At 51.9% G+C, this 57,671-nt stretch carries 55 protein-coding genes and 1 riboswitch (2 of these 56 running past the window's edge); of the genes, 27 read left to right on the top strand and 28 right to left on the bottom strand.

The window, feature by feature from the left end:
* A protein-coding gene (locus OHJ21_RS23460) for a hypothetical protein (RefSeq protein WP_486021281.1) crosses the window boundary here: on the top strand, positions 1–727 show its 3' portion. It extends 185 nt beyond the left edge of the window; only the last 727 of its 912 coding nucleotides appear in the window; its start codon lies beyond the left edge, outside the window; it ends in the stop codon at positions 725–727.
* Positions 728–1,023: 296 nt separating this feature from the next.
* Here the strand turns inward: OHJ21_RS23460 and OHJ21_RS23455 are convergent, their stop codons facing one another.
* The 4 genes from OHJ21_RS23455 to OHJ21_RS23440 all read right to left on the bottom strand — a co-directional run bounded on the left by OHJ21_RS23455 (position 1,024) and on the right by OHJ21_RS23440 (position 4,234).
* Positions 1,024–1,245: a YezD family protein gene (locus OHJ21_RS23455; RefSeq protein WP_100540014.1), complete on the bottom strand. Its 222-nt coding sequence runs from the start codon at positions 1,243–1,245 to the stop codon at positions 1,024–1,026.
* Positions 1,246–1,391: 146 nt separating this feature from the next.
* Positions 1,392–2,258: a sulfate ABC transporter permease subunit CysW gene (cysW, locus tag OHJ21_RS23450; protein ID WP_486021280.1), complete on the bottom strand. Its 867-nt coding sequence runs from the start codon at positions 2,256–2,258 to the stop codon at positions 1,392–1,394.
* A gap of 12 nt (positions 2,259–2,270) precedes the next feature.
* Positions 2,271–3,119, bottom strand: coding sequence for a sulfate ABC transporter permease subunit CysT (gene cysT / locus OHJ21_RS23445; RefSeq protein WP_326119103.1), 849 nt, complete (start codon positions 3,117–3,119; stop codon positions 2,271–2,273).
* A gap of 38 nt (positions 3,120–3,157) precedes the next feature.
* A complete protein-coding gene (locus tag OHJ21_RS23440) occupies positions 3,158–4,234 on the bottom strand; it encodes a sulfate ABC transporter substrate-binding protein (protein WP_100540011.1) in 1,077 nt (358 codons plus the stop codon).
* A gap of 359 nt (positions 4,235–4,593) precedes the next feature.
* Between OHJ21_RS23440 and sleB the strand changes: the two genes are divergently transcribed.
* On the top strand, positions 4,594–5,253 hold the full coding sequence (sleB, locus tag OHJ21_RS23435; protein WP_486021279.1) for a spore cortex-lytic enzyme: 660 nt from the start codon (positions 4,594–4,596) through the stop codon (positions 5,251–5,253).
* Positions 5,254–5,435: 182 nt separating this feature from the next.
* On the opposite strand, the gene OHJ21_RS23430 is transcribed toward sleB, so the two are convergent.
* Positions 5,436–6,509, bottom strand: a complete 1,074-nt coding sequence (locus OHJ21_RS23430; protein WP_486021278.1) for a lactonase family protein — start codon at positions 6,507–6,509, stop codon at positions 5,436–5,438.
* A 236-nt stretch (positions 6,510–6,745) separates the two neighbouring features.
* Between OHJ21_RS23430 and OHJ21_RS23425 the strand changes: the two genes are divergently transcribed.
* The 3 genes from OHJ21_RS23425 (at position 6,746) to OHJ21_RS23415 (ending at position 9,010) form a co-directional block, all read left to right on the top strand.
* On the top strand, positions 6,746–7,906 hold the full coding sequence (locus OHJ21_RS23425) for a stalk domain-containing protein (RefSeq protein ID WP_486021276.1): 1,161 nt from the start codon (positions 6,746–6,748) through the stop codon (positions 7,904–7,906).
* Between the two features lie 162 nt (positions 7,907–8,068).
* On the top strand, positions 8,069–8,440 hold the full coding sequence (locus tag OHJ21_RS23420) for a cytochrome-c oxidase (protein ID WP_127593697.1): 372 nt from the start codon (positions 8,069–8,071) through the stop codon (positions 8,438–8,440).
* A 159-nt stretch (positions 8,441–8,599) separates the two neighbouring features.
* Positions 8,600–9,010, top strand: coding sequence for a hypothetical protein (locus OHJ21_RS23415; protein ID WP_100540006.1), 411 nt, complete (start codon positions 8,600–8,602; stop codon positions 9,008–9,010).
* Positions 9,011–9,162: 152 nt separating this feature from the next.
* On the opposite strand, the gene OHJ21_RS23410 is transcribed toward OHJ21_RS23415, so the two are convergent.
* From OHJ21_RS23410 to OHJ21_RS23400, 3 genes are all read right to left on the bottom strand, one after another.
* On the bottom strand, positions 9,163–10,566 hold the full coding sequence (locus OHJ21_RS23410; RefSeq protein WP_394058067.1) for a DUF4179 domain-containing protein: 1,404 nt from the start codon (positions 10,564–10,566) through the stop codon (positions 9,163–9,165).
* On the bottom strand, positions 10,559–11,086 hold the full coding sequence (locus tag OHJ21_RS23405) for a sigma-70 family RNA polymerase sigma factor (RefSeq protein WP_394058065.1): 528 nt from the start codon (positions 11,084–11,086) through the stop codon (positions 10,559–10,561). Before OHJ21_RS23405 ends, OHJ21_RS23410 begins: the two co-directional genes overlap by 8 nt.
* Before the next feature lie 144 nt (positions 11,087–11,230).
* A complete protein-coding gene (locus OHJ21_RS23400; RefSeq protein WP_326111376.1) occupies positions 11,231–11,422 on the bottom strand; it encodes a hypothetical protein in 192 nt (63 codons plus the stop codon).
* A gap of 229 nt (positions 11,423–11,651) precedes the next feature.
* Between OHJ21_RS23400 and OHJ21_RS23395 the strand changes: the two genes are divergently transcribed.
* The 3 genes from OHJ21_RS23395 (at position 11,652) to OHJ21_RS23385 (ending at position 13,545) form a co-directional block, all read left to right on the top strand.
* The gene (locus OHJ21_RS23395; RefSeq protein WP_100540003.1) at positions 11,652–12,371 is read left to right on the top strand and encodes an MBL fold metallo-hydrolase; all 720 of its coding nucleotides are present in this window, start codon (positions 11,652–11,654) and stop codon (positions 12,369–12,371) included.
* On the top strand, positions 12,368–12,943 hold the full coding sequence (locus OHJ21_RS23390; protein ID WP_100540002.1) for a TetR/AcrR family transcriptional regulator: 576 nt from the start codon (positions 12,368–12,370) through the stop codon (positions 12,941–12,943). Before OHJ21_RS23395 ends, OHJ21_RS23390 begins: the two co-directional genes overlap by 4 nt.
* Positions 12,944–13,053: 110 nt before the next feature.
* Positions 13,054–13,545, top strand: coding sequence for a cytochrome c biogenesis protein CcdC (locus OHJ21_RS23385; protein ID WP_100540001.1), 492 nt, complete (start codon positions 13,054–13,056; stop codon positions 13,543–13,545).
* Positions 13,546–13,710: 165 nt separating this feature from the next.
* On the opposite strand, the gene OHJ21_RS23380 is transcribed toward OHJ21_RS23385, so the two are convergent.
* From OHJ21_RS23380 to OHJ21_RS23370, 3 genes are all read right to left on the bottom strand, one after another.
* The gene (locus OHJ21_RS23380; RefSeq protein ID WP_486021273.1) at positions 13,711–14,724 is read right to left on the bottom strand and encodes an NADP-dependent oxidoreductase; all 1,014 of its coding nucleotides are present in this window, start codon (positions 14,722–14,724) and stop codon (positions 13,711–13,713) included.
* A 225-nt stretch (positions 14,725–14,949) separates the two neighbouring features.
* Positions 14,950–15,210, bottom strand: a complete 261-nt coding sequence (locus OHJ21_RS23375; RefSeq protein ID WP_012818820.1) for a metal-sensitive transcriptional regulator — start codon at positions 15,208–15,210, stop codon at positions 14,950–14,952.
* A 56-nt stretch (positions 15,211–15,266) separates the two neighbouring features.
* A complete protein-coding gene (locus OHJ21_RS23370) occupies positions 15,267–15,425 on the bottom strand; it encodes a hypothetical protein (RefSeq protein WP_486021272.1) in 159 nt (52 codons plus the stop codon).
* A 131-nt stretch (positions 15,426–15,556) separates the two neighbouring features.
* Here OHJ21_RS23370 and OHJ21_RS23365 point away from each other — a divergent pair, with 131 nt between their 5' ends.
* A complete protein-coding gene (locus OHJ21_RS23365; RefSeq protein ID WP_326111381.1) occupies positions 15,557–17,305 on the top strand; it encodes an alpha-glycosidase in 1,749 nt (582 codons plus the stop codon).
* A 65-nt stretch (positions 17,306–17,370) separates the two neighbouring features.
* Here the strand turns inward: OHJ21_RS23365 and OHJ21_RS23360 are convergent, their stop codons facing one another.
* From OHJ21_RS23360 to OHJ21_RS23350, 3 genes are all read right to left on the bottom strand, one after another.
* Entirely contained in the window at positions 17,371–18,246 is an 876-nt protein-coding gene (locus tag OHJ21_RS23360; RefSeq protein ID WP_486021271.1) for a UbiA-like polyprenyltransferase, read from the bottom strand.
* A 20-nt stretch (positions 18,247–18,266) separates the two neighbouring features.
* The gene (locus OHJ21_RS23355; protein WP_486021270.1) at positions 18,267–19,565 is read right to left on the bottom strand and encodes an aspartate aminotransferase family protein; all 1,299 of its coding nucleotides are present in this window, start codon (positions 19,563–19,565) and stop codon (positions 18,267–18,269) included.
* Between the two features lie 118 nt (positions 19,566–19,683).
* The gene (locus OHJ21_RS23350) at positions 19,684–21,663 is read right to left on the bottom strand and encodes a peptidase U32 family protein (RefSeq protein WP_486021269.1); all 1,980 of its coding nucleotides are present in this window, start codon (positions 21,661–21,663) and stop codon (positions 19,684–19,686) included.
* Between the two features lie 227 nt (positions 21,664–21,890).
* Between OHJ21_RS23350 and OHJ21_RS23345 the strand changes: the two genes are divergently transcribed.
* The 5 genes from OHJ21_RS23345 (at position 21,891) to OHJ21_RS23325 (ending at position 26,258) form a co-directional block, all read left to right on the top strand.
* Positions 21,891–22,391 carry an alpha/beta fold hydrolase gene (locus tag OHJ21_RS23345; protein WP_486021319.1) on the top strand — a complete coding sequence of 167 codons (501 nt, stop codon included), beginning with the start codon at positions 21,891–21,893 and terminating at the stop codon, positions 22,389–22,391.
* Between the two features lie 15 nt (positions 22,392–22,406).
* Entirely contained in the window at positions 22,407–22,991 is a 585-nt protein-coding gene (locus OHJ21_RS23340; RefSeq protein ID WP_100539994.1) for a TetR/AcrR family transcriptional regulator, read from the top strand.
* Positions 22,992–23,203: 212 nt separating this feature from the next.
* A complete protein-coding gene (locus OHJ21_RS23335) occupies positions 23,204–24,151 on the top strand; it encodes a helix-turn-helix domain-containing protein (RefSeq protein ID WP_326111386.1) in 948 nt (315 codons plus the stop codon).
* A gap of 150 nt (positions 24,152–24,301) precedes the next feature.
* Positions 24,302–25,384, top strand: a complete 1,083-nt coding sequence (locus OHJ21_RS23330; protein WP_071222181.1) for a Gfo/Idh/MocA family protein — start codon at positions 24,302–24,304, stop codon at positions 25,382–25,384.
* Positions 25,385–25,418: 34 nt separating this feature from the next.
* Positions 25,419–26,258, top strand: coding sequence for a Gfo/Idh/MocA family protein (locus OHJ21_RS23325; protein WP_486021267.1), 840 nt, complete (start codon positions 25,419–25,421; stop codon positions 26,256–26,258).
* Between the two features lie 119 nt (positions 26,259–26,377).
* Here OHJ21_RS23325 and OHJ21_RS23320 read toward each other — a convergent pair whose 3' ends face one another.
* The 3 genes from OHJ21_RS23320 to OHJ21_RS23310 are packed head-to-tail and all read right to left on the bottom strand — an operon-like array spanning position 26,378 to position 28,747.
* On the bottom strand, positions 26,378–27,112 hold the full coding sequence (locus OHJ21_RS23320; RefSeq protein WP_486021266.1) for an ABC transporter permease: 735 nt from the start codon (positions 27,110–27,112) through the stop codon (positions 26,378–26,380).
* A 1-nt stretch (position 27,113) separates the two neighbouring features.
* Positions 27,114–27,830 carry an ABC transporter permease gene (locus OHJ21_RS23315; protein WP_486021264.1) on the bottom strand — a complete coding sequence of 239 codons (717 nt, stop codon included), beginning with the start codon at positions 27,828–27,830 and terminating at the stop codon, positions 27,114–27,116.
* Entirely contained in the window at positions 27,827–28,747 is a 921-nt protein-coding gene (locus tag OHJ21_RS23310) for an ABC transporter ATP-binding protein (RefSeq protein ID WP_394058340.1), read from the bottom strand. Before OHJ21_RS23310 ends, OHJ21_RS23315 begins: the two co-directional genes overlap by 4 nt.
* 101 nt (positions 28,748–28,848) lie before the next feature.
* Between OHJ21_RS23310 and OHJ21_RS23305 the strand changes: the two genes are divergently transcribed.
* Positions 28,849–29,064, top strand: coding sequence for a hypothetical protein (locus tag OHJ21_RS23305; protein ID WP_326119089.1), 216 nt, complete (start codon positions 28,849–28,851; stop codon positions 29,062–29,064).
* 285 nt (positions 29,065–29,349) lie between these two features.
* On the opposite strand, the gene OHJ21_RS23300 is transcribed toward OHJ21_RS23305, so the two are convergent.
* The 3 genes from OHJ21_RS23300 to OHJ21_RS23290 all read right to left on the bottom strand — a co-directional run bounded on the left by OHJ21_RS23300 (position 29,350) and on the right by OHJ21_RS23290 (position 32,602).
* Entirely contained in the window at positions 29,350–30,738 is a 1,389-nt protein-coding gene (locus OHJ21_RS23300) for a sensor histidine kinase (RefSeq protein WP_486021263.1), read from the bottom strand.
* The gene (locus OHJ21_RS23295; RefSeq protein ID WP_486021261.1) at positions 30,735–31,409 is read right to left on the bottom strand and encodes a response regulator transcription factor; all 675 of its coding nucleotides are present in this window, start codon (positions 31,407–31,409) and stop codon (positions 30,735–30,737) included. Before OHJ21_RS23295 ends, OHJ21_RS23300 begins: the two co-directional genes overlap by 4 nt.
* A 248-nt stretch (positions 31,410–31,657) precedes the next feature.
* Positions 31,658–32,602, bottom strand: a complete 945-nt coding sequence (locus tag OHJ21_RS23290) for a helix-turn-helix transcriptional regulator (RefSeq protein WP_486021260.1) — start codon at positions 32,600–32,602, stop codon at positions 31,658–31,660.
* A gap of 114 nt (positions 32,603–32,716) precedes the next feature.
* On the opposite strand from OHJ21_RS23290, the gene OHJ21_RS23285 reads away from it, so the two are divergent.
* Entirely contained in the window at positions 32,717–34,969 is a 2,253-nt protein-coding gene (locus tag OHJ21_RS23285; protein WP_486021259.1) for an ATP-binding cassette domain-containing protein, read from the top strand.
* A 114-nt stretch (positions 34,970–35,083) separates the two neighbouring features.
* Here the strand turns inward: OHJ21_RS23285 and OHJ21_RS23280 are convergent, their stop codons facing one another.
* Positions 35,084–36,781 carry an alpha-amylase family glycosyl hydrolase gene (locus tag OHJ21_RS23280; RefSeq protein ID WP_486021258.1) on the bottom strand — a complete coding sequence of 566 codons (1,698 nt, stop codon included), beginning with the start codon at positions 36,779–36,781 and terminating at the stop codon, positions 35,084–35,086.
* 605 nt (positions 36,782–37,386) lie between these two features.
* On the opposite strand from OHJ21_RS23280, the gene OHJ21_RS23275 reads away from it, so the two are divergent.
* The 3 genes from OHJ21_RS23275 to OHJ21_RS23265 all read left to right on the top strand — a co-directional run bounded on the left by OHJ21_RS23275 (position 37,387) and on the right by OHJ21_RS23265 (position 41,587).
* Entirely contained in the window at positions 37,387–38,421 is a 1,035-nt protein-coding gene (locus OHJ21_RS23275) for a LacI family DNA-binding transcriptional regulator (RefSeq protein ID WP_100539983.1), read from the top strand.
* A 121-nt stretch (positions 38,422–38,542) separates the two neighbouring features.
* A complete protein-coding gene (gene pgmB / locus OHJ21_RS23270) occupies positions 38,543–39,193 on the top strand; it encodes a beta-phosphoglucomutase (RefSeq protein ID WP_486021257.1) in 651 nt (216 codons plus the stop codon).
* A gap of 90 nt (positions 39,194–39,283) precedes the next feature.
* Positions 39,284–41,587 (top strand): glycoside hydrolase family 65 protein, encoded by a 2,304-nt coding sequence (locus OHJ21_RS23265; protein ID WP_326119083.1) that lies wholly within the window; start codon positions 39,284–39,286, stop codon positions 41,585–41,587.
* Between the two features lie 229 nt (positions 41,588–41,816).
* Here the strand turns inward: OHJ21_RS23265 and OHJ21_RS23260 are convergent, their stop codons facing one another.
* Together OHJ21_RS23260 and OHJ21_RS23255 are read right to left on the bottom strand one after the other, a co-directional pair.
* A complete protein-coding gene (locus tag OHJ21_RS23260) occupies positions 41,817–42,863 on the bottom strand; it encodes an EAL domain-containing protein (RefSeq protein ID WP_100539980.1) in 1,047 nt (348 codons plus the stop codon).
* Positions 42,864–43,072: 209 nt separating this feature from the next.
* Complete coding sequence (locus OHJ21_RS23255) at positions 43,073–44,608, bottom strand: diguanylate cyclase domain-containing protein (RefSeq protein WP_486021256.1); 1,536 nt, start codon at positions 44,606–44,608, stop codon at positions 43,073–43,075.
* Between the two features lie 259 nt (positions 44,609–44,867).
* Here OHJ21_RS23255 and OHJ21_RS23250 point away from each other — a divergent pair, with 259 nt between their 5' ends.
* The 6 genes from OHJ21_RS23250 to OHJ21_RS23225 all read left to right on the top strand — a co-directional run bounded on the left by OHJ21_RS23250 (position 44,868) and on the right by OHJ21_RS23225 (position 49,597).
* Positions 44,868–45,251 carry a VOC family protein gene (locus OHJ21_RS23250; RefSeq protein ID WP_279300476.1) on the top strand — a complete coding sequence of 128 codons (384 nt, stop codon included), beginning with the start codon at positions 44,868–44,870 and terminating at the stop codon, positions 45,249–45,251.
* Positions 45,252–45,429: 178 nt separating this feature from the next.
* A riboswitch (TPP riboswitch) is annotated at positions 45,430–45,541 on the top strand.
* Between the two features lie 115 nt (positions 45,542–45,656).
* Entirely contained in the window at positions 45,657–46,688 is a 1,032-nt protein-coding gene (locus tag OHJ21_RS23245; RefSeq protein ID WP_486021255.1) for an ABC transporter substrate-binding protein, read from the top strand.
* Between the two features lie 80 nt (positions 46,689–46,768).
* On the top strand, positions 46,769–47,062 hold the full coding sequence (locus tag OHJ21_RS23240) for an MTH1187 family thiamine-binding protein (protein WP_100539976.1): 294 nt from the start codon (positions 46,769–46,771) through the stop codon (positions 47,060–47,062).
* A complete protein-coding gene (locus tag OHJ21_RS23235) occupies positions 47,059–47,814 on the top strand; it encodes an ABC transporter permease (RefSeq protein WP_100539975.1) in 756 nt (251 codons plus the stop codon). The genes OHJ21_RS23240 and OHJ21_RS23235 overlap by 4 nt, the downstream gene beginning before the upstream one ends.
* 54 nt (positions 47,815–47,868) lie before the next feature.
* The gene (locus OHJ21_RS23230; RefSeq protein ID WP_100539974.1) at positions 47,869–48,702 is read left to right on the top strand and encodes an ABC transporter ATP-binding protein; all 834 of its coding nucleotides are present in this window, start codon (positions 47,869–47,871) and stop codon (positions 48,700–48,702) included.
* Between the two features lie 79 nt (positions 48,703–48,781).
* Positions 48,782–49,597 (top strand): TatD family hydrolase, encoded by an 816-nt coding sequence (locus tag OHJ21_RS23225; RefSeq protein WP_326119079.1) that lies wholly within the window; start codon positions 48,782–48,784, stop codon positions 49,595–49,597.
* Between the two features lie 31 nt (positions 49,598–49,628).
* On the opposite strand, the gene OHJ21_RS23220 is transcribed toward OHJ21_RS23225, so the two are convergent.
* From OHJ21_RS23220 to OHJ21_RS23205, 4 genes are all read right to left on the bottom strand, one after another.
* Entirely contained in the window at positions 49,629–49,805 is a 177-nt protein-coding gene (locus tag OHJ21_RS23220) for an aspartyl-phosphate phosphatase Spo0E family protein (protein ID WP_100539973.1), read from the bottom strand.
* Positions 49,806–49,988: 183 nt separating this feature from the next.
* Entirely contained in the window at positions 49,989–51,542 is a 1,554-nt protein-coding gene (locus OHJ21_RS23215) for an extracellular solute-binding protein (RefSeq protein WP_486021254.1), read from the bottom strand.
* Positions 51,543–51,608: 66 nt separating this feature from the next.
* On the bottom strand, positions 51,609–52,493 hold the full coding sequence (locus OHJ21_RS23210) for a carbohydrate ABC transporter permease (protein WP_100539971.1): 885 nt from the start codon (positions 52,491–52,493) through the stop codon (positions 51,609–51,611).
* A 30-nt stretch (positions 52,494–52,523) separates the two neighbouring features.
* Positions 52,524–53,504, bottom strand: a complete 981-nt coding sequence (locus OHJ21_RS23205) for an ABC transporter permease (protein WP_486021253.1) — start codon at positions 53,502–53,504, stop codon at positions 52,524–52,526.
* A gap of 378 nt (positions 53,505–53,882) precedes the next feature.
* Here OHJ21_RS23205 and OHJ21_RS23200 point away from each other — a divergent pair, with 378 nt between their 5' ends.
* Both OHJ21_RS23200 and OHJ21_RS23195 read left to right on the top strand, forming a co-directional pair.
* A complete protein-coding gene (locus OHJ21_RS23200; protein ID WP_486021251.1) occupies positions 53,883–56,198 on the top strand; it encodes a helix-turn-helix domain-containing protein in 2,316 nt (771 codons plus the stop codon).
* Between the two features lie 580 nt (positions 56,199–56,778).
* Positions 56,779–57,054 carry a hypothetical protein gene (locus tag OHJ21_RS23195; protein WP_486021250.1) on the top strand — a complete coding sequence of 92 codons (276 nt, stop codon included), beginning with the start codon at positions 56,779–56,781 and terminating at the stop codon, positions 57,052–57,054.
* A gap of 127 nt (positions 57,055–57,181) precedes the next feature.
* Here OHJ21_RS23195 and nfsA read toward each other — a convergent pair whose 3' ends face one another.
* Positions 57,182–57,671: the 3' portion of an oxygen-insensitive NADPH nitroreductase gene (gene nfsA, locus OHJ21_RS23190; protein ID WP_326119075.1), read on the bottom strand. It continues 251 nt past the right edge of the window; the window shows 490 of its 741 coding nt (coding positions 252–741); the start codon falls outside the window, past its right edge — the gene reads right to left on this strand; the stop codon is at positions 57,182–57,184.

Here is a 57,671-nt window from a genome sequence, read left to right as displayed (position 1 = left end):
TCTGGGAACCCTTATCAATCGACCGACCCGAACGGCCGTCCCCGAAGATCTGCTGATCCGGCTTCTGCAGGAATGCAAATCCGCTGATCTGTTGACTCGGGAGCTCCACGAACAGATTGATACCTTTCTAAGCGATCGCGATGAATCCAGACTCACAACGCTCCACAAGCTGCTGGACCGCGAGATCCACAGACTTATGAAGGAGCGCGACGAACTGGTCGGGCGGCTCGAGAAACCCGGTTGGGGTATGGGATTGTGGCTGCTCTTGAAACCTGCCGTACCTGCCCTTTCACTGGGTGCCGCGATCCTATGGACGACGCTTCTTGTCCAAGAACTAAGGCAATCCTCTACCTGGACAAGCCCTGAAGTATGGTGTCTATGGCTCTCCAACATGATTGCCACGATCTCTTTCTACCGACTGTTGATGGATTCCAGAAGAAGAACGCATGGCGTTATCTATACCGTGCTGCATCTGCTGATTGTGGCTTCGGCCCTGTTTAATCTGATCTGGGACGAAGCCTCGCCTTACGTTTTGGCTACCCAATGCTTGTTGTATCTGGCGGGTTTCCGGGTGACGGCCACCCGCCAGCGGCGTGAGCGGCCCTATGCCGGTCACCCGGAGCTAATGGAACAATTCCTTCATCCTACGGGAGACCACGATCCTCTAAGCGAAACAACAGGCACAGGCGAGCCGGAGATCGGCAACAGCCCTCTGCGGTCCAGATAAGATAGCAGCGACATGAATATTACGAGATACAGCCCGTGCCGACTTGAACGGCCGGGCTGTTTTTTTATCATCGCAATCCTTGTGCGGGAGGTCGTCATTATCCGATATTACGCTCTTAAATGCCGTATCCCTGTGTTTATACAAAAAAAGAAAAGAACTCCCGCATGAATGCTGAAGCGCACACCCTCAGTCTACATCGGTTCACACTCCAGGGTGTTTTTCCGAAGTCTACTGGATAAGGTGCACTTCAAGGCATCGACGGAAGTCTTATCTCGGTACTCGATAACCATATGGAATCATCTTGCATTCGTTCTTCGCTGTTGGCCGGATGCCCGGGGCGGTCCTGACGTCTTGACCGCTCCGGAGGCCGTATTCTCGAAACGCTTGCGCTCCGTTCGTTCCATCTGAACGATCTGACCCTCATGCACTACGATTTGCAGCGAACCGAATTCCATGTCGTTCAGCAGGCTTGCTATGCGTTCGAGCCACATTTCATCCACTTTTAATGGTTTAGCCATGGATACGCCTCCTCACCGGGCAAAGCCCAAATATATTCACTCCATCATCATAAGCCGAAGTGACATTCTAATGGTAAACGATCATTATTCATTCTTTTCCAACCTTTATAGTATGAATTAACATTAGCATGGGTTGGAAACGACTGTCAATGGGCATTTTTTCGCGTAAACCAATGTTTCAGAAGCAGTGTTACGACGGCTAATAACAGCAATAACGAGGCCACCGCGAACGAAGCGGAAAACTGATATTCATTGTACAAAATTTCGACATGAAGGGGCAGCGTATTGGTCTCGCCGCGGACATGGCCGGATACGACGGACACCGCCCCAAACTCGCCCATGGCTCTGGCGTTGCACAGAATGATGCCGTACAATAGCCCCCACTTGATATTGGGCAGGGTGACCCTCCAGAAGATTTGCCAGCCCTTGGCGCCCAGTGTTACTGCCGCCTCCTCTTCCTTCGTCCCTTGGTCTTCCATCAGTGGAATCAATTCCTTGGCCACAAAGGGAAACGTGACAAATAACGTAGCCAGAACAATGCCGGGCACGGCAAAAATAATCTTGATATCATGGCTTTCAAGCCAAGGGCCAAACCATCCCTGCCGACCGAAGATCAGCACGAAGATTAAACCTCCGATGACCGGCGATACCGCGAACGGTAAATCCAGCAGCGTAATCAGCAGATTTTTGCCTTTGAAGCGGAACTTCGTTATGGTCCATGCCGCGATGACGCCGAATATCGAATTCAGCGGTACCGCAATGGCCGCCACCAGTAAAGTCAGCTGAAGCGCAGATAGAGCATCAGGATCGGATAAGGCTGCTAGATAGACGTCCCATCCCTTCTTAAGCGCTTCGGACATCACCGTAACCAGAGGCAGCACTATAAGCCACAGCAGCACAAGCCCAGCCAAACTAATGAATGTCCATTTCACCCACGGCTTCTCCGCTGCAGCCGGAGAGGACGGCGTGTTTCGTTTCGCTGCAGGGACGGCAGCGGGTACAGTTCCAGCCATGGTATCCCCTCCTTAACGCGCGGTTTTCCGCGTCCAATGTTGCAAAATATTGATGCCGAGCAGCAGTCCGAAAGAGATGAGCAGCAGGATCAGGGCAACCGCCGTCGCGCCGGCATAATCAAACTGCTCCAGCTTCGTCATGATCAGCAGCGGCGCAATCTCCGTCTTCATCGGCATATTCCCCGATATGAAGACGACGGAGCCGTATTCTCCGATCCCCCTGGCAAAAGCGAGCGCAAATCCGGTCAACAGCGGCGGAATCAGGGTCGGCAGAATGATGGTGCAAAACGTTCGCCATCGGCCTGCCCCTAGCGTGGCAGCCGCCTCTTCCGTATCCCGCTCCGCGTCCTCCAGCACCGGCTGTACGGTCCGCACGACGAACGGTATGCCGATGAACATGAGGGCCAGCGTGATGCCTAAGGGAGAGAATGCCGCCTTAATCCCCAGCGGCTCCAGCAGCGACCCGATCCAGCCATTAGCGGAATAGATCGCGGTTAAAGCCACCCCCGCCACGGCCGTTGGCAGCGCGAAGGGCAGATCGATCAGGGCATCCCACAACTTTTTGCCGGGGAAATCATACCGCACCAGCACCCAAGCCAGCAGCAGCCCCAGTATCGTATCCGCGAATGCGGCCAGCGCCGCTGTTGTCAGACTAACCCGGTAGGAGGCCAGCACCCTCGGATCGGTTGCAACCGACCAGAACTTCTCCCAGGTAAGTCCGGTTTGATTGAGAAGCAGCGCCGACAGCGGCACGATCACAACCAAACTCATATAAAGGACGGTCAGTCCCATGCCGATTCCAAATCCCGGGAGCACGCTGCGATGATTTCTGCGTTGCTTCTGTACGGGGAGTACTGCCATATCCTCTCATCCTTTCCTGCCTTCGGCGGTTCTGCCGATCAGCTGCCTGGCACGTAAATCTGATTAAAAATGCCGCCGTCGTTGAAATGCTTCGTTTGCGTCTCTTCCCATGTTCCAAACACATCCTTGAGCGTAAACAATTCGATAGCCGGGAACTTCTCCTTGTACTTGTCAGCCACGCTGGCAAGCGTCGGACGGTAGTAATTCTCCGCCGCAATCGTCTGCCCCTCTTCACTGTATAGATATAACAGATAGGCTTCCGCTACCTCGCGGGTCCCCCGCTTGTCAACGTTCTTATCCACGACGGCAACCGGCGGTTCCGCCAAAATGCTGACGGACGGGTTCACGATTTCAAATTTGTCAGGACCCAGCTCGTTAATCGAGAGATAAGCTTCATTCTCCCAAGCCAGCAGCACGTCCCCGATTCCACGTTCAACAAAAGTGGTTGTTGCGCCGCGTGCACCGCTGTCCAGCACCGGTACGTGAGTGAACAGCTCTTTCACGAACTCCTGTGCCTTCGCTTCATCATTATTGTTAACTTTAAGCGCGTAGCCCCATGCCGCCAAGTAGTTCCACCGTGCACCGCCGGAGGTCTGAGGATTCGGCGTGATAACCTCCACGCCCTCCTTGATCAGGTCCGGCCAATCCTTGATGCCTTTCGGGTTGCCTTTACGAACGAGGAAAACGATCGTTGAGGTGTAAGGCGCACTGTTATGCTCAAACTTGCTCTCCCAACCTTCATGGATCAATCCCGCCTGGCGGATCGCATCGATATCGTATCCGAGGGCCAGTGTCACCACATCTGCCTCCAAACCGTCGATAACCGAACGGCTTTGCTTGCCTGAACCCCCGTGCGATTGCTTAAACGTTACCTTCTGGCCTTCTTCCTTTTCCCAATGTGCCGCGAATGCTTTGTTGTACTGGTCATATAACTCCCGGGTCGGATCGTAAGAAACATTGAGAAGTTCCACGCTCGGCTTGCTTGAGCCCGAAGCAGGCGCTTCTCCATTGGCGGTTGCGACTGTCTCTGTTTTCTCTGTCCCGCAAGCCGTAAGCGCCGCCGTCAGCATCACGGTTAATCCGATGAGAACCCCTTGCTTCAACACCTTTTTCATATGGATCACTCCCCCTAGATTCTCTACTAAACAGGCCGTATGGCAAAAAAAGACGGAGGAAAGCTCATCAGAACAGAGTCAAGCCGGTTTGCTGCCGTGCCTGCTCTTGATCCTTGAGCGTTCCTCCGTCGATACGGTGAGAACAAAATATTATAATTCCTACCTGTTTAGTATGTTATGTTGCTATTGTAATAAGCCCATCTCCTCCTGTCAAACCTTTTTTTCAAATAATTACAAGTTTGGGACCACTCGGTCCATAGAACCATTTTTGATACGGCGAACGCAGTCACAGCGCGGTTTACCATTTACTGTGGGTTGTATGAACCCGCTTCCATCCTTATAATTCAACTCCAAAGGAGATGATCATCATAAGAAAGCCCGCATGGAAAATAATTTCTGCACTTTTCCTGAGTATTCTTCTGTTCATGCCTGCATTCGCCCATACAACGGAGGCAGCTCCGCTGTTAAAGCCGGGCAGTGAAAACGGGGATGTCTGGGAGCTTCAATACCGCCTGAAAACGCTGGACTTCTACACGCAGCCGATGGATGGCAAATATGGCGCAAACACAAAAACAGCCGTTATCCGTTTCCAAAAAGAATACGGTGTGCCAGCCGATGGAGTTACCGGCGCGCAAACCTGGAGACAGCTGAAAAAATATACGTTAAATCAATCCGAAATGGACGTCATGGCCAGAGTCATTTACAGCGAAGCCCGCGGTGAGCCTTACAAAGGACAAGTTGCCGTCGGTGCTGTTGTCATGAACCGCATTCAATCCAGCGAATTTCCGAATGATATTCGGGGCGTCGTTTTTCAAAAAGGGGCCTTTACTGCCGTAGATGATGGACAATACTGGCAGACCCCGAACCGGGCGGCCTATGTTGCCGCATTGGATGCCGTTCGCGGCTGGGATCCGACTTATGAATCTCTTTATTATTTCAATCCCAAAACAGCGACCAGCCAATGGATCTGGTCCAGACCGCAAGTGCTGCAGATTGGCAATCATATCTTTGCGCATTAATTATTCATCGAATGAATCTTTAAACCAATGAATTCCTATAACCTTGCTAACCCGCTTCCTCGCTATAGCGGAGGTTGAACACCGTGTTCCTTGTCCATTGCTACGGGCGGGGGACCCTTAACAAAAAGAAGCAGCTCGAGTCCCATTTCAGGGTCTTCGAGCTGCTTCTGCTTTATATACGTTTAACGTTGATTAGCCTTTGCCTTCTCTACGGGACAGATGCATACCGGGCGCGTGACTTCTAGTGTATAACCCGTAGAGACCAGGTTGCCCGTGTCCGGATCGATCCGATAACTTGCGATCAAACCATTGTCCTGATTCGCCGTCAGCAGGAAGCCGTCCGGCATGATATTGAAATGGCGCGGCGTTTTACCGCCGGAAGACACCCAGTTGACTGCGCGGAGCGAACCGGTCTCCTGATCGATCACATATTGAACGATGCTGTCATGTCCCCGGTTGGAAGCGTACAGATAACGACCGCAAGGAGATACCAGCAGATGGGAGGATGTGTTGTTATCCATCACGACGTCCTCCGGCAGCGTCGATATATGCTGCAATATTTTCAAATCCCCAAATGTTCCATCGTTTGCGTAAGCCGTTACCGTGCTGTTCAGCTCGTTCGTGCCATACACCCACTTGCCTGATGGATGAAAGGCCACATGCCTCGGGCCCGAGCCTGGCGGCAGACTGATCTCGCGGTGGGTCACCAGCTTGCCTTCCTCCAGCCGATACAGGTTGACATCATCCATGCCCAGGTCACTGACCACGATATACTTGTTGACAGGGTCTTCAAATATCGAATGCGGATGCGCTTCCGATTGACGGTCATCGCGAAGACCGCGTCCGCTGTGCTTAATCTTGGAGGTCAGTTCTCCAACCCGGCCATCTTGTTCTAATGCCAGCACCGATATATGTCCATCGCTGTACCCTGTCGTAAGCAGATACTTCCCGTCCGATGTACGGGATACATGACATGCACCGGACGAGCCGGTAGACTGAACATTCAACAGCGTTAATTCACCGGTTACCAGATTGGCCGAATACGCCGACACATCGCTTTCGCCCTTCTCGCTGGCTGCATACAATACGGAGATCGAATCATCGAAATCCAAATAGGTAGGGTTTTCTATACCAGCCGTACCGCCTAAGAGACGCAGCTCGCCCGTACCCCGATCCATCGTCCCCCAATGAATTCGATTATCTTCCTCCGAACCATAGGTTCCTATGTAAAATATCAGTTCCTGCCCTGCTGTCATGTGATCCACTCCTTTGTCTAATGAATGCTCCGGTGACCCGGCCTGATTCTTATTATGTATTACCCATCAGGGCTTCGTGCTTACCGCTTTTTTTCAATTCGATCCGGCAAGCCGTCCCCGTGTTGCCCTACCAATTATTACTCACTAAGAAATCTATTGCTAGCATTGGTTTTATCATGTACGATTACCACAATTACCTCTCTATTCTATCATTCGTTGAAGGAGTTGACAGCCAATTGAAGAAAAAAATCAGCCTAATCACGTTTGCTTTCCTGCTCCTGTTTGCAAGTGCGGCGCAAGCCGCCCCGGCAAAGAATCAAGGGAATATCCGAGTCTACCTCGATAACCAGGAAATCAAATTTCAGGCAGCGCCTATTATGAAAAATGGGGTTACCTTCGTGCAATTCCGCCCTCTGTTCCAGGCATTGGATTATAAAGTCAATTGGAACAGCGGAAGTAAACAGGTGACGGGTACATACCTCGATCAGAAGCTGCAGATGACCATCGGACAGAAGACCGCTTATGTCAATGGCGCAAAAACCGCGCTTCAGATTGCCCCATTCACCGAGGGCGGCAACACACTGGTTCCCCTTCGTTTCGTAGCTGAAGCCACCGGACTGCCCGTGAAGTGGGATTCCAAGGCACGTACCATCAAGATCGACCGCGAGGGTGCAGTCGATAAAGCCACCGACGAGGTGAAGAAGCTTTACCATACGATTGAAGAAGCTGGAAGTGCCAAGAAACTGGATGCTGTCATGAGTGCCTTCCATCCGAAATCTCCTTTTTTTGCGGAAATCCAAGAACATTATCAGAACCAATTCAAGAACGATCAGCAGGTATCCGCTGACATATGGGAACTAACGGTAGCGGGAACGTCGATCCATGCCTACACCAGCGTGACCCTCGACCGCACCGGTGGACCTTTTGCTTGGGATGTTACACTACATTACGAGAATCTCCTGAAGAAGGATGCTTCGGGAGCATGGAAAATCTATGATCTGGGCCATTACGAGACGGAATATCTGGTCGGAGATGAACTGCTCGAAGCTCGACCGGAAGTGCCGGAAGCGGAACAACAAGCCATAGTGGCAACCCTTGACACCCAGTCCAAGGGCTTCAACGAGGAGAATGGCCCGCTGCTCATGTCGGTTATTCATCCGGAATCGGACTTCCACGAAATGTTCCAAACCAGCATTGCGGAAGGCATCTTCGATGAGGTGAATTTCAACCTCAAGTCAGAGGAGCTCCGGACGGTCTTTTTCCAAGGGGAAGACGCCGTCGTCTATGCTGAGGAAAGCGATGATGCAGACGGTGAAATCATCCATTCGACCTCCCTGTATTGGCTCAAGAAAGCCGAAGGCAAATGGCTGATCTATGATGTGCTGGAGCTTGAATAGGTCATTGGCACAATGAGTGTCTATAACGATGAACCGTGAATCCCTGGCCAGGGATTTCACGGTTTCTTTTTTTGCATGGTTCATTATGAAATCTTCTTCCCTCTTGGTCTACTTCACCATAGCAGACATATATCATAGTAGTAATCCATAAGGAGGGGTTTTATGGGTGTCAAACTAATTAAGATCGCCGCTGTTTACTTCGTGCTCGGGATCTTACTCGGCATGTACATGTCGATATCCCACAGCTACGATTACACCTCAGTTCATGCACACGTCAACCTTCTGGGCTGGGCATCCCTGGCTCTAGCAGGTGTTATTTATGTTCAGTTCCCCGCAGCCGGGGAATCCACCGCAGGCAAAGTGCATTTCTGGTTGCACAATATCGGACTGCCTGTCATGATGATTGGTCTCGCACTGCTGGTAAGCGGCATGGAATCGGTAGAGCCGGTCATTGCCGTTGGAGGCGTTCTGGTAACGCTGGGCATTCTGGCTTTCCTCTATAATGTGCTAACCCATGTTAAAAGCACGCGGTAGACGTTAACATTGACTCATATGCTCCAGCCTTAAAGAATCGCCCTTAACAGGCGGTTCTTTTTTCAGGTTTCTTGCACCTCTTTCATCGGATGATGGGTCATAGTTACCGACTATTGGGTATTAGTAGATACCTTTCTCTTCGAAGGAGGCACCATAGATATGGAAACGAACTCAGCAATTGAAGTCCAATTTCACTGCCGTCAGTGTCAAGCGGATATCGGGGTTACGTTCAAATCAGAACAGTTCACCACCGTACTCTGCCCGCAGTGCGATTACAGCTATTCACTCATGAGACCAACCATTGGTGAAGAGATCCTGCTGGATTGGGAGAAAGAAGCCGTATTCCAAAAAATCCGTGCGGACCAAACCGAGCATGACAAAATGGAGCTCATGCTCCTCGTCATTAAGGTCGTCGAGCTGCTGACCTGGCGGGATGAGGGGAATGGACATATCCGCGCCATCGAAACGCTTCGTGAGTGGCTGATGCTCAACGGGGTGCCCAAAGCTCTAATTGAGCTCCTGGATGCCAAGGGACCCGAAGGCAGCTCCCCTACCGAACATAAGGGATAGCGTAATCAAGCCCATGATTCAAGATATCATAAATGAAAAAAAGGAGCCGCCTCCGGCCATCATGGTCGGGGGCGGCTCCTTTTTTGCGCCGGCAAAATAACCATCGCAATCGGCGTTGTGGTTATCCTGATGAGCCTTCAGCATCTCTAACTTTATTGAATCGGCACCTCGAATGCCTGCTCCATGACACCAGGGTAGCTGCTCAACGTAAACGTAAGCGGCTGCGGGTAATCCCCGGGTTTAAGGTGGATATACTGCGTGATGAGGCTTTCCTCGGTATCCGATGAAGAACGGGACGAGGAACTGAGCCCGCCCGCATCCTCATTAATTTTATGCTTTTTCCCCTCCCCGTCCACGAATTCCGGCTCAATCGATACGCTGCCCATATGCCGGTCAGCCTGCTCTTCGTATTCAAATGTCAGCGTATGCCCCGAGTACTCTCCGAACCGGAGGTCGCCGTCCGGTGAATAGATGATCTCCTTTTTATCCGTATCCACCACGAGTTTCATCTTGGAGGGATCTACGGCCTGGAAACCACTCGCTTTCAGCGTGATGGATTCCGGCTTCTCCAAAATATTGCTGTCGAAGAAGTAGGTCATCTCTCCACCGCCTGCACCGGGCAAAAACGCGGAATCACTGTTCAATCTGACCTTTTCTCCGTTAACCACGGCTTCCAAATACACATCCCATAAACCGGATACCTTCATCGTATTGCTGGAAGGGATGTTTGCTTTCAAGACGATTCCGGCAGGAGACAACACGGCTTCTTGCAAATAGAACCTCTGGCTCTCAATCTGCAGCATTTTGTTGAGCGGAATCGTGCTAATATACTTCCGGACTGTCTCCATATCAACGGATATGTTAAGATCGAGCACCTGCTCGTTCTCTGTAGAGGATTCATAAGCCGTATTAGTTGAATAGGGGGCAATCTTAAAAGATAACGTCAGCTCTTCAGGTATAGGATGATTCTCGCCCATATGAATGTACGATCGGGAATGGAACAGCTTGCCGGCGCCGGGCTTAATCTCGGTTCCACCCGACGACCCAATACTGTAAGGCAGCGGTTCGCTGGATCCCCGGCGCTTCATCTCCACTCTCTTTAAGTCTGCGGGATTCTCCGCATGGTTTTGGACCGTATAGAACACCTCCATCTGCTGGGAGCCTACAAGTATCCCGTTCACCGTTACCGTATAATCCCCCTTGGTTACCGATTGATTCACCGGTTGAATCATGCCGTATTTGTTGGCTGTATTCAGCGTAATATCTTCTCCGAAATCAAACCCGGTCAATGGCGGATACGGTCCTTGAGCCGCCATTTGCTTTTTGGGATTCACCAGCTCTTCGCTCCCGCCCCATACTACAAACAGCAGCGCAGCCGCTACGGTTACAACCACGGCAGAGACGGTGGCTATTCGTGCCCGGCTCCGCTGCGTGCGCCGACCTCTTCGCATCCCGCTTCGAACCGCCGCATCCAATGCTTCATCGGATACAACCGCTGCGCTGATCTCCGTATCTTTATTCCTCTCGTTCAGCATTCGCTCTTCCTTCTCAAACATGGAATATGGCACCTCCTGGCTCGATTTTTTGCCGAAGCAGCTTTAATCCTTGATGCAAACGGGTTTTGACCGTCCCTTCCGGAACCTCGAGAATATTGGCGATATCGCTGATCGTCATGTCCTGATAGTATTTCAAAATCAGCACATGGCGGTATTTGGGTTTCATCCGGCTGAGCGCACGCTCCAGATCCAGCTTGCTGTCACTGACCATCTCGGCAGCCGTCTCCTGGCTGCGAATTTCTTCAACCGGAACCATACGTTTTTTCCGTTTCTGCTCATCCACGCAGCAGTTAATCAGGATCCGTATAAGCCAAGGAACAAAGGCCTCCGGATGCTTCAGCTTCCGGCACTTCATCCACGCCCGACATACCGTCTCCTGCAATACCTCCAGTGCGTCACTCTCGTTATGCAAATAACTATATGCAATTCCGTATAGGCGCCTCCGGTGCTCCGTAACGAGTGCATAGAACGCTTCCTCGTCCCCTCTGCAGGCAGCCGCCGCAAGCTCTTTATTATCCATTATCCGATTACCCTTCCCCTTATCCGACCTGCCTCGCTTATTTACATCACTGTATATAAGACTGCGAAGCGATTCAAACGGTTTTTTTATTTTTCGCACAAAAAAAGCCCGCCCGGTTAGGCAGACTTGTAACGTATTTCTCGATTAACTTCGTTTTCTGCGTCCTTTAAAGAAGTAATGGTATCCCAGATAGCCGATGCCGCATAACAGCAGCATAAGCGCAGAAATCCAGATGACAGGAAGCAGATATGGCGTGTGCTGACTGGCTACATACAACAGTACTGCGGAGAAGGTATACATCACCATCAGAAGTACGATGCGTTTGAAAATATCCATGTCGTCCGCCCCTCACCCTTCATCTCAATAATCTACATTTTTTTCCGTATATCTATCTTTATGGTAACGTAAAATGATGAAAATTGCACTCAAAATTTGGTAAATATATAAAAATTTTAGTGGTTAGAAGATCCATTTCATGAAAATGTTAAAATTCGGGCTTGATAAAACTAATATTATTAGTTATTATACTAACATCATTAGTTTTAAGTGAGAGGGGAATGTTATTATGTTAAAAACGACGATTGAGCACGTAACTCAAATTTCTTTTCTTCCTCGTCTTTTCCCGGTAAATGTCTATCTTGTAGAAGAAAGCGACGGGGTTACGCTGATTGATACAGGCATGTCATTTTCCCAGCAGGGAATCCTTCAAGCGGCAGCCGCTATAGGCAAACCCATCACCCGAATCGTGCTGACCCATGCCCACGGCGACCATGTCGGAGCGCTCGACGGGTTAAAGAAAGAGCTTCCGAATGCTTCGGTCTACATCTCGCGGCGAGATGCGCTGCTGCTTAAGGGAAATGCCGAGCTCCAGCCTGGAGAACTGCAGACTCCGATTCGCGGAGATATTCCCAAGAACATAACCACCGTTCCGGATGTGCTTCTGGGTGACGGGGATTCCATTGGTTCGCTCAAGGCCATCGCCACTCCCGGGCACACGCCGGGGCATATGGCATTTCTCGATGAGCGCAGCGGTATTCTGATTGCCGGCGATGCTTGGCAAACACGGGGCGGTTTAGCCGTATCCGGTGTGCTCAAGCCCTGGTTTCCCTTCCCTGCCATGGCGACCTGGAGCAAGGAGCTCGCCTTGGAAAGCGCCAAAACACTAACCGCACGGAAGCCCTCCGTTCTGGCTGTCGGCCATGGACGGATGCTAGAGAATCCGGTGGGTGCCATGCAGCAGGCCGTTGCCCATGCGGAATCTACGATCAGGAGGAATGCAAAATGAGTCCGAGACCCGGAATCGACCGGCTTCAACTGCTTCAAACCGCTGCCGAACTAGCGGATCAGGATGGACTTCATACCGTGACTTTGGCCGCACTTGCAGGTAAGCTTGGCGTTCGGTCGCCTTCCCTGTATAACCATGTAGACGGCCTGCCCGGTCTGCATGCTGCCCTGATGCTGTATGGCCTCCAGACATTGCATGATCGGCTGCTGAAGGCTGTCGCCGGCCGGTCAGGCGAGGATGCCCTGCGTTATGTATGCCTTACCTATGTCGACTTTGCCCGATCTCACCCCGGATTGTACGAAGCCGCATTGCAGCCTCTCCGTCCGGAACAGGAGGAGGCGCAGCAAGTAGGCAATCAGATTGTCGAGCTTCTGCTTCAAATTTTAGCTCCGTACCAGTTCAGCGAGGCGGATGCATTACATGCCGTACGGACCTTTCGCAGCCTATGCCACGGCTTCTCATCCCTGGAACGTGCAGGCCAATTCGCCATGGATTTGAATGTAGATGAAAGTCTGGATTTCATGATCCGCAGTTTCGTCGCTGGGCTCCAGCTTCAAGACAGACGGCGTTAAAAAGCGCCATACCTCCCGCACCTGCCTGATTTTGCCTGGCATCAGAATGTGCTATAATCAAAAGGCAGCACATTTCATGTCACTTTATTTATGGAAAGAGGTTCTGAATTGTGGTTAATTTCGATTCCCCAATTCTTCAAATAGGCTCTACGATTGCGATGCTGGTTATGGCACTGACCGTTATTTTCATTCGAATGAAAGCGAGTCACCGCCCCGTCACCGTCAAGAAGATCATCATCCCTCCGCTAGCGATGAGCACCGGGTTTCTGATGTTCGTTGAGCCGCAGGTACGCATCCCGATATGGTGGGCGGGAATTGCCTTTCTGGTAGGCTGGTTCATCTTCTCCTATCCACTGATTCGCAGCACCAAATTCGAGAAGGTCGATGGCCAGATCTTCATGCAGAAATCGAAAAGCTTTGTTTACATTCTGCTCGGCCTGCTGACTGTCCGGCTCCTGCTCCACGGTTACATTGAGCAGCATATTTCCATCCCGCAGACCGCGGCGTTGTTCTTCATGCTGGCTTACGGCATGATTGTCCACTGGCGCATCTCGATGTATCGCCAGTATCAGCAATTTACGACACCAGGAGCGGCTATATAGCGGACATGTTCCGTCGTTAACTAGTCATGAAACTTAATAAGCGCAAAAAAAGAGTGCCGATGTTCACGCAAACCGGACGGCTGTACCCGTCCGGTCGCGAAACTCCCTTAGGAGGAGTTTCACGAAGCGCGTGAATTCGACACTCTTTTATTATATATCCAAAGACTAACTTTGCTCTTCACTTACCTTCACCAGCTGTTTCCCGAGATTCTCCCCGGAGAAGAGCCCCAGAAATGCCTCAATGGTCTTCTCGAAACCGTCGACGATATGTTCGGCGTACTGAATGTTACCATCCCTCAGCCATTCGGCCAGTTCATGCAATGCCTCATTGTACCGATTGGCGTAGTCGCCGACCAGGAAGCCCTTCATCAGTGCCGTATTGGTCAGCAGCAGGCTCTGAATTCTCGGACCCGTATCGGGTTTTTCCAGGTTATAGAGTGCGATCTGGCCGCAAATCGGGATCCGTGCATTTTTGTTGATAAGACGCAGCACCGCATCGGAAACCTCACCGCCGACATTATCGAAATAGACGTCCACCCCATTCGGGCAAGCTTCCGCTAAAGCCGAGGCCAGATCTTCGGTCTGGTAATTGATCGCTGCATCAAACCCCAGCTTTTCCGTCAGGTACTTGGTTTTCTCGTCAGAACCAGCAATACCGATCACGCGAGTCCCTTTGATCTTGGCAATCTGTCCGACAATCATGCCAACAGCACCTGCGGCACCCGATATCACCACCGTCTCGCCTTCCTTCGGCTGACCGATATCCAGCAGTCCGAAATAGGCAGTCAAACCGGTCATTCCCAGTACGCCCAGGGCGGTCGATACAGGCGCCAGATCCGGGTTAACCTTACGCAGCGTGCCGGTCCGCACGGCGGCAAAGCGCTGCCAGCCCCATGTTCCTGCAACAAAATCGCCTTCCCGATAGGTCGGATCCGTCGATTCCATCACCTGCCCTACTGCGCCTCCAGCGATAACCTCTCCTACCTCGTAAGGTTTCGCATAACTCTTGGCATCGCTCATTCTGCCCCGCATATACGGATCCACCGACAAGTATACGGTCCGTACCAAGACTTCTCCAGCTTGCGGAACGGGCAAAGGCTGCTCCTCAAATGTAAAATCCGACTCATCCGGCATGCCTTGCGGCCTTTTGGCTAGTATAATTTGTTCGTTCACAGACATCTGAGTACCCTCCTTTTAGTAAAACCGTCATCTTTATCTTTACCCATTTTGTCCGTTTACAAATTTCCTAGCCCGAACGCCAGACCCGTTAACGACCAGCATCCTTAACTTTTAGGTGCATTTTCAATTCCGAGGGTTCGCTCAAAATTCAGTGCTGCCGCCATGGGTTGAATACCTGAGGGGATCGGTTCATCCAGGACATCACCCTGCCTGCTATCCCAACCTTTATCTGCTCTTTACGAGCAAATTAACGGCATCCTGCACAAGCTTCTCCGTATCCTCACCATTCGCTTCGGCCTTCCGTACACAATCCACCAGGTTGGAGCTGACGACAACGCCAATGGTTCGGTCGATCGCCGTACGCGAAGCGGATAATTGCGTGATAACCTCCCTGCAGTCCTTGTTCTCCTCCATCATCTTCAAGATGCCGCGAAGCTGTCCTTCAATCCGCTTGATCCGGTTTTTCATCTGATCGTCGTATTGCATATGACTGTCCTCCTATAATACGTATCTGCACTGTCAGGCTTGTCCTTGTCCCTGTATTATACAACAAATGCCCGCTCTTTCCTTGCGATCTGTACCGCCCGGCGGTATCCCGCTTGAAAATCCGCATCCTGTCTGTCTCGCTGCAGCATAGGATCAGCGACTTCGACTTGGGGCTTGAATACGCTCAGAGCGCGTGGTATATTTTTAATCAGCAAATGAATTCATAAGCAACCAGATTCAAATCTCATAATCTAAAGGCAATGTTATCTTACAAAGGTACAACCTCGGCTATTCATAGTCCTGGCTGTGCCTTTTTTTAATTTACCTACTTAAGGAGGAATTATCGATGTTCTTGGAAGCCATCTATCACCGTCCGCGCAAAAACTGGTCCTATGCTTATAACGGCACGACCATTCACCTTAGAATCCGCACTAAAAAAGACGACCTTACCGAAGTGTACGCCCTTGCAGGGGACAAGTACCTGTGGGATCAAACGATGGAATATATTCCGATGACCAAGCTGTCCTCGGATGAAATGTTCGATTATTGGGAGTGCGAGGCAACCCCTCCGTACCGCCGCTTGAAATACGGCTTCCTGCTCCAACAGGGCGACGAGAAACGCTGGATGACCGAATATGATTTCCTGACGGAGCCGCCGGCCAATCCGGACCGCCTGTTCGAATACCCGTTCATCAATCCGGATGACGTGTTCCACCCACCGGCATGGGTCAAAGACGCAATTTTCTATCAAATCTTCCCGGAACGCTTCGCGAATGGGGACACAAGCAATGACCCGGAAGGCGCCTTGCCTTGGGGCAGTGCCGAACCGACGCCGAAGAACTTCTTCGGCGGTGACCTTCAGGGGGTTATTGACCATCTCGATCATCTAAGCGAGCTGGGCGTTAACGCGATCTATTTCACGCCGCTGTTCACGGCAACGACAAACCATAAATACGATACCGAAGACTATATGGAAATCGATCCGCAGTTCGGCGACAAGGACACGCTGAAGAAACTGGTCGATCTGTGCCACGCGCGCGGAATCCGCGTCCTGCTGGATGCGGTCTTCAATCATTCCGGCAGAACGTTTGCGCCGTTTGTTGACGTGCAGAAGAACGGCATGAACTCCAAATATAAGGATTGGTTCTACGTTCGCTCCCTGCCGCTGGAAGTGGTGGATGGCATTCCGACTTACGATACCTTTGCATTCGAGCCGCTGATGCCGAAGCTGAACACGGAGAATCCGGAAGTCCGGGCTTATCTGCTCAAGGCCGCCGAGTACTGGATCAAGGAAACGGGCATTGACGGCTGGCGTCTGGATGTAGCCAACGAGGTGGGGCACAGCTTCTGGCGCGAATTCCGCCAAGTCGTGAAAAAAGCCAACCCGGATGCCTATATCCTTGGCGAAGTGTGGCATGAATCCTCCATCTGGCTGGAAGGCGACCAGTTTGACGCCGTCATGAACTACCCGTTCACGAATGCCGTACTGGATTTCTTCATCAACCGTACCGCCGATGCCGAGAAATTCTCCTTCATGCTCGGCAAGCAGCTTGCCGGTTACCCAAGACAAGCCAGCGAAGTCATGTTTAATCTGCTGGACAGCCATGACACCGCAAGATTGTTAACGCAGGCGAACGGCGACAAACGCCTGATGAAACTTGCGGCGATGTTCCAGTTCACGTACTTCGGCACGCCTTGCATCTATTACGGCGACGAAATCGGCATGGACGGCGGGCACGATCCGGGCTGCCGCAAATGCATGGAATGGGATGAGTCCAAGCATGACAAGGACCTGTTCCATTTCTACCAAACGCTCATTAAGCTCCGCAAAGAGCATTCCGCTCTTCGCACGGGAACCTTCAAATTTTTGAAGGCCGAGAAGAACGGCGGCAAAATCGCTTACCTGCGCGAGGACGACAATGAAACGATCCTCATTGCCGTCAACAATGACAAGGCGGGCAACACGATGACCCTCCCTGTGCTGGACAGCCAGTGGACGAACTTGTGGAACGGCGAAAGCCTTAGCGCGAAGCACGGCCAGCTGACCGTGAAGCTGCCTGCTTACGGCTTTGCGATCTTGAAAGCCGGGCAATAAACATCAAACTCCCTTTGAATGCCATATGGCCCGTGTATGCGGACCGGCAGTCGAAGGGAGTTTTTTTATCCGAGCAAAAACTGATCCGCCAAAGTAAACAGCAGAATCGTCAAACTAATCACCTGATTCAGGTTGTAGGAGGCGAGGTGCATCCGCCTGCGGCTGGAAGGCTTGATGATGCGATGCTCCACGGCAAGCAGCATCACCGAGATGGCTATTCCCGTCAAGTAGAGCCAGCCCAAGCCTTGGATAAAGTAAAGGGAAAGCAGCAGCATGACCATAATCCCGTGCAGCATTCTGGAAATGAGCAGCCCGCCTTCTAATCCAAACACGCGGGGAATGCTCCATAAGCCGGTGCTGCGATCGAATTCGATATCCTGCGTGGCGTAGATGATATCAAAGCCAGCAATCCAGAGCATCACGACGGTACCGATGATAAAGGGAATGAAGGCAAATTGCCCCGTGACGGCAAACCATGCCCCGATCGGAGCCGAAGCAATCGTGAAGCCCAGGTACAGATGGCACAGCCAGGTGAAGCGCTTCGTGTACGAGTACGTGCAGATCAGCACGATCGCTGCCGGCGAAAGTCCCAAGCAGAGTGGATTCAGCATCCCTGCCGCGAGAATGAAGATGGCAAAGTTAACGACCACAAATACGTATACTTCGCGAGGCAGCAGGAGCTTTCTCGGCATATGGCGATTTGCGGTTCGCGGGTTCGCAGCATCGAACTTCAAATCGGCGATGCGGTTGAAGGCATTGGCCCCATTGCGCGCGGCAACCAGCGCAATCAACGACCACAGCATGACATGCCATGACGGTACGCCGCCGGCGGCCCAGATCATGGAAATGATCGCAAAGGGCAGCGAGAACAGCGTGTGGGAGAACATCACCAGTTCTCCGAACATTTTGGTCTTATGAACGACTTTATACATCATCTGCATATGGATCCAACCTCATTCGTTTACGTTTGGGATAACCCTGCCAGCACCTTATCCAAGGCGCGGAGCATCGCTTCAATCTCTTCTTCCGGGATCATCATGGCCGGCTGGAAAGCCAGCACGTTTCGGCCGATGCCATTTTTGCCGATCATGAATCCTTCTTCCTTCATGCGCTCCAGAATGATATCCGTCCATGCAGCACTTTCCTCATCGGTCGCTCCACGGATTTCGGCCCCGGCCATAAAACCCTTGCCTCGGACATCGGCGATAAGCCCGTATCGGCCCTGCAGCTCCCTCAATCCTTCGATAAGCTGCCCGCCGACACGCAGAGAACGTTCGACCAAGCCTTCCTGCTCGATGTAATCCAATACGGCAAGCGCCGTGGCGGATGACACCGGGTTGCCGCCGAAAGTGGAGGCGGATGGTCGGTTTAGACTGGCGGCAATATCATCCGTCGTGGAGAAAGCACCGATGGGCACGCCATTGCCTAGTGCCTTCGCCATGGTCAGAATGTCCGGTACAATGCCGTAATGCTCGATCGCGAACATGCGTCCCGTGCGGCCGCAGCCTGTCTGGATTTCATCGGCAATCAGAAGGATGCCGTACCGCTCCAGCATCGCCTTCAGCTCACGGAAATACCAATCCGGCGGCACGATCATCCCCCCATTGCCTTGGATCGGCTCCACGATCATTGCGGCGAAGGTGTCTCCCTTCGCCGCGAGCACACTCGCCAAGGCATCCAGGGAGCGGCGAGCGGCAGCATCTTGATCCATGGCAGGATCATAGGGACGCGGAATAAACGTAGTCACCTCCTGGTCCAGGAAATCATCAGTACGCCACATCGGGATGCCGGTCACGTTCATCGTCAGGAAGGTGCGGCCATGAAGGCCGTATTCCAGCGCCAGAAAATTGCGGCGTTTTGTGTGCAGACGGGCGACAAGCAGCGCGCCTTCATTCGCTTCGGAGCCGCTGTTCACAAAGAACGTTCGCTTTAGGCTGCCAGGCAAAACGCCGTTTGCCAACCGCTCCGCCAGATCTGCCATCGGCTGGGTAAGGTAAATGGTTGACGTATGCTGCAGCGTCTGCAGCTGTTCGATCGTTCTTGCCGTAATAGCTTCATTGCAGTGACCGCAGGCGACAACCGACACCCCCGTGAAGAAGTCGACATACCCTTTGCCATCATGGCCGTAAAGCTTATGCATCTTGCCGCTGACGATCTGGGGCGGTTCTTTATAGAAATTGGCTGTGCAAGGGTAACCGTACTCCCGACGCTTTGCCACGATGGCTTCCGGACCGATATACGTCAGTTCTGCATGCGTCATGGATATTCACCTCTTTTGAATTGTTTTCGTTTCTCCCATGTTCTGTTCTGTGAATATAGACCAAGGAAAATGGCACCTCACATCGGGTTCATCTTGATACTCCGTCTCAAAACGGATCTTATACTTCAGTCAGCTCCAGTTCCAGGGAATGGCCAAATTGGAGCGAACCGAGCGTGAACCCGGCGTAAATGGGTGCCATCCCTTGATACAGCCTGCCGCATGCATCCAGGTTCAGCGCAGCTTGACGATATGTCCGCACCAGGCCGCGAAGCTGCTCCGTTGTATACGTTTTTCCTTCAATACGGAAATGATTCACGCCCGCTTCGTGCAGCTCCTTCAAGAACGGCATGCAGCACAGCTCCTTCGCCAGCGCCAAGTGGTTACGCCCTGCGGCATCCCGGTAAACGGGGTTCTCCCCTTTATCCGTAAGCAGCACGAGATGACGGTTATCCACGTACCGGTTGTCCTCTTCCGCTATGGGCTCGAACTCTGCCGCATTGGCATATAAATCATGCTCCAGATACATCACAATGGGCGAGCCGTGAACGATGATCTCGACGGGAATCTCCGGATGACGCAGCAACTTCGTCAAATCATGGAGCTGAAGCTCAAGGGACGGATTGATTCGGGATATGCCAAAATGGTCCTTATAAAACGAGGCCGCCATATGGTTGTATATGTTCAGGCTGAAATCGGCAATCAGCGGCAGCCCTATGGATTGGAACTTGTGCATGGCACCGATGTTGGTCGCAAGCAGGCCGTCCAGGCCATAATGGTTATACTCCTTGCCGGCGCTGAGGAACTGATGATACTGCTCCATCTGAAGCTCATTCATCATGCGGGGCATGCCAAGGATGATCTCCGCGTTTCCTTTATCTGCCGTCAAGGCTTCGATATCTTCACGTCCAAACGGACGATCCGGCTGGAACACGTCGCCGGTCAGGTAGATGACATCCGCCCCTTCTTCTATTGCCGCACGGGCCTGCTCCACCGTGTTGACATGCACCGTAATTTGCGGAATCGACGTGCCCGGCTGCTCTCGCTTCGCAAGAAGAAGCGATTCCTTCACCTGGAGCACCCGTTCCTCCTTCATCTCGCGTTCCGCGGTAGGCGTGCTGAACACCTTCCCCGTACTGTAAAACTTGCCTGTTCCTTCATAACGGCGATTGATAAACTCCAGTCCCGGCTTGCCAAAGGCATAAGCTGTCGTGAAATCGCGCTTCCGGTTTTTATGCAGCGAATCCGCCCCGTCCTCGCGGTTATAGCCCAGTGGATCCGCAATGTAACGATCGATGGCATCCCCGTAAGAGTTAACGACCATCAGCAAAAATTCGATGTCTCTCATGCGTCCTTCAATTTTGAAGCTGGTAATGCCGGACTTGATCAGCTCCGGAATATGCTCGTACATATACATATCTTTCGCCGCAAGCGGGTACTCGGTAGGATAGAGGTAGCCGTCTTTTTTCACCCGATAATCCCAGCGGCAAGGTTTCATGCATCGCCCCCGGTTGGAGCTGTTGCCGAACAGCATGGAGCTGTACAGGCAGTTAGCGCCGTGAACGGTGCACATATCGCCGTGCACGAAGTACTCGAACTCCATTCCGCTCCTAGCCTGGAGCACCTCCGCTGTCTTCAAGTCCATCTCCCGCGAAGCCACGACACGGGAAACGCCCAATGCTTTGACGGCTTCAATCATCTCCAGATTATGCACGTTCATCATGACCGAGGAGTGAACCGGTATATTCGTATAGTTCATCTCTTGAATCAGAGGAAACACGGCCAGATCCTGCGCGATAATGGCATCCGGGCCAATCTCGTTCAAAAAGGCGAAATAACGCTTCGCTTCCTCCAGGTCCTCTTCATTCATCAGGTTGTTCACTGTAATGTAGGCACGTTTACCGCGCTCATGGGCCAATTGGACGGCTTCTCTGACTTCCTCATAACTTAAGTTATAGCCCTTGCGCATCATGCGCATGTTCAAGGATGGTCCCCCGAAATATACGGCATCGCACTTTGCGTCAATGACGGTTTTGAATATCTCGAATGTTCCGGCAGGAGCCAGCAGTTCCACTTCTTTACCGTTAAAATAACGAGCCATCGTCCGTTCCTCCTCATCCGCCAAGTTTATTTTTTTCTATTGTAACATAATTCACAAATAACATTAGTGAATTAATTCACAGCGATTTTTACAGTAAGATTCCAATGCCGATAGCATTTCAACAACCGTTCCCGTTTCATATTGACCAACCATTCATTCAATAATAAAATAAAGCGGATCAAGGGCTGCAATCATTGGAAATCGATGATCGATTGGAGGGTATTCTATTGGATCTGCACTATGAAGTGCACGGTAGTGGTAAGCCTGTTGTCCTTGTTCACAGCGGTGGAGCCGATATGCGGGATTGGAGCTTTCTTGTTCCTTCCTTATCTGAGAACTTTTACGTGATTGCCTTTGATGGCCGCGGAGCCGGACGCTCCCCATCTGCCGTTCAGCCGCCAAACTTTGTTGAAGATCTGTTGTCTCTTCTTGATCATCTGAATATTTCGCAAGCTGCGGTTATTGGACATTCTATGGGCGGCCGGATTGCCACGGAGTTCATAATCCATTATCCTGAAAATGCGTGTTCAAAAAGGGAGCGATTACAGGATATCTCGGCCAACACGCTCTTTATCATAGGAGATCATGAACTGCCCGATAACCAGCAGGTAGGGGAACAATTTCGGAGAGTTCCGAACGCTCGCTTTACCGCCATCGCGGGAGCGGATCACATGGTCACATTAACGCATCCGGAGGAGTTATCCCGCGATATCACACCCCATTCGTGAAGGAATGAAGATTTCATGCCGCGCACACCTAGCGAAAATGAACGCATACGCCAGATGGCGAAAGACAAAATTTTAGAAGCCGCCATGGATTTGTTTATCCATCAGGGCTACCACGCCACTTCCATTAGCGATGTAGCCAAGCAAGCCGGAATATCCAAAGGGCTGCTCTATAACTACTTTTCAGGCAAGGAAGGTCTGCTGGCCGCAATGGTCGAGGAGCGAATCGCAGGCGTGGCCGAAGTCATAGAAAATGCCGCTTCACTCCAAGCACCCGCAGATCAGCTGAAATTTATTCTGGAGCAAGCCATCGACAACGTCTATCGGCAGCCCGAAGTATTCCGTTTTTACTTGCATCTTCAAACCCAGCCCGAAGCGGATCAAGAGCTGTTTCCCTACAGCAAGCGTCTTGTGGAAGAGGCTGCACGACAGTTTGAGATTCAATGCCGTATATTCGAAGACCTCGGAGTTCCCGAGCCGCACAAACGCTCCTTGTACTTTTCTTCTACCCTGCAGGGCATCATGCTGATGATATCCACCTATCCCCAGCACTTCCCCATTGAAGAAGTGAAGGAGCAGATGCTGAAGGAGTTTTGCCCGTAACGAAAAAGAGCCGAGGTTACTCCTGTGTTTCAGGACGCCTCGGCTCTTTGCTGCATATACTGACTCCCTCCAATTAAATCTCCTTAAGATATCGCTTCTCTCCTTGAACGCAGAATTCGATTAACTTTTTCAACTTTTTCTCTTCCTTCATGTCCTTAATCAGTTATGCTGTTAATAACAGGATCGACACGAGCGTGAGGAGGAAATGAACGATGGCTATTCACTGGCTGGAACCGGATATCGCCGAGTGCACCCGAAGAGGAATCGCCTACTTTACGTCGGAGCTGGAGATGGCGAACGGCCTGCCCTGCAAAATGTACCGCATTACCGAAAAGTTCGGGAGTTTATCCGATCATATGCACGACTATCTTCAAATCTGGTATGTCAGCAAAGGCGAATTCATCCATACGCTCTATGGTCAAAAATACCGAATGATCCAGGGCAATATATTCGTCCTCCCTCCTTATAGCGTCCATCGCGTGGAGATGATACCCGGGAAAGAAATGGAGGTGCTGGGGTGCGAATTCATGCCGGCCTTCATTAACGAACGATTGGAGGGAATGCCGGCCGAGCCGCAGCTGTTCGACCTTTCCTTCATCAAGCCTTTTATTACGACCGAAGACCGCGTCCCGCTCAAAATCACCTTGACCGGAGGCAGCGACCTCGCCGTAAAGGAGCTCTTGGCCGAAATGCTGGCCGAATACGGAAGCCGGGGGCCATTCTACGATATTCTGCTGAAGGCCAATCTGCTGAAGCTGCTGGCGATTGTGAACCGCGAGCATGCCGAGCAAGGCAAGCATATATCGGTAACCGCGGGCAGCGCCCCGTACCGGGAGCCCATTTTGGAATCCGTTCAATATATTCACGACCATTACGACCAGCCTCTGTGGCTGGAGGATCTCTGCGCGATGACGATGATGTCCCGAACGAATTTTTGCCGACGGTTCAAAGAAGTGACCGGCTGGACCTTCAGCCAGTACTTGGCCAACTACCGCATACGGATGGCCATGCGGCTGCTGACGGAGCCCGAGCTGACGGTAACCGACGTGTGCTTCAAGGTCGGGTTTAACGAGCTTCCCTACTTCTGTCGTATTTTCAAGAAATACACGGGAACGACCCCCGCTTACTATAAAAAGAACGCTTTTAAAACCGTGGACTAGCGCCTCGGTACGATAATCCAATAAATAAACACGATAGTGAAATCGAAGCGATCGCTCACATGCTATACTCGGGGCAAGCAATAACGAAGAACCAAGCGACAGGCTCATGTCATCACTGCATCATCAATCCACGATTTTGGAGGAGAACCGATGAACAAAATTACAATTGCCGTGATTGGCTGCGGCACGATTGCGAACAGCGCCCATATTCCGGCCTACATGGCCAACGAAGACGCTGAGATCAAATATTTCTGCGATATCGTGAAGGATCGGGCCGATGCCGCCGTTGCCAAATACGAATGCGGCCAAGCCATCGAAGATTACAACCAGATCCTGAACGACCCTGAGGTCGACGCCGTATCGATCTGTACGCCGAATGACGTTCATGCTTCTATCGCCATCGATTGCTTGCGGGCAGGAAAGCATGTATTATGCGAAAAACCGGCAGCCCGTACCTACGCGGAAGCGCTGGAAATGCAGAAGGTTCAGCACGAAACGGGCAAAACGCTCAATATCGGGGTGGTCAACCGTTACAATGAAAGCGTAAACAGAATCAGAAAAATGATCCAAAACGGCGATCTTGGCGAGCTGTATCACGTATATGCCAGCTTCCGTTCCCACCGTTCGATCCCGGGTCTCGGCGGCGCCTTCACGACCAAAGCCATTGCCGGCGGCGGCGCGCTGATCGATTGGGGCGTTCACTTCCTCGATGTCGTGATGTACTGTACGGGCGATCCGAAGCCGAAGACCGTCTCCGGCCAGGCCTACTGCAAGCTGGGTAAAGACATGGAGAATTACACCTTCCTCAAGATGTGGGCAGGTCCGCCGAAATATGACGGCACGTATGACGTCGACGATTTTGTCACGGCTCTCGTCCGCACGGAAGGCCCGACCATTTCCCTGAACGGCGCATGGGCGCAAAATATCGGCGCCGAAGAGATGTTCATCGACTTCCTCGGCGACAAAGGCGGCATCCGGCTGAAATACGGAGCGGACTTCACCTTCTACACTACGGAGGACGGCGCATTGATCGAAACCACGCCGAAATTCAATCTCGGCAGCATGTTCCAGAATGAGATCGACGGGTTCATCCGCTGCATTCAAACCGGGGAGAAGCAGCCTTCGCATATCGATACGGTCATCCTCTCCTCCCAGATCATCCAGGCGATTTACGACTCGTCCGACCAAGGCGCGGAGGTTTCGCTGCAGCCCGTTGCCCAGAACAGCCTATAACCTATAGTTCGAACGCCAGGGAGGCCCTTTTATCATGAAAAAAATCGGATTCATCGACCTGCATCTGGACCAATTCCACGCGAATAAATATCCCGGGTGGATTGAGCAGGCATCGGAACATGCCATGAAGGTCGTGTACGCCTACGGCAAAAGAGACAAAGAGAACGGGCTCACGAACGCTGCCTGGAGTCAGGAGTTTGGCATTGAGCTGCTGCCCACGATTGAAGAGGTGGTGGAGCGCAGCGATTACCTGATCGTGCTGTCGCCGGATAACCCGGAATTCCATGAGGAGCTGTCCCAGCTGCCGCTGCAATCGGGCAAGCCGACTTATATCGATAAAACGTTCGCGCCTGACCGCGAAACGGCCATCCGCCTGTTCGACCTGGCGGCAAAGCACGGAACGCCGATGTATTCGACGTCCGCCCTCCGTTTTGCCAGCGAATACACGGAGCTGGACCGAAGCGATATTCAAACGATCAGCAGCTGGGGACCGGGTGCCTTCGCCAATTATTCGATCCATCAGATCGAGCCGATCGTCAGCCTGATGGGGGCCAGCGCGAAGCGGGTGATGTATATCGGAACGCCTGACTCCCCTGCCCTGCTCATCGATTTCGGGAACGGACGGCAAGCCACCGTGAATCATCTTGGGGATAACTGTCCTTTTACCTTGGGGATAAAGAATGGCGACGGGGGCTTCAAGCAGGTCACCGCGAATTCGAATTTCTTTGCCTTGTTCATCGAGAATCTGGTGAATTTCTTCGAAACGGGCGAGCCTGCCGTCAACCCGGCAGAAACGGTCGCCGTCATCACGATTATCGAGTATGGATTGAAGGCGGCTGACACCCCTTATGTGTGGGTGGATTTGCCTCAATAGCGAAGCCAAGGGTTCGTTACACATAGGAATATAAAAAAAGAGCTGCTCCAACAGGCCGTAAAGGCCAGGAGCAGCTCCTTTTCATGAAACCAAGCAAGCCGGAAATTCAGTTCTGAAGGTTACACTTCTTTCCGCTGAAAATAGACGAAGCCCGCGAGAAAGAATAGTAGAAACCCGCCCACCACCACGGTCATGAGATTCTGAAACGGCAGGTTGAAGGCGCCAAAATCGGCTTGACCCACGGGCATCATCGCCAGAAACGGCTGTGTCCACGGATAGTATGGAGCATACGTCTGCGAGTTGGCCACCAGCATGTTCGGTATGGTAAACACAACGTTCAATGCCAGCGGAGCGGCAAAGCTGCTCCATGCCGTGGAGACTCCAAGCTGCAGGGCGGCCAGCGGCAAGCAGGCAATCCAGCCACCAAGCACGCAGCTCAGCAGCATTTCCCACGGAATCGGAGCATCCACCTTGTGGATCAAACCGGCTCCCAGAACGGCCCCCATGAACAGTAACTGCACCACGGCAAGCAGCATGGCTACCACCGAGAACTTCGCAAAATAGACGGCTCCGCGAGAAACCGGCAGGACGAGCAGCTGCTTCCATCCCCCGCCCGAATGCTCATACCGGCACACCATCGCACTAAAAATACCTGTTAGAATCGGGAGCAGCAGCATGGCATGCAAAATGATCATAATGCTGATCAGATGCTCCCATGGCGCAAGCTCCTCAGGCTTCCCATTCAATATGCCCAGCATCATGACCAGAATCGCGCACAGGAAAATCTGCGGCCACAATTTGGATTTGGACAGCTTAAGCCACTCGGCAGACACCGCTCTTATATAGGATGTCATCTTAATCCACATCCTTTCGGTTAAAATGAATCAGGCCCGCGCACGTTATCACTGTACCCAGCAGCAAGCCCGCTCCGATGACCTTGGCTTCTCCTGGCCCCATATAAGCCAGCAGCGGCCACTTTAACGGCATCCAATCAGGGAATTGCATGGCAAACATCGATACAACGGAGGCGGTAATCCCGATTCCAACCGCGATTCCCTGGTTCTTGAGCGTCAATGACATCCACAGCTGAAAGGCCAGCATGGGAAGCGCAGCAAATAATTGCACAAAACCGATGCGCAGCAGATCCAGATACGGCATTTGATCTGCGCCCATCCCCAGTAGGATGCCAAGCACGGCGGTACTGATCGACAGAAGGAGACAGGATACGCAGAGAATCAGGAAGGCCTGCAGGAACTTGGCACTAAATACTGCCGTTCTGGAAATAGGCAATGCCAGAAGCTGTTTCCATGAGCTCAGCTGATGCTCCACGTTGGCCATCAGCGAACAGACCAGCGTAATCCCGAGAAAAAGGGCAATCGGCACGAAAAACAGCACGTTCTCCAGCAGCCCGCCCCAGGGATCTGCCGCGTAGGATTTCATCAGGTAATCATAGCGAAGTCCGAAGTTCAGCCCTTGCATTGCTGCCAGTCCAACGGGACCGAGCGCAGCGAGAAACCAGATGCCTTTGCCCCGGATTTTCAGCCAATCGGCAGAAAGCGCACGGAACATCATACCCGGCTTCCCTCCCCTACGATCTGCATGAAGATATCCTCGAGCGACCTCCGCTGCTCTTCCACCCGGTATACCGCATGCTGGTTCTCCACCAAGCGCTTCACGAGTTGCGCGATCTTGGCATCCTGCATGCTCTCCAGTTCCAGCATCTGATTACGAAGAACTCCTTCACAGCCCAGGTCCAGCGCCAATCCGAGCGCTGCCTCCGGCTCGGATACCGATAAGCGGAAACCGCTGGAAGCCGTGGATACCAGATTGTCGATCGTATCCTGGAACACCATCCTTCCTTCACGGATAATGCCGACTTTGTCCGCCATCTGCTCGACCTCGCCCAGCAGGTGACTGGATACCAGCACGGTAATGCCGTATTGGCGCGGCATATTCTTGATCAGCTCCCGGATTTCATGTATCCCGGACGGATCCAGGCCGTTGGTCGGCTCATCCAGAATGAGCAGCTCCGGATGGTTCAGCAGGGCGGCTGCGATGCCAAGACGCTGCTTCATCCCAAGCGAGTATCCCTTGACCGGGCGCTTGGCCTCCTTCGTCAAGGAGACGATCTCCAGCACTTCCGCGATGCGGGACTTCGGGCCGCCGGTAATCCGGCGAATCGCTTCCAGATTCTCTACGGCCGTCAAGTGGCCGTAATACGATGGGTACTCCACGAGCGATCCGGTCCGGCGCAAAATGTCCATTTTTTCACTCTTCAAATCCTTGCCGAACAAATGAATCGCGCCACGCGTTGGTTGAATGAGTCCAAGCAGCATGCGGATGGTGGTGGTTTTTCCGGCACCGTTCGGTCCCAGGAAGCCATAAATATCGCCGCGGGCGATCTCCAGGTTCAAATCCACGACTGCTGCGCGTTTTTTGTATATTTTATATAAGCCTTTCGTTTGAATGACGAGTTCCGTCACGTTCATCACCTCAGGTATATATCCTACATGTCCAAGGTTAAATGCCGGTCGACCCCAAGTTTAAATTTACTTTAAAAAAACTGGCAGCCTATCCAAACGGTTATTTCGTGAAAAGAGCTAAGAGTCACTTGGTGCAGCTAAGGCCGCTCCGGTGCCGGATCGTTCTTCCGATCGCTGTTAAATCCAGGAAACTGGAATTTGCCCAGCGGGGGTTTCCCGGATTTATTGGCGAACGCTTCGCTTCTCCAGCAACGATTCCGTCCCCTTCGCTGGTGTACACGTGGAATGTTCATAGTAAAAATCGGACGTACCCAAAACCATAAATGCCTCCCCCGTCACTTTTAAATCATATATGGTCGACAGCCATTCCAAGAATACCCAGGAACACGAACGCTTGTGTAATTCCGCAACCAAAAAAGGAACCGGCAAATTCCGATTCCTTCTCGTATATCCAGTGGTTCGTAATCACTTTCTATGACAGCCTCAAGCGGTTTGAATCCTTCACTTCTCAGCCTAAGTGCTCATAACAGAGAAAAGTCACCTGAATTGCATATGACTCCCGCTAGAAATGACCTCGCTCTTCGCCCGCATGTACACCCTTTGTTTACTCACCGCTTCCAGATGCGGATCCTCGTCCCCTCGTCCGAACTTTCCACATGGCATCCAAGTCCCATTTCCCTTGTCAGGTGCTCCACGATGGCCAGGCCGATGCCTGTGCCTTTGTTGCCGGTGTCGCTTTCGATTCCCGGTCCGCGATCCGAAATGACAAGCATGCCCTCATGCCCCTCTCTCTCCTCGGTATGAATTCCGATGTACTGCCCGGATTGGGCGTGGCGGACGACATTTTGGAACAGATTATCAAGAAGCCTTCGGAACCACAGCACGTCCACGGTCCAGCTCAGCGGCTCGTCACGCACCTGGATATCGGGCTCGATCCCCGCCTTCTCCCATACGGGATACCAGGCCGCCGCGCTTTCCTTGACGATTCGCAGAACGTCGGTCGGCTCCATGCTCAGCTGCACCCTGCCGCTGGTGAGCAAGTTGTAGGACAACAAGTTGTCGATCAGGCCGCTTAAATCCGAGATTTTCGATTCGATGAGGGACAACGATTCTTTCCCCTTCTCGCTCAGCGGCTCCCGCTCCATGGAGAAAATATGGCTTCGAATCACCGTCAGCGGGGTTCTGAGATCATGGGACAAATTGGCGATCAGGGATTTGCGCAGCTCTTCTTCCTCGCGCTGGCGGCGCTGCCCCTCCACTAATTGGATGACCATATCGTTATAGCCCTCTTCCAGCTGTCCAATCTCGTCATGCTTGGTTAACGTAACCGGCTGCGGTATGCCCGTCACCGTATGAGGTGACGTCATAGCAAAGCGAAGTCGCAGCAGCCGCTTGCGGATGCGCACGAAGAACAGCCAGGAGACCAGAATGAACAGTCCCGACATCAAGGCCATAAACAGGCCGTACAGGGCCGTTTCGCTCGCAATAGGCTGCTGGACATGGAGGTATTTTCTCGGCAGCTGCATGACCATGAATCCTTCTCCCGATCCCTCTCCTCCAATAAAAGCCACGGAGGTGAACGGATCGCCATCCAGGGAGCTTTTCATAAATTGCACGGTGTAGAGCGCGCTCCATACCTCCGGAACGTTAGGCTGCACCGGCAGCTGCAGCCTGGTCTCATTGCCTCCATCCACCCAGAACATGGAGATTTCCGGATACTCCTGCCGTATTGAATTCAGCTTCTGTTCAATGGCTTCCGGCGAAGCTCCGCTTAATCCGGCTGCTTCCTCATGCCACATTTTCTCTAACGCGGCACCGCTGGTATACTTCCCCACAGGGGTCGGCGGCCGATCCGAGAACGTATCGTTCACGAACCAGTAGAAAATCGACGCTAACGGAAACATGATCGGCATGAATATCATGGCCATCGAAATTAACAGCAAATACCGGTTGGTCAGCGAATTGCGGAACCTTCCCTGCTTCCTTTTCCATCTCATGCTCTCACCCGGTAACCAAGCCCGCGAACGGTCTCAATAATCTCCGGGGTGGCAGGATCCCGCTCGAGCTTCTCCCGAAGGTACCGGATGTGGACCATGAGCGTCTTGTCTCCTTCGATATAAGACTCTCCCCAAACCGATTCGTAGATTTGCTCCTTGGTCATGACACGCCCCTGGTGCTGGAGCAAGTACATAAAGATTTGATGCTGCTTGCCTGTGAGCAGCGTCTCCTCGCCGGTATCATCGTTCACGATCCGATTTTCGGTTTCATATACGGATAAGTGCTTTACTCTCATGGGCTCCGCGGACTTCACGACAGATCGGCGCAGAAGCACCTCCAGACGGGCAGCCAGCTCGTCCGGATGGAAAGGCTTTGTCAAGTAATCATCGGCAAACTCGAGCCCCTGCAGCTTATCGTCAATGGAGGTTCGGGCCGACAGCATCAGGATAGGCAGTCCGGGATAGGCCTTTTTGAGACGCTGCCCGACTGTGAAGCCGTCAAGCCCCGGGAGCATGACGTCCAGAACAACGACCGCACACGGAGCCGCTTCCTCCACTGCCTTCTCTCCGCTCAGCAGCCACCGCACCTCATACCCCTTGTCCCTAAGAAACTCACTGACCCATCCGCCGATCTCGCGGTCGTCCTCGATATATAGAATGCATGCGCTCATAATCCATCTTCCTTTCTCGTGCTAATATTCATCTCCCCTGAGAAGGGGCTCCCTAGATCCTTTAAGACAAAAAAAACCGTATCTATTTAGCTATACATGGTTCCATCATTTGTCATTGTATCATGGGATACCAAGCGTGCAGGCATCTGATTCGCTAACCTGCCTTGATCCTCCATCGCCTTTCTCTGAATCTAACTCCGTGCACTCCACGCCACTTTATCTTACGGCCCTTGCGTGATCCGGGCACCCTATGTATCCAATACTCCGTAATGCAGGCTCAGCTGCCTTGCCTTCTCCCTTAGCATATCAACGATCTCCGGAGGTTCAATGACTTTCGCCTCCATACCCAGACGCAGGAAGACTTGAGCGACATATTCAACATCATTGCGATCGACGACGGTATCCACAACGCCCCGGTGCTCATCTTGCATGGCCACCTCGTCCTCCAGCCACGGAATGCTCTCGCACTGTCTTGCCCCTTCCCTAGTCAGCTCGGCGTATAATCGAACAGGCTCCCGAATGGGATAGTCCTCAAGCCATTCTTGCATGCTAATGTCCGCCACACAGATGTTATCGGTTAGGGCTAAGGATTCCATCCGGTCCATGCGGAACAGGCGCACCCCCTCTTTCTCGTGCTCCACGGCGGGCATATACCATAAACCATCCTGGGCATAAACGCCGATCGGCAGCACTTCCCGGTCGCTCGTACCCGATTTGGAACGATAGCTGATCCGTACAGCCCGCTGATGAAGAGCGGCTTCAATGACGTCTTTTAGATAGGGGGAGCCTGCCGTTCTGCTTGGACTCCAGAATGTCAGCACCGATTCCAGACGGCTGATCATCATTTTGGTATCCTCCGGAAATCCGGCCAGCAGCTTGCGTGAGGCAGAGCCGATATTCAGCTCAAACGGTAACGAGGTATAACGCTTCAAGGCTTGGAAGGCAAAAAAAATAGCAAACACTTCATCTTCATCGAACAGGATCGGCGGAAGAACGCGACTCTTCAACGTACGGTATCCCCCGTGCCGCCCTTGCTCGGTATATAAAGGAACGCCCATATCGCTGATCTCGGTTAAATACCGGTGCGCCGTGCGAACGGAAACGCCGAACTCATCGGCCACTTCCTGAGCGGTAAAGCTCCTTTTGGCATTGACATACATCATGACATCCATAAGCTGCTTCGCTTTTGACATAATACCCTCCTTGTACACAATAACTAGACAATAATTGTCATGTTTATAAGATATGCTATTGCTGTGTCAAGGTCAAAACGATCCAAGAAAGGAGCCCTCATGATGTGCAACCCTATGGAACAGGCCATCAAGGTAAACGGTGCCCGCAACAAAAACCTGCGTAACGTGAGCCTCTCGATCCCCAAAAAACAAATCACGGTGTTCACCGGTGTGTCCGGTTCCGGCAAATCCGCCATGGTCTTCGATACGATTGCCGCAGAATCCCAGCGTCAGCTGAATGAGACGTATTCCAGCTTTATCCGCCATCGCCTCCCCCATTACGGACAGCCGGAGGTGGATTCGGTTGAAAACCTGTCGGTGGCCATCGTCGTCAATCAGAAAAGAATCGGCGGCAATGCCCGTTCCACCGTGGGAACCATCACCGATATCCATTCCTTGCTGCGCTTGTTATTCTCCCGAATAGGCCGGCCTTTTGTCGGATATTCGGACGTCTTTTCCTTTAACAACCCGCAAGGCATGTGCCCTCATTGCGAGGGGCTGGGCAAAGTGAACAGCTTTCGGATCGAGAACTTGATCGACAAGGAGAAATCGCTGAACGAAGGCCCCATCCGGTTCCCGACATTCCGCCCGGGGGAGTTCCGCTGGAAGCGTTATGTTGCCACAGGCCTGTTTGACAATGATAAGAAACTGAAGGATTACAGCGAGGAAGAATGGGACACGCTGCTGTACAAAACCGGCTTTAAACCACCGAACCCGACGGAGGAATGGCCGCCCACCTCGTATTATGAAGGCATTATCCCGCGATTCGAGCGGACATTCCTGAGCAAGGATTCACGGGATGCGAGGACTTATAGGGAAGCCATCGATCAAGTGGTGGCCGAGACCGCCTGCCCGTTATGTCACGGCGGAAGACTGAATCAGGAGGTGCTCTCCTGCAAAATCAACGGAACCTCCATCGCCGACTGTGCACGGATGCAGGTCAATGAGCTGATCGCCTTTTTGCAGACAATCCGGGATTCGGCGGCAGCAACCATCGTGGAAACCTGTATAACTCGGCTGGAGCAGCTGCTTCTGGTCGGGATCGGCTACCTGACAATGGACCGGGAAACCTCGACCCTGTCCGGCGGCGAGTCCCAGCGCATCAAAATGGTGCGCCAGTTGGGGAGCAGCTTGACGGATTTGACGTATATTTTTGACGAGCCCAGCATCGGCCTGCATCCGCACGATGTGCACAACATGAACCGCCTGCTGCGACAGCTTCGGGATAAGGGAAACACGGTCATCATCGTGGAGCATGATCCCGACGTCATCGGGATTGCGGATCATATTGTCGATATGGGGCCGCGAGCCGGCACCGCTGGCGGTACGATTGTATATGAGGGAGACCCGGAAGGGTTGCGGCACGCCAACACCCTGACAGGAAAATATCTCAGTCAACGCGCCCGGTTAAAGTCCGCGGTCCGGGAGCCGGCCGGATGGCTGCACATAAAAGACGCCTCCCTTCACAATCTGAAGCAGGTGTCCGTGAGCATTCCGGCCGGAGTGCTCACGGTGGTAACAGGCGTTGCCGGCTCAGGTAAAAGCACGCTCATTAACCAGGTGCTGCCAAACATTTATCCAGAAGCCAACATTATGAACCAGGATATGATTCAGGCGTCCAACCGCTCCAATATCGCGACGTTTACGGGCATTTTTGATGCCATCCGCAAGCTGTTCGCCGACGAGAATCAGGTATGTCCATCCCTGTTCAGCTTTAATGCCAAGGGGGCTTGTCCGGTGTGTAACGGCTCCGGCACGATTACGATGGATCTGGCTTTTATGGACAGCCTGGTTACGGTTTGCGAAGCCTGCCGGGGCCGCCGCTTTCATGATGACGTTCTGGGCTATCAACTTCGCGGTAAAACCATCAGTGACGTGCTCGCCATGACCACCGACGAAGCGCTGGATTATTTTGCGGAAAAGGGCATCGTATCCGCGCTTCAGCGTATTCAGCATGTTGGACTGGGTTATTTGACGCTCGGTCAGCCCTTAAGCACGCTGTCGGGAGGGGAACGGCAGCGGGTGAAACTGGCAGCGGAGCTCGATAATACAGGTGAGATTTACGTGCTGGACGAACCCTCAACCGGTCTCCATCTGTCCGATTGCGAGCGGCTAATGTCCATCATCAACCGACTTGTCGCTCAGAACAGCACGGTCATTGTGATCGAGCATAATCTGGACATCATCAGCCAGGCCGATTGGATTATCGACATGGGACCCGGCGCGGGGCAAGACGGCGGAAATGTCCTGTTCTCCGGCAAACCGGCCGATCTGCTGAAACACCCGCATTCCCTAACGGCCAGATATTTACGGCAGTTTCAAGGCTAGACATCTAGGCCTTCCAGGCTCTCATACGGAAGACCCTAACGGTCAAAAAGACCCCGAGCACCCCTTAGGGGCTCGGGGTCTTGCCATGTTTCGCTGTATTAGTCAGGAAAGGGCCTACTCCAATATGACGGTCGTATAGGGCGGCAGCGTTAAGCTGTTACCATCCAATGCCGCGCTGTCGTCGGTTGTTCTCGCCAATGACTGGAATACCGCAGATCCGTTCTTCGATGCCAGGTCCACCGTCTGCTCCGTACCCGATAGGTTATGAACCACTAGGGCACCGCTATCGTTTGTACGGCGGATATAAGCCATCACCTGCCCATTGCCGGAAGCAAAGGATTCAATCGTACCGCTGTTCAGCGCAGGCATATCATGCCGCCAACGGATCAACGTGCGGTAACGGGATAACAAAGAGTCCGGGTCTCCCGTCTGCTGCTCCACGCCCTGTACCTGATCGCCCCGGTTATGCTTAAGCGGCTCCCAGGCCGTCTGTCCCTTATCGCTGCCCGTATTGGACCAGATCATCGGCTCGCGGATTTGTTCGTCCGGCTTCGCCCCCTTCATCCCGATCTCTTCTCCGTAATAGATAAACGGATTGCCCGGCATGGTCAGTAGAATGCCCGCGGCCATCTTGGCGTGGTTCTCATTGTCCTTCAGCTGCGACATGACACGGTTCATGTCATGATTTGTCAAGAATGCGGCATCCGTAAACCTGCCGCCCGATACCTGGCTGAACAAACCATAAGTCCGCTCCAAAGTAAAGGCCAGATTGTTATCCTTCTCGTTCATCACAGCACCGATGATGCTCTCGCCCAGTCCGAAGTTGAACCCGGAATCAAACGCGTTATCCAGATACGGCGCAATGACCGCAGCGGAATTATCCCAAATTTCACCGACAATATACGCGTCCGGATTCACCTCACTCATGCTGGCGCGGAATTCCTGCCACCATGCTGTATTCTTGGCCGTTGTCGCCTCGCCTTTATCGGACATCAGATCCTCATAAATATGTTTGGCTGCATCGATCCGGAACCCATCAACACCGAGCTCCAGCCAGAACCTCCCGATCTCCTTCATCTCCTCGCGGACCTGGGGATGATCGAAGTTCAGGTCCGGCATTCCGCCCCAAAACGTGCCCATGTAATGGGCTCCGTTCATCTCGTGCCAAGGCGAACCACTGCCTGCCGCGCTGGCCCCCGAAGGGGTCTTCCCTTGATCCTCAGCCCAGATGTACCAATCGCGGGTCGCCGAAGCCTTGTCTTTCGCAGCCTGCTTAAACCAGGCATGCTCCGTGCTTGTGTGATTGACTACCAAATCCATAATAATTTTGATTCCGCGCTTATCCGCTTCAGCAAGCAGCGTCTTGAAGTCATCCATTGTTCCGTACTCCGGATGGATGGAACGATAGTCGGTCACATCATAGCCATGATAGCTTGGCGAAGGATTGATCGGCATCAGCCAAATCCCCGTCACGCCAAGATCGCCAGTAGTGTCCGGATTTCCGTCATTCAGATAATCCAGCTTCTCAATGACGCCTTGTAAATCACCGATCCCATCCCCATCGGAATCATAGAATGAGCGTACAAAAATTTCATAATAGACATCGGAGGGCTGCTCGTCCACCTCCGCTGTTTCCATTGTTGCGGGCGCTTTCGGATCCGGCTGTTTCGTTTCCGGTGCCGCTGGCGGCTTAGCTTCCTCTTGCGGTGGAGCCGCTGTGTCGCTGCAGCCTGCCAGCAGACTTCCCGTAAGCGCAATGGCGGCGAGCCAAAGAGGCAGCCCCCTGCGTTTTCCCCATTGATTACGTATCACGTTGTTTACCTCCTGTTCGTTGCAGCAGCTGAAGTTCATCCAGTTACTGCACTTATCTATTCAAATGGATCTCTACAGCAATTTAGATTAGCGCAAACGTTTGTATTCGATTCCACTATTGTTTTCCAGTAAAACGGTTACATTCCGTGGTTCAACTTAAAATTCATCTTCTTGCGTAGGTGAGGACTCGTTTTTATCCATCCATATCATAACCCACTTCTTTTCTTTGTTAAATCGTTTGCACAATGCCGTTTTGAGTTGTTTTTCGGGCTTTTCTGGCCATAATAACGCCCTTTCTCCCGTTTTCTAACCCTTGCTTCCTTTTTGATGCATTTGTGAAATAATTGCGCTGGACTGACTTGGATACGTATTTACAAGCCTATCGATTAACGTTAATATAGCAGTGTGAAACCGTTTAACATACCGGATCAATATGGCTTTAAATCAATAGGTATCATGTATACTCAGGGCCTGACAGACCCACAATTAAATAAAGAAGAACGGTCCGCGATTAGCGGAAGTTACTCTTCTGAATTAAGAGAGAACTCCAGTAGTCGCTTTCTTATTTTCAAAAAAACGCAAACGGTTCCACTGGAGGTCCTATTATGTCTGTAACGATTAAAGATGTTGCAAAACGAGCGGGCGTATCCCCCTCCACCGTCTCACGGGTGCTATCCAATCATCCTAGAATCAGTCGCGAAACCTCGCGTAAGGTGAAAGAGATCATGGAGGAAATGGGCTACCATCCCAATATTATGGCCAAGAGCCTTGTTTCCAAAACGACGGAAAGCATATGCGTCATTCTGCCGAAACCTGCGGAAGAATTGTTCCTCAACTTATTCTTCATGGAACTGATCCGCGGTATCGTCACCCAAGCGAACCGCTCCGGATACGACGTCGTTCTCAGTTCGGGCGGCAATGAGAAGGAAGAAGTCGAAGCCGTATCCCGGCTGCTTAACGGTCGCCGCGTCGATGGCGCCATTTTGCTGTACTCCAGGCAGGACGATAAGGTGGTCGATTTTCTCAAGTCCAACAACTATCCGTTCGTGCTTGTCGGCCGGAGCGAGAAATACCCGGATCTGTTATCCGTCGATACGGATAATGTGCAGGCTGCCTATGATGCAACCAAGCATCTGATCTCTCTTGGACATCAACGAATCGGCTTTGTCAGCGGCCCGCCAAACCTGATCGTATCTCAGGACCGGATGAAAGGCTATGGCAAAGCGCTTGCCGATGCGGGTCTGGAGATGAGAAAAGAATGGATTGTCGAGGGCGAGTTCCTCCAGGAGAGCGGCTATCGCGCCATGTCCTTTTTCATGAACCTGCCTGAACGTCCGACGGCGCTTGTCATTGTTGACGATATTGTCTCTTTCGGCGTGCTGCGGGGACTGCATGAGCTAGGGTATAAGGTGCCCGAAGATGTGTCTATTATCAGTTTCAACAACATCTCATTGACCGAACTATCGACCCCGCCGCTGAGCAGTGTGGACATCGGGATTTATAACCTGGGTTATACCGCTTCTCAAGCCCTAATCCAGACCATTCGTAACGATGACAATACGATACTGCCGCATCGCTATATCATTCCGCACCGGTTGATGATTCGCGAATCCTCAATGTTTTCGCTGCCGAAGCCTTAAGGTCCGGATCGAGTCGCTGAAGATGCACGAAGTATTTTCAAAATAAAGAAGCATCGTGGTGCTTCCTTTATTTTTGCTGCTTGGTTCAAACGTTTGCACTAATTCGTTAAGGAGGATGTTCATGTCATCCATATCCGCTTGTTTATTTGATCTTGACGGCGTTCTGGTGGATACCGCCAAGTACCACTACATTGCCTGGAAGCGTCTTGCCGGGGAACTCGGCTTTGAATTCACGGAGCAGGACAATGAACGCCTGAAGGGAGTAAGCCGCATGGCCTCCCTCGATATACTGCTCGAGGTTGGCGGAGTGACGCTGGATGAAAGCGCGAAGCTGGCACTGGCCGAGAAGAAGAACGCCTGGTATGTCGAGTATATTTCCAACATGGATGAATCCGAGATTTTGCCTGGAGCCCTCGAATTTATCCAAGCGCTAAAGGACCGCGGCATCAAGGTTGCGCTGGGCTCTGCCAGCAAAAACGCGATGCTGATCCTGAACAATACCGGCCTCACGCCTTACTTCGACGCCATTATCGATGGAACGAAGACTGCCCAAGCAAAACCGGATCCAGAGGTATTTACGATGGGCGCTCATGAACTTGGCATCCGGCCTGATGCCTGCGTCGTATTCGAGGATGCCGAAGCCGGTATCGAAGCTGCCACGCGCGCGGGCATGCGAAGCGTCGGCATCGGTTCGCCTGAAACCTTGGGGCGGGCCAACATCGTTCTTCCCTCCCTGGAAGGATTCACAGTGGATCGTCTACAGGAGTTGTAAGCGAATGCGTACACATGCTTACGGCATCCAGTAGTTTCATCCCATATAGATCTGCAACCATTTTTCCTAAAAACAAAGGAGCCGATGATTGTGAAACAATATTTAAAGCTTGATGAATGGTCAATTATTGAGGAGGGCTTTGATCCTCACACGCATGAGATCTCGGAGAGTATCTTCAGTATCGGGAACGGATTTATGGGCCAGCGCGCCAACTTCGAGGAATCCTACAGCGGCTCCTCCCTGCAAGGCAGTTATATGGCCGGTGTGTATTATCCGGATAAAACCCGTGTAGGCTGGTGGAAGAACGGTTATCCTGAATATTTTGCCAAAGTGCTGAACAGCACCAATTGGATTGGCATCGGCATTGAAATCGACGGCGCGCCGCTTGATCTGGCCCAATGCACGGTGAAGGATTTTGTGCGTGAGTTGAATATGAAGGAAGGCTTCCTCTCCCGCAGCTTCACTGCTGTCATGGAAGACGGCAAAGAGCTCAAGGTTGAAGCTGTTCGTTTTGTCAGCATTGTACGCCACGAGATCGGCGCCATTCGATATGCCGTAACTCCGCTCAATTTCGCTGGAGAGCTTACGATAACACCATATCTCGATGGCGATGTGAAGAACAAGGACTCCAACTATGACGAGAAATTCTGGCTAGAGGTATTCAAGGAAGCGGCGCAAGGTTCTGCTGCGTTGACCGTGAAGACCAAAAAACTCGATTTCCACGTAACATCTGTCATGTCTTATACCATTTTAAAGAACGGCGAGAAGCTGGAACTTCAAGCCGAACTGGTGGAGAAAGAGAAATATGCGGGGAACCGCGTAAGCGTGCCGGTATCTGAAGGCGAAGCCATCACCATCTATAAATATGTCGCTAACGTTACTTCCCGCAATTATGGATTCGGCGAATTGGTGGATGCTGCACGTACTGTGCTGGAGCCGGCGGTGCGGACCGGATTCGAGCAGCTCCTGAAGGAGCAGGCCGATGCATGGGGTGATAAATGGAAGGAAAGCGATATCGTCATTGAAGGCGATGTAGCGGCCCAGCAAGCGATCCGCTTTAACATCTTCCAGCTGAACCAAACCTACAGCGGCGAAGACGACCGTCTGAATATCGGGCCGAAGGGCTTCACCGGGGAGAAATACGGCGGCAGCACCTACTGGGATACCGAGGCTTATTGCCTTCCGTTCTACCTGAGCACCGCGGATGCCAGCATCTCGCGCAACTTGCTGATTTATCGTTATAAGCATCTGGAAAAGGCGAAGGAAAACGCCAAGAAGCTCGGCTTTACCAAAGGCGCCCTCTATCCTATGGTGACAATGAACGGCGAGGAATGCCATAACGAGTGGGAGATTACCTTTGAGGAAATCCACCGTAACGGCGCGATTGCCTATGCCATTTATAACTATGTAAATTATACCGGCGACTTCTCTTACCTCGGCCAATACGGTCTGGAAGTGCTCGTGGAAATCTCCCGTTTCTGGGAAGAGCGCGTGAATTACGTACCGGCGAAGGATCAGTATATGATGCTGGGCGTTACCGGTCCGAACGAGTACGAGAACAACGTGAACAACAACTGGTACACCAACCGTATTGCCAGCTGGACGATGGAATACACGCTCGACGTGCTCGAATACTTGAAAGAGAACGAGAATTCCCGCTATGCCGAGCTTACGGCGAAGCTTGCGCTGCAGGATGTCGAAACCTCCAAATGGCAGGATATCATCAGCAAAATGTACTACCCGGTAGATGATGAGCTCGGCGTGTTCCTGCAGCAGGACGGGTTCCTCAACAAGGAGCTTGTTCCGGTGAAGGAATTGGATCCAGCCCACCTGCCCCTGAATCAGAACTGGTCCTGGGACCGCATTCTACGTTCGGTATACATTAAGCAGGCTGACGTGCTGCAAGGATTGTTCTTCCTTGGCGACCAGTACGACTTGGCTACGAAAAAACGCAACTTCGACTTTTATGAACCGTTCACGGTACACGAGTCCTCCCTTTCGCCATGCGTACACTCCATTCTCGCCTGCGAGCTTGGGTACCAGGAGAAGGCGTACGAGATGTACCTCCGTACAGCTCGCCTGGATCTGGACAACTACAACAACGATACCGAGGACGGCTGTCATACAACCAGTATGGCGGGTACCTGGATGTCCGTTGTGCATGGGTTCGGCGGCTTGCGCGTGAAGGACGGCGTATTGCATTTGAATCCATTCATTCCAGGTCACTGGTCTTCCTTCTCCTTCAAGGTGATGTTCCGCGGATCCCGCCTGAAGGTCAACGTAAAAGGAAAGGAAACCATCATCGTGAACGAAACGGATACGCCGGCTGTCCTGAACGTGAATGGCAAGGAATACAGCATCGACGGATTTGGAGAGGTAAAAGCCGCAAGATAACAGGCATGCGTCTTCAAATGCACCAACTTATATAGAAGCAAGAGCCCTGGATAACATTCCAGGGCTCTTGTTTTTACAGAAAATGGGCTCCTTCAGGCATCATTACTCATTCAGAAGGACCTGTCTTCACCATGCCTAGCATCTGTATTGTCCGAACTCAGCCGAAGGCTGCGGCAATCAGATGTGAAAGCTCCGCATCAAGATGGCGGGGAAATACCGATTATGTATGCTATGAATAGATGAGCTGAGAATGGGGATCACGCGGAGGTCGTTCAGATGGCTTCCCAAACAAATACCCCTGTGCGAGCTCGATCCCGATATCTCGGCAAAAATGAAACTCCTCCCGTCTCTCAATGCCTTCAGCCAGCACCATCGCCCCAAAATCATGAGCCATGTTCGTGATCATTTCGAGCTGCTTCTGCTGGGCGGGATTACGATCGCAATGGTCGATCAGACTCCGGTCGATCTTTACATAATCCGGCTTAAGCTTAATCATCTGCTCCAATGTGGAATAACCTGCACCAACGTCATCCATGGCTACCGAGATTCCATGACTGCGATACACCTCGAAAATCGATTGCAAATGCTCAACATCATCAATCTTCTCGGTTTCCACAACCTCAAATACGAAATCCCTCGGATCCAGATGAAGCCTGTCAATGGTATTAAACGTGTGGCTTAGACACATCTGCGCATCATATATGGAGGATGGCAGGAAGTTCACGAATCGCTTCACGCCGATAGGAAGCCACTCGGCACTGGTCTCAATGGCGCTGGTTCGTGCTGCCCGGTCCAGGAAAGCATGCAATCCGGTTTTACGGGCTGTCTCAAACAGCTCATACGGCTGGAAGCTGGCTCCCCACTCTACCGGACGAAGGAGAAATTCGTAGGCAACGATCTGCTCGGATGAATCCACGATGGGCTGCATGTAGCTCGTAAACTGCTTATGTAAAATGATACTTACCATATCGTAATGCTCCATCTGCAGTTCGAACTTTTGCATAGGGGTCCACGAATGCCGGATTTGCGGAGTTTCTCCACCGGTAACACAGAAGGACAGCTCTTGACGAATCTTCAGCGGAAGGGGCTGCAGACACTTCATCATGGAGATCAGGTCCGCACGTACCTTGTAGTTCACAGCACAACCCTCATTGTTTTCATGTACCGTGTAGCCGTTCACTGCCAGCAACTGAATAAGCTCGCCACTTGCAGGCTTCATATGAATGGTCCCCTGGTCCTCAATCGGTTCAAAGGTGCTGCAATTGTCGCAAATCATGTTCGTCCTCCTTGGCAAGCTAGCTCTCACTATGCTTCTTATCGGCATTTTGAATATGATTTCTTTGCATTTTATGGATTTTATATCGAAGTTATGACCTATTTTAGGAGAAATGCGCAAGATTCGTGCAATGATTGCGCCAAATTCTACAAAAATCGACTTATATTGCTTTTAACAACCTATTGTCGATACTATCGTCATACATTCTTCTACTCAACCTTTTGATCTAAAAGCTGCAGCAGCATCGTCCGCTCCACATCAAAATGCCAAGGGGCGTTCCGTTCCTTTGCCGCATACATCGCTGCATCCGCGCGGCCAATCAGCTCCTGGTCATTTCTGGCATGATCCGGGTAAACCGCAATGCCGATACTCGGCGTGGTTCGAACCTCATGTCCTTCCAGCTCGTACGGCTCGCTAAGCATCGTCCAAATCTCCTCCGCCATCCAGATCAGCTCCTGATCTTCGCCGGCTGGATGGATCATGACGGTGAATTCGTCTCCTCCTAATCGGGAAACCAAGACTCCCTTGGATTCGAGAGATTGAAGCCGGTCTGCAACCTTTCGTATCAACAAATCGCCGGCACGGTGGCCGTATCGGTCATTGACTCGTTTGAAACGGTTCATATCCATATACAGCAAGCCTACGCGGGAACCTTTGCGGTCCGCCTCCTTCAGCGAACTCGACAGCCTTGCATTAAAATAACGGCGATTATACAGCCCCGTAAGATCATCGCGATGGGCCAGGGATTCACTCTGCATCAGACTTTCATGCAGTCGGGCAAACAAACGGTCGTTCTCGAACTGAATCAAAATCTGCCTGAACAAAATCAGGATAACGCACAGAGATAGGCCGGTAAACAGTCCATTCCACCCCCCAAAACGCTGCGCCATAAGGGCAAACATCCCGCCAAGCACGCTGTAGGGAAGCAGGTACCTTACGATCAGGTTTCCGATCGAACGCGGCTCCCGCTCGCCAACAGATGGCTTACGGGAAGCAGGGGCAGACTGCCCACCTGCGAAACTAATAAAAAATACCGATAATGAATAGAGTGGATACAGGTAGGGACGTGCCTCGATACCCATAAGATCAACAAGATAGATGTATAGAACATCTCCTGCAATATAAGTACTCCCGCCAAGACATAACAGAATGGCCGACCATTTCCTTAACTGTCCGGTATTAAAATACAACACCAGCGTAAAAAAAATAAGTACCATTGCGCACAGCGGATACAGCATGTCCACCCAAATGTTTCCCCATACTGCCTCATGGGCCAGACCCTCAAGCTCAGGTTTGATGAAATACTCCCATCCTACCGTCATGACCGTTATGCCAACAATCACGATGTCCAGCATAAACCGGAGCCCCCGAAACGAACCCTGTACATGCCGGAATAAATAAATGAGAGAACTTGCGAACAGGATGAGTTCGAGCCCCCAGAAGAAATGGGTTAGAGCCGGAGAGAAAGCGCTCTCTTTTCCAAACCAAACATGACATGCGTAAATGATTCGGGCCGCTGCATCCCCCATCAATCCGAGACTCACAATAAACCAAAACCTGCGAAGATGCACCTCATAGCGCCGACTAATCCACATTAAATAAACGGAGGCGGCTGCAGGAGGAATAATGACTAGAACACGCTGAAGCGATAAAGCGTCAGGCATCCACAGAGCGATCATTATCTGAATGAATGCATATATCATGGCGAGTCGAATCCACAGATGATCTGCTGGAGTTGGACTCATAAGCATTCCTCCTCGGCCAAAAGGTAAGCTTTTTTCAACACTTGTTTGTTAGGTCTTTCGAATTAATACTTCTAGTTCTCATGATACTTTTTACCCACCCAAAAGTAAAGATGAGGAAATGAAAGAAAAACCACGGATTCTACTCTATGAAACCCGTAACGCTCCGAAAAGTTGCCTCCTTCAAGACCTACTTGACGTATAGGAATTATGTGATAATATTTCATTCATATCTCATATGAATCGGAAAGGGTGTTTAGCCTTGTCACAGAAACGATTGGATCATGTCGGCATTGTCGTCCGGGACCTTGAAACCACGATCGCCTTTTACACCGCCGTCGTCGGACTTGAGCTGAAGGATCGCCTTACCCATACCAATGGCGTCATCCAGCTGGCATTCCTCGGATTTAACGGCAGCGACGAAACGGAGGTCGAGCTTATTCAGGGATACAGCGACACGCTGCCCGCAGAAGGGACCGTTCATCATTTTGCCGTCAGCACGGATAACATCGAAGAGGAATATGCTCGCGTTCAGGGACTGGACGTGCCTCACTTGGATGAGGAAATCGTGACGCTCCCGAATGGGTATCGCTATTTCTTCGTTCACGGTCCCGAAGGGGAGTGGATTGAGTTTTTCCAGCGCTAACCTCTTACGTACGGTAGAAGCTTTATTCAAATCCTTTATCTTGTGAAAGGTTCATAGCTCCATTCATTCTTCCAATTGCATACGTGTTCTAAAAGTAGACCTGCCTCGTTCGTGCCCCTTCGAACTAGACAGGTTTGGTGTGTTAGGACTATAATAGCGGATGTAATGATCGAAACTTCATAAATACCGGGGGAGCTGGAATTTGGCCGGCTGAGAGTGTATCCGATATGATACTGACCCTTACACCTGATCTGGGTAATGCCAGCGTAGGAAGCCCATGTTTGCGGCAGCTGTTCATTTGCCGTGGTATACACTTACGCCGTCATGCGTCCTGATATCATCAGGGCGCTTTTTTTGTGGAGTTAACGAGGTTATAGAAAGAGAATTCAAAGGAGAGAAAAAACGATGAAGAAGGGAACATGGATTCCGCTGCTTCTTGCTTGCGTCCTGCTGATGGTTGCGTCTGGATGCGGCACAAGCGGACAGAACAAGAAGACAGGTGCCGAAGGCGAAGACAGTCAGACTCCCGGGAAACTCCGTGACGTACAGCTGATGCTCGATTGGTCCGCCAATACGAATCACACCGGCCTGTATGCAGCGAAGGAGCTTGGGTATTATGAGGAAGAAGGGCTTAATGTCCAGATCGTCCAGCCGGGAGCAGGCGGAACCGATACGCTGGTCGCATCCGGAAACGTGCCGTTTGGCATCAGCTATCAGGAAGGCGTAACGCTGGCCAGAACGCAAGGATTGCCGCTCGTTTCCATTGCAGCGATCATTCAGCATAATACATCCGGCTTTGCCGCCCCCAAGGATAAGGGCATCGTGAAGGCAGGCGATTTTGAAGGAAAATCCTATGGAGGCTGGGGCTCGCCTGTGGAGGAAGCCGTCATGAAATCCATCATGGAGATTGATGGCGCCGATGTCAGCAAGGTGAATATGATCAATATGGGCGATGCCGATTATTTTACGGCCGTGAAACGCGACATTGATTTTGCCTGGATCTTCTATGCTTGGACGGGGATTGAAGCCGAGCTTCGCAATGAGCCGCTTGACATGATTTATGTGAAGGACTACTCGGAGCAGCTTGATTATTACACACCGGTGATCGTAACGAACGAGAAGCAGATCCAGGAGGACCCCGAGCTTGTCAAAGCGTTCATGCGGGCGACTTCAAAAGGATATGACTATGCGATTCAACATCCTGAAGATGCGGCAGCCCTGCTTACGAAGGCTGTTCCTGACTTGGATGCCGAACTGGTTCTCGCCAGCCAGAAATGGCTGAGCCCCCGTTATCAGGATGATGCACCCCGCTGGGGCGAGCAGAAAGCCGAAGTATGGTCGGGGTATGCCGACTGGATGTTTGAGCGCAAGCTGCTGGAGAAGGAACTTGACGCGGACCGCGCATTTACCAATGAATTTTTACCGGAGCAGCCATAAGGTTATTTCTATTTAAGAGGAGAGACAGCAGGCTGCCTCTCTTCCATTACAATATAGCTTGCACGAAAGGATGAGTTTATATGGCGAATACACTCTTAAGCATTCAAGTAATACCGAGAACGCCAAACGGGGCCGACAGCATCCCTTATGTGGATGAAGCGATCAAGGTCATTCAGGAATCGGGCGTAAAATATGAGGTCCATGCACTCGAAACGACCATGGAAGGAGAGCTCTCCGAGCTGCTCAAGATCGTTGAGCGCATGCACGAGGCGCTGGTGAATGCGGGAAGTCCCAGCATCATATCCCAAGTCAAAATCGCGCATCATCCGACCGGCATCAGCATGGATAAGCTGACTGAGAAATACCGTCCATGAAAAGCTGGTGGAGTTCTGTTTGGCCGCCCGTTGTGGCGGTCCTCTTCTTTTTGATGGTTTGGCAGGCCGCAGTATCCGTATTCGACATTGAACCCTTTATTTTGCCTGCGCCGACGGCCATCGGGCATGAGGCCGTTACCGGAGCTTCCGGTCTCTTCCAGCATACAGCGGCCACCCTGCAATTAACCCTGATCGGATTTATGATCGGCACGGCGATCGGTCTTGTCATCTCGCTGGCTCTGCACATGGTGCCTTTTCTCAAAACCGCCCTTTATCCGCTTCTTATTCTTAGCCAGAATGTGCCGACCATCGCCCTTGCCCCGCTTCTCATGATTTGGTTCGGCTTCGGCATGCTGCCCAAGGTTATCGTGATTACGCTGGTCTGCTTCTTCCCTGTCGCTGTTGCGGCCCTGGACGGACTCGCCCGTACTGACCGCACCATGATGAATTATATGCAGATGGCGGGAGCTACCTCGTGGCAAATTTTCACCAAGCTGGAGCTGCCGCATGCCCTTCCCTCCATCTTCTCCGGGATTCGCATTGCGGCCACCTATTCGGTCATGGGTGCGGTGATCGGGGAATGGATCGGCTCGGACCGGGGAATCGGCTACTACATGATGCTGCAAAAATCCGGCTACCGCACGGACCGGGTGTTTGTTGCCATCCTGGTCATCGTCCTGCTCAGCCTGCTGATGGTGCTGCTGATCACCCTGCTGGAGAAGCGGCTGATTCGCTGGAATCGAAAAGGTTAAAACCATTGTGAATGGACATTTTCCAACATATATAAAAGGAGGCTGCTTTGCGATATGACACATCAAGTATCCCTGTCGGATCATGACAGGCTTGGCCGATCCTCTGCAGCGGTCCCGCCAGCGCCTGCCCTTGAGGTTCGCAGCCTTCGTAAAACCTTCCGCGAGCGGCGCAGCGAAGTGCATGTGCTGGATGATCTTTCGCTCCAGGTGCAGCCCGGGGAATTCGTCTCCTTGATTGGTCCTTCAGGCAGCGGAAAGAGCACGCTCTTCCATATCATCGGGGGGTTAACGGCTCCGGATGCGGGCTCCGTTCTCATGGATGGTCAGGACGTGACCGGGGAAAAAGGCCGCATCGCCTATATGCCTCAACAGCCGGCACTCTTCCCTTGGCGTACGGTGGAGGACAACGTGCTTCTTCCCGAGGAGCTGAGGGGCACCTCGAAAGCCGCTGCCAGGGAACATGCCCGCAGCTGGATGGAACGGGCCGGACTCTCCGGCTTCGAAAAAGCGTATCCGCACACCCTTTCAGGCGGAATGCAGCAGCGGGCGGCTTTTCTGCGCGCACTGATGAGTCCACGGGAAGTCATGTGCCTGGACGAACCGTTCAGCGCATTGGATGCGCTGACGCGCAGCGATATGCAGCGCTGGCTGCTCGATATCTGGGAGGATACGCGCCGTTCGGTGCTGATGATCACCCATCATATCGAGGAGGCGCTGCTCCTCTCGGACAGCATCTATATCCTGTCGGCACGGCCCGGAACCATCTTGAAAAGGGTAGAAGTCCCTTTTTCCCGTCCACGCCGGGAAAATATCCTGATGGATCCGTCCTTCATTGCATTAAAAACCGAAATTTCCGCCATCATGCGGGAAGAACAGCACAAACGCTGACCGATGAAGGCCAGCGGAATACATACATCCATGATCAGCAAAATGCTTCATGGAAGCTTACAAGCGAGGTTATGTAACGATGAAATCATTCATGCAGCGTGAAGCGAATTTCCCACTGATGGACACTCATATTCATCTGGATAGTTATTCGTTATCCGATCAACAAGCGATTCTGGCGGATATCCGCCATCATGAGGTTCAATCCCTCATCTCCGTCTCCATGCATCTGGCTTCCTGCAAGCGAAACCTGGAGCTGGCCAGGCAGTACGGACCGATGGTGCGGCCAGCTTTCGGTTATCATCCGGAGCAGCCCCTCCCTTCCTCTGACGAAACCGAAGAACTGCTGGATTGGATGGCAGAGCATGCCGATGAGATGGTTGCCGTAGGAGAGGTGGGTCTCCCCTATTACGCCAGGCTGGAGGCTGAATCGGAGGGCCGTCCCTGGGATAACCGTCCTTACGCCGATCTGCTGGAGCAATTTATAGCATTTGCTAAAAAGCATCATAAACCGGTCATTCTGCACGCTGTATATGAAGATGCGGATATCGCATGTGATTTGCTCGAAAAATACGGCGTCACTCGTGCCCATTTTCATTGGTTCAAGGGCTCACGCGACACCTTGCAGCGGATGGCGGGTAACGGATACTATATTTCCTTTACGCCTGACATCCTCTATGAGGAAGAAATTCGTGATATGGCATGTAGATATCCGGATCATCTCGTCATGACCGAAACCGATGGTCCTTGGCCGTTCGAGGGTCCGTTCACCGGACAGATGACCCATCCACGGATGACGGCTTCTGTGGCTGCGGCATGGGCTGAGCTTCAGGGGTTGTCCATATCCGAGGCCCGCAGGATTTTGTATGAGAACGCCGCGAGACTTTACGATCTATAAAAAGAATCTACATTCAGCTCAAGTCGGTTGTTTAGGCAATCGGCTTGTTCTCTTTAAGAAATCGGTTATATTGATTAATCAACTCATCGAGCACGATTGATTGTCTGAGGACTTTGGGATGATTAAAATCACGATACCGCTGCTTCATCTTATGAAGCTTATGCCGTTCTTGCTCGATATTAAACTTTATGCCTTCCTTCGTTTCCATGACTTTATATCCTCCCCTCATGTAATATTTTATGCTTTAATGTAAAATTATAGGATGTTTAATATTAGACATCAGAAATATAACATGGAGGGGCGATTTCTGTTATTCACGCCAAAAAACCACAATGCAAGCTGCAGCATTGTGGTTTTGGATTCCCTTATTTAACGTACTTATTTAACATACTTATTTAACGTACTTCTCCTGATATGCCTTTGACATCTCGTCTGTAATTTCCTTCATCTTCGGATCACTCTTGATCGTTTCGATCAGTTTATCGTACGATTCAACCGGTTCTTTGCCCGTGATGACCATGACCCGCATATCCTCCACTTTCTTGGAAAGCTCGGGATAGTATTTGTTATAGGCTTCCGAATACAGCTCTCCCGAAGGATTCGGAACCTTGACCGTCTTTCGCTCTGTGACGATCTCTACGTTCCGCTCGTATACTTCATCCGGCATCCCTACCGCGCTGATGGCCATATCGTCGCTGACGAGGTGAATCATATTGTTCAAGTTGCCGTCACCCGTCTTATCTACAGCGGCCTGCGGGGTTGCAACCTTCTTCCCGTTCTCCACATTGTAATGGACACCTTCGATTCCGTAGGTCAGCATTTCATTGCCTTCTTGACTATAACCGTAATCGAAAAACTCGAGGATTTTCTTCACTTTCGCCTCCGGCACTTTCTTCGGAATCAGGTACACGCCGTAGTACGGCGATCCTGAAGGCGTATACTTCACCCCGTTAGCATTCTCCAAGTAAGCAAGCGGCATCAGATCCGCCTTGGGATCAACGCCTTTCACGGCTTCGCCGGTCACCCAGGCATGGTTCATGGACATGCCCCCTACCCCTGCCTTGGCGCTTCGCATCGTATCCATCACCTGCGAGAACTTCATGATTGCGAAGTCTTTGGGGAACAAGCCCTCGTCATAAGCCTTTTTGATCCACAACATGGCCTCCCTTGACTCATCCGATGTCATAATCGGAGTCAGGGTATTATCGGGTTGAAGCTTCCAGGACCCTTGCGTTTCATTAAATATATTATAAATATAAGCGAGGGCCCCCGGATTTGCGGCATATGGAATCTCATCGGCCTGTCCGTTACCATTCGGATCCTGTTCTTTAAAAGCCTTTAACACGTTATGGAACTCATCCAGCGTTTTGGGTGTTTCCAGCTGTAGGGCATCCAGCCAGTCTTTGCGGATCATCGGGAACACGCCTCCGCCATAGCTCGGATAATAACGAGGAATGACGATGTTCTTGCCATCCATCTTGGTGATTTCCCACATTTCCTTCAGTTCTTCGCGGTTCAAATTCGGGTAGTCTTTAAGAAACGGCGTCAGATCCCAGAAGACTCCCTGCTTCAGCATTTTCTGCAGCTGCGGGTTCTGCATCGTTTCCACGAAAGTAACCTCTGGAAGATCGCCGGATGCCAGCATGACATTGATCTTCTCTTCGGCCGTGGACGGCGACAGCCACGTAATATTCAGCTTGGTGTTGGTGCGTTTCTCAAGCTCTTTCCATAGTGCATTGGTATTGTCTATGAATTCGGTGGCATAATTCAGGGTCTGTATCGTAATGCTTGTAGGTTCACTGCTGTCTGTTCCGCCTTCGTTATCGCCAGGTGCACTTCCTTCTCGGCTGCCGCATGCGCTTAGCAAGAGCGAACTTGCCAAGAGCAGCACCCCCGACATTTTTAAAAACGACTTGCCCGGCTTTGTTTCCATTTTTCTCATCATTAGACCTCCCTTATAATGATACATCTCGCCTGACTGATCATGATGGCAGATAGACCGTATATCGATTCATTCCTTGACAGAGCCTACCATCGCTCCTTTGGCGAAGTGCTTCTGCAGGAATGGATACACTAACATGATAGGAACGGTTGCAATAACGACCGCCGCCATCTTCAACGTTTCCGTCGGGACGGGCCGGTTCACTTGGAAGGCAAAGCCTCCGCCGCTTCCCGATCCCATTGTCGTCGGATCCACAAGCATATTTTGGAGCAGCACTTGCAGCGGCCACATCTTCTGGTCGTTAATAAACATCAGTGCGTTGAAGTACGTATTCCAATAGCCGACCGCAAAGAACAATCCGAAAGCCACCAGCGCCGGCAGCGACAACGGCAGAATGATTCGCCAGAACACGCCGATATCATTGGAGCCGTCAATCATCGCGGCTTCCTCCAGACTGTCCGGAATGCTGTCGAAGAATCCCTTCATGAGCAGCACATACCATGCGCTGGTCAAGCTGGGCAGGATCAGCGACCAGACGCTGTCAATGAGTCCCACATTTCGGACGACCAGATACAGCGGAACCAGCCCCGGCGTGAAGAGAAAGGTGATTAACACCATAATCATGATCGCCTTGCGAAACCGAAGGCGTTTGCGGGACACCGCGTAAGCCATGCCCCCGGTAACGAGCAGACTGAGCAGTGTGCCGACCGTAGCCAGGAACACGCTCACGGAAATCGAGGTGACAAACAATCCGTTGGAGAGCAAATGCTTATAAGCATCCAGCGTCCAAACCCGCGGCCATAATATCAAGCTTCGTTGATAATACTCCACCGGATCGGTAAACGACAAAATAACGGTATAATAAATCGGAAATATCGTTGCCAAACCGATGATCAGCAGCAGTCCGTTATTCACAAGCCCGAACAGCCTGGTTTTCCATCCTTTCTCATGCATGTCTTACTCCTCCTTGTCTTCGCCCATCCATTAGTACAGGCTTTCTTGACCGTACCGCCTCGCCAACCGGTTGGCCGTGACCACCAGAATGACGCCGACAATCGATTTGAATAATCCGATGGCCGTACTGTAGCTGAACTCTCCCTGCCGAATCCCTACCCGGTATACATAGGTATCGAACACTTCGGCTACATTGGTAACAGGTGCATTCATCATCAGATAAATCTGTTCGAATCCCGTATCCAGAATCGTTCCCAGACGGAGGATCAACAGAATCAGGATCACGTTGCGCATCGCGGGCAGGGTAATATGCCACATCCGTCTCATACGGCCCGCACCGTCCATGACGGCTGCTTCATATAATTGCGGGTCCACTCCGGCGATGGCCGCGAGAAAGATGATGGTTCCCCAGCCGACTTCCTTCCAGATGGATTGTCCCGTCAGCATACCCCAGAAGTAGTTCGGGTTGGAGAGAATATCGATCGTCTCCCAATCCATGGAGATAAGCCACTTATTAAACAAGCCCTCCGATTGCGAAAACATCAGGTAGGTTAGCCCGTAGATCAATACCCAGGATAAAAAGTGGGGGATATACACCAGGGATTGAATGGTCCGCTTATAGAAGGAGCTTCGCACTTCATTCAGCATCAAAGATAAAATGATCGGTGCCGGGAAAAAGAAAATCAAGCTTAGAAAACTGATCGCCAGCGTATTGCGCAGCAGCATCCAGAAATCATCGTTGGAGAAAAACCTGGTGAAATGCTCGAACCCAACCCAGGGGCTTCCGAACACCCCAAAGTATGGAGAATACTCCTGGAAGGCAATCACGAGATTCGTAATCGGAATATATTTGAAAATGATAAAAAAGATCAGTCCCGGCAAGACCAGCACGTACAAATACTTGTCGCGCACAACATCCGACCATATCCGCCCCCACTTCGTTTTGGATTTCACGCTTATGGGGGGGCTCCCGTTTCCTTTTGCCGACTGAACGGTTTCTTGTGCTTTCATCGATACTCCCTCACTTTCAGCCTTGTCATCTCGTTCAACATACCGTTCACGGAATGTAGTCCTAATGTAAACGGTTGCAACATTCCCTGCAATTCCACTTTTTTTCCGCCGACTCCAATCCCCTGTCCGTTCGCTGCACAACACAGGGAAATGCTTGGGTCTCTAAGGTATTGAGGAACCTTTCGTTTCCTTGCATTGCACTTTTTTTCCACGGCGAATGAACGTCCGATTCGGTTCATCGCTAACGTTGACCGACCTCAATTGGGAAGATATGATCTTTTCAACTCATCCACTCTTTCGCTATGATAGTATGTAATCATTTACCGGCTCGTTTCGATCAAGCCTTTGATTTGTTTATGCCAACAGGGGGTTAAAGTAATGAGGCAACAGAATCCTGAATCCGTTTTCAAAGGTATTATGTATTGGAGAAGCATCGCGCTTGCCGTGTTGTTAACATGCCTCCCCATCTCGGCCATAACGGCCGTTTACCTTTATGTGGGCAACCAGCATATGATTAACCAATATCAGCAGCGGAACGAGGAAGCTTTGGTTGACGCTGCGAGACAAGTAGACGAGCAATTCACCCAGTTGGTCCACTACGCCCTCAATATGGTGGTAAAACCCCATTTCAAGCCTTCCTTGTCCGATATGGACTTTGTATCGAATATCGAGGAGACAAACGAGCTGTTCAGTACGCTGAACCTGGTGGAGAATGCCGATCCCCTGGTGGATCAGGTCTATCTCTATATCAAAAAGCAAAATAAAATCATGGAGCCTGATCTCGGGCTGCGGACGCTGAATCAGGAACAGGATGCGTTAAACTTCAACAAGCTCATGGAAGGAGATACGGACATGTTCTGGGTCCATGACCTGGAGCGGCCTTTTAACAAGGACAAATCTTCCCACGCGCTTGTCATGCGACTTCCCTTCAACGGTCATACACCCTACGGCGCGATCGTCATCTATATTGACCCGTCGAAGCTGCACGTCATTCGCAATAGCGAGAATCTCTCGTTCCTGCTGGACGACCATGGTCATGTCATCGGGGAGTCGGGGATGAGCCGCAGCATGCCGAAGGCGATGAGCGCGATTCAGGAGCAGCTGAAGCTTCCCGAGAATGCCCGGAGTGCGAATTTGCGGTTGAAGGTTCCGGTCGACCAGGATGTATTGCTGGTGAATACCGTTCAATTCGAAAAGATGCAGCAAAGTTGGACCTATGTTTCAGGCACGCCGCAATCCAAGATCATTGCTCCAACGAAGCCGTATACCCATATCATTCTGATTTGCTTTGCTTTTGCGCTCGCGGCTTCATTGGCTGTGAGCTGGTTTGCCTCTAAGAGCATGTATCGCCCTATTCGCAAGATGCTGAATATGATTGGGGGCGATCAGGCCAAACCGAGCTCGCGATACAATGAGCTGGATTATATTGAACACGAGTGGAAGCAGTACCGGTTCTCGCATGATACGCTGCAAAGCCAGTGGAAGCGATCCTTGCCCGCGATCAGGGAGGCTTATATCAATCAATTTTTGAGTGGACAAGCCGCCCACCTGACGGAGCCCGAATACGTGCTCAAGCTGCAGGAGATGGATCTTGACATTACCGATAAACAGTTCTCGGCCATCGTGCTTCAGCAGCATACCCACGGGGAGGATCGGACGCCGCTGACGGAAAATGACCAGCATCTTCTCACCTATGCCGCTCTGAACGTGATCCAGGAGCTGGCAGAGGACATAAGCGCATATATGCATCCCATCAATTTCTTCGACGGCTCCTTCGGCGTCATCTTGATCGTTCCGGCTTCCCATAAAGCCGATGAACAGACGCGTATAATGAGGCAGCTGTGCGATCAGGTCATGCGGGCTTTGCGCGATACACTCCGCATGTCGGCAACCATCGTATTGGGAGGACCAAGCTCAACCTGGACCGATGTCCCCCATATTCTCGAACAGGCCAAGCGGGCGCTGCATTACCGCTCCTTTGACGCGGGCAGTCAGCTGTTGGAGGCAGAAACCGTGCTTTCCCAGAAAAACGACTGGATCGACTTTCCGCTGGAATTGGAGCAGGATTTCATTCACACCTTGAATCTTGGGCTTCAAGGGGATGCGCTGCGCTCCCTAAGCCGCTTCGTAACGGCGCTTCAAGCCGGAGGAGGCTCGGAGTGGCATGTCCACCACGGTCTCATGCGGTTAATTACCAGCGTTCACCGGTCTATGCTGCAGGCTGGCTTGAATCCATACCAGGTGTACGATTTCTCCAATCTGCAGGAACAGCTGTCCCTGCTTCGGGATCCGAAGGCCTGCGTGACCTGGTTCCAGAAAGAAATCATCGAACCCTACCTCGATCAGTTAACCAAGAACTTCAACAGCTCCATGAAATCGCTGGTCGAAAACGTACTGGAGCAAATCGAGCAAAACGGGATGCAAGACCTGTCCCTGGATACCATGGCCATGGAAGCCGGTGTCAGTGTATCCCAGCTGAGCAAAGCGTTTAAGCAGATGACGGGCACGAATTATATAGACTATTTGACAACCGTGCGCATGAACCGCTGCAAAGAACTGCTGCTGACCACCGATCTTCGCATTCACGAGATTGCGGAAGCCGCAGGATATCAGCCTCCCTACTTCAATCGAATGTTCAAGAAGTTGGAAGGGATCACGCCCGGACAATACCGTCAGCAGGGCATCGGCAAATGACTCGGCATGTCATCCTGATCAGCAATCTCCGTATAATAGGGGACCGCTGAAAAAAGGACTGTCCCTTGGGACAGCCCCGTTTCTGTGTTATGAGTTACGTTCAAGCGTCGTACATGGCGGCACGCTTCCTGTGTTATGACTTACGTTCAAGCGTCGTACATGGCACGCTTCCTGTGTTATGACTTACGTTCCAAGCGTCGTACATGGCGGCACGCTTCCTATGTTATGACTTGCGTTCAAGCGTCGTACATGGCGGCACGCTTCCTGTGTTATGACTTGCGTTCAAGCGTCGTACATGGCGGCACGCTTCTATGACTTACGTTCAAGCGTCGTACATGGCGGCACGCTTAGCGAGTTGCATATTTTAGCGGACTCAGCGGACCTTATTTTGATCAAAAGCACCATTTCTCGAATGGTGACGGACATGAGGTCCGTTATTCACCGAATATGGCCCTTATTTTTCGGATTATACGCTAATTAACGGAACAGGTGTCCCATAGATCGGCAAAAACGAGCCCATAGCGAAAATAACGGATCTGAGGTCCGATCCTGCTGCTGCCGGACCGTAACTCGTTCCGGCTTGCAACTTGAAGCTACGGCAAACTTTCGGAACACTGCGTCCCCTACGCCACCGATCCCACGCCAGCCGGGCTTGCTACGCGGCCAGGCCGTAACTCGTTCCGGCTTGCAGCTGGATGCTACGGCAAACTTTCGGAACACTGCGCCCCCCACGCCACCAATCCCACGCCAGCCGGGCTTGGTTACGCTGCCGGCTTGGTTACGCTGCCGGCTTGGTTACGCGGCCGGGCTTGGTTACGCGGTCGGCTTCGGTTACGCGGCCGGGCTTAGTTCCTAGGGCCGTGCCCTCTGGAGTATTCCCCACAGAGCAGCCGTACCCGCTCTCTCTATTGATTTACGAGAGTCACCGTACCTGCTCTCTATTGTTTTACGAGAGCGCCGTTACCCGCTTTCTCTATTCATGTCTAACGCCCCATAAACCCCTTCCCCTTCAGGAAGTCCTTCATGTGCAGCCTTACCGGCTCTGTCAGGCGTTTAGCCATAAGCGCTGACCACGGCGTGTTGTTTTTGCCATGGGTACGTTGGGACAAATATTCGGAAGAGGTTCGATCGTAATTCTTCACTTCCTCTGTAGCCGCGCGATGATAGCTGTCGCGGTGCAAAACAGCCTCCACCGGAAGCCGAGGGCGAAGCCCCGGCTCCTGATCCGGGTAGCCCAGGCACATGCCAAATACCGGATAGACCAGCTCCGGCAGTTCCAAAGCCTCGGAGAATTCGGCAATGGAGTTGCGGACCCCACCTATGTATACGATGCCAAGACCAAGCGATTCCGCAGCAATCGCGGCATTCTGCGCAGCCAAAGCGGCATCCACCGTGGCCACGATGAAATTCTCGGTCGAATCTTCATACGTCTCTTGATCAACCGCGTGCGCCTCTGCGCTTTTTTTCAAACGA

It is taken from the genome of Virgibacillus sp. LDC1 (genome assembly GCF_025792345.1).
In the GTDB taxonomy this organism is placed as follows: Bacteria; Bacillota; Bacilli; order Paenibacillales; family Paenibacillaceae; genus Paenibacillus_AQ; species Paenibacillus_AQ lautus.
This window is presented reverse-complemented; position numbering and strand designations above follow the sequence as displayed.

What these genes read in the sequence shown, in the direction of transcription:
- OHJ21_RS23225 (WP_326119079.1), top strand. Translation starts at nt 48,782, where the DNA reads ATGAAATCATTCATGCAGCGTGAAGCGAATTTCCCACTGATGGACACT.
- OHJ21_RS23300 (WP_486021263.1), bottom strand. Translation starts at nt 30,738, where the DNA reads ATGAGATGGAAAAGGAAGCAGGGAAGGTTCCGCAATTCGCTGACCAAC.
- OHJ21_RS23455 (WP_100540014.1), bottom strand. Translation starts at nt 1,245, where the DNA reads ATGGCTAAACCATTAAAAGTGGATGAAATGTGGCTCGAACGCATAGCA.
- OHJ21_RS23205 (WP_486021253.1), bottom strand. Translation starts at nt 53,504, where the DNA reads ATGAAAGCACAAGAAACCGTTCAGTCGGCAAAAGGAAACGGGAGCCCC.
- OHJ21_RS23220 (WP_100539973.1), bottom strand. Translation starts at nt 49,805, where the DNA reads ATGGAAACGAAGGAAGGCATAAAGTTTAATATCGAGCAAGAACGGCAT.
- pgmB (WP_486021257.1), top strand. Translation starts at nt 38,543, where the DNA reads ATGTCATCCATATCCGCTTGTTTATTTGATCTTGACGGCGTTCTGGTG.
- OHJ21_RS23420 (WP_127593697.1), top strand. Translation starts at nt 8,069, where the DNA reads ATGGGTGTCAAACTAATTAAGATCGCCGCTGTTTACTTCGTGCTCGGG.
- sleB (WP_486021279.1), top strand. Translation starts at nt 4,594, where the DNA reads ATGATCATCATAAGAAAGCCCGCATGGAAAATAATTTCTGCACTTTTC.
- OHJ21_RS23285 (WP_486021259.1), top strand. Translation starts at nt 32,717, where the DNA reads ATGGAACAGGCCATCAAGGTAAACGGTGCCCGCAACAAAAACCTGCGT.
- OHJ21_RS23210 (WP_100539971.1), bottom strand. Translation starts at nt 52,493, where the DNA reads ATGCATGAGAAAGGATGGAAAACCAGGCTGTTCGGGCTTGTGAATAAC.
- OHJ21_RS23230 (WP_100539974.1), top strand. Translation starts at nt 47,869, where the DNA reads ATGACACATCAAGTATCCCTGTCGGATCATGACAGGCTTGGCCGATCC.
- OHJ21_RS23395 (WP_100540003.1), top strand. Translation starts at nt 11,652, where the DNA reads ATGTTAAAAACGACGATTGAGCACGTAACTCAAATTTCTTTTCTTCCT.
- OHJ21_RS23245 (WP_486021255.1), top strand. Translation starts at nt 45,657, where the DNA reads ATGAAGAAGGGAACATGGATTCCGCTGCTTCTTGCTTGCGTCCTGCTG.
- OHJ21_RS23350 (WP_486021269.1), bottom strand. Translation starts at nt 21,663, where the DNA reads ATGGCTCGTTATTTTAACGGTAAAGAAGTGGAACTGCTGGCTCCTGCC.
- cysT (WP_326119103.1), bottom strand. Translation starts at nt 3,119, where the DNA reads ATGGCAGTACTCCCCGTACAGAAGCAACGCAGAAATCATCGCAGCGTG.
- OHJ21_RS23320 (WP_486021266.1), bottom strand. Translation starts at nt 27,112, where the DNA reads ATGACATCCTATATAAGAGCGGTGTCTGCCGAGTGGCTTAAGCTGTCC.
- OHJ21_RS23360 (WP_486021271.1), bottom strand. Translation starts at nt 18,246, where the DNA reads ATGCAGATGATGTATAAAGTCGTTCATAAGACCAAAATGTTCGGAGAA.
- OHJ21_RS23235 (WP_100539975.1), top strand. Translation starts at nt 47,059, where the DNA reads ATGAAAAGCTGGTGGAGTTCTGTTTGGCCGCCCGTTGTGGCGGTCCTC.
- OHJ21_RS23330 (WP_071222181.1), top strand. Translation starts at nt 24,302, where the DNA reads ATGAACAAAATTACAATTGCCGTGATTGGCTGCGGCACGATTGCGAAC.
- OHJ21_RS23355 (WP_486021270.1), bottom strand. Translation starts at nt 19,565, where the DNA reads ATGACGCATGCAGAACTGACGTATATCGGTCCGGAAGCCATCGTGGCA.
- OHJ21_RS23335 (WP_326111386.1), top strand. Translation starts at nt 23,204, where the DNA reads ATGGCTATTCACTGGCTGGAACCGGATATCGCCGAGTGCACCCGAAGA.
- OHJ21_RS23340 (WP_100539994.1), top strand. Translation starts at nt 22,407, where the DNA reads ATGCCGCGCACACCTAGCGAAAATGAACGCATACGCCAGATGGCGAAA.
- OHJ21_RS23390 (WP_100540002.1), top strand. Translation starts at nt 12,368, where the DNA reads ATGAGTCCGAGACCCGGAATCGACCGGCTTCAACTGCTTCAAACCGCT.
- OHJ21_RS23290 (WP_486021260.1), bottom strand. Translation starts at nt 32,602, where the DNA reads ATGTCAAAAGCGAAGCAGCTTATGGATGTCATGATGTATGTCAATGCC.
- OHJ21_RS23260 (WP_100539980.1), bottom strand. Translation starts at nt 42,863, where the DNA reads ATGATTTGCGACAATTGCAGCACCTTTGAACCGATTGAGGACCAGGGG.
- OHJ21_RS23215 (WP_486021254.1), bottom strand. Translation starts at nt 51,542, where the DNA reads ATGATGAGAAAAATGGAAACAAAGCCGGGCAAGTCGTTTTTAAAAATG.
- OHJ21_RS23310 (WP_394058340.1), bottom strand. Translation starts at nt 28,747, where the DNA reads ATGAACGTGACGGAACTCGTCATTCAAACGAAAGGCTTATATAAAATA.
- OHJ21_RS23255 (WP_486021256.1), bottom strand. Translation starts at nt 44,608, where the DNA reads ATGAGTCCAACTCCAGCAGATCATCTGTGGATTCGACTCGCCATGATA.
- OHJ21_RS23200 (WP_486021251.1), top strand. Translation starts at nt 53,883, where the DNA reads ATGAGGCAACAGAATCCTGAATCCGTTTTCAAAGGTATTATGTATTGG.
- OHJ21_RS23400 (WP_326111376.1), bottom strand. Translation starts at nt 11,422, where the DNA reads ATGGATATTTTCAAACGCATCGTACTTCTGATGGTGATGTATACCTTC.
- OHJ21_RS23275 (WP_100539983.1), top strand. Translation starts at nt 37,387, where the DNA reads ATGTCTGTAACGATTAAAGATGTTGCAAAACGAGCGGGCGTATCCCCC.
- OHJ21_RS23240 (WP_100539976.1), top strand. Translation starts at nt 46,769, where the DNA reads ATGGCGAATACACTCTTAAGCATTCAAGTAATACCGAGAACGCCAAAC.
- OHJ21_RS23380 (WP_486021273.1), bottom strand. Translation starts at nt 14,724, where the DNA reads ATGTCTGTGAACGAACAAATTATACTAGCCAAAAGGCCGCAAGGCATG.
- OHJ21_RS23365 (WP_326111381.1), top strand. Translation starts at nt 15,557, where the DNA reads ATGTTCTTGGAAGCCATCTATCACCGTCCGCGCAAAAACTGGTCCTAT.
- OHJ21_RS23325 (WP_486021267.1), top strand. Translation starts at nt 25,419, where the DNA reads ATGAAAAAAATCGGATTCATCGACCTGCATCTGGACCAATTCCACGCG.
- OHJ21_RS23375 (WP_012818820.1), bottom strand. Translation starts at nt 15,210, where the DNA reads ATGCAATACGACGATCAGATGAAAAACCGGATCAAGCGGATTGAAGGA.
- OHJ21_RS23415 (WP_100540006.1), top strand. Translation starts at nt 8,600, where the DNA reads ATGGAAACGAACTCAGCAATTGAAGTCCAATTTCACTGCCGTCAGTGT.
- cysW (WP_486021280.1), bottom strand. Translation starts at nt 2,258, where the DNA reads ATGGCTGGAACTGTACCCGCTGCCGTCCCTGCAGCGAAACGAAACACG.
- OHJ21_RS23315 (WP_486021264.1), bottom strand. Translation starts at nt 27,830, where the DNA reads ATGATGTTCCGTGCGCTTTCTGCCGATTGGCTGAAAATCCGGGGCAAA.
- OHJ21_RS23440 (WP_100540011.1), bottom strand. Translation starts at nt 4,234, where the DNA reads ATGAAAAAGGTGTTGAAGCAAGGGGTTCTCATCGGATTAACCGTGATG.
- OHJ21_RS23295 (WP_486021261.1), bottom strand. Translation starts at nt 31,409, where the DNA reads ATGAGCGCATGCATTCTATATATCGAGGACGACCGCGAGATCGGCGGA.
- OHJ21_RS23405 (WP_394058065.1), bottom strand. Translation starts at nt 11,086, where the DNA reads ATGGATAATAAAGAGCTTGCGGCGGCTGCCTGCAGAGGGGACGAGGAA.
- OHJ21_RS23430 (WP_486021278.1), bottom strand. Translation starts at nt 6,509, where the DNA reads ATGACAGCAGGGCAGGAACTGATATTTTACATAGGAACCTATGGTTCG.
- OHJ21_RS23410 (WP_394058067.1), bottom strand. Translation starts at nt 10,566, where the DNA reads ATGTTTGAGAAGGAAGAGCGAATGCTGAACGAGAGGAATAAAGATACG.